The organism is Cupriavidus gilardii (genome assembly GCF_013314895.1).
GTDB classification, from domain to species: Bacteria; Pseudomonadota; Gammaproteobacteria; order Burkholderiales; family Burkholderiaceae; genus Cupriavidus; species Cupriavidus gilardii_C.
The window spans coordinates 1-57,671 of sequence record NZ_JABTYE010000026.1; the positions used below are offsets into that span (position 1 = coordinate 1).

Below are 57,671 nucleotides of genomic sequence, written 5' to 3' on the forward strand. Positions count from 1 at the left end.
CCACAAACCGATGCCCCGCCCCCTTGAACTCCACCTTCCCGGGCGCATGCAATTCGATCTTCCCGCCCAGCACGCGGATCTGCGCCCCGGCGGCATTCAGCAGCACGTGCTGCTTGCCCTCGACCGTGACGTTGGCCTGCGTCGAGGCGATCGTCACCGTGCGCTCGGCGGCGTAGCGGCTGGCGCCGGTCAGGCTGGCGACTTCGACCTTGCCGGCGGCGGCGTGCAAGGCCATGCCTTTCGCGTCGCCGCCCTTTTGCCCGGTCTGCGTACCTTGGCCGGTGGAACCAGAGCTTGAGCCGGAGCCCGAGCCCCCCTGCCCATCGGTAAACAGGCTAAGACCATCGGCCACCGCGACGGCCAGATTGCCGCCTGCCGCAAGATTGAAATGTTCCCCGGCCACCAGCGTGGCATTGGTGCCCGCGACGAGCACCGCATCGGCCGGCGTCGACAGCGCCACGCCCTTCGGGCCGGAGACCACCAGATGCGGCTCGCTGTAAGCAATCGCCGAGCCGCCGTCCTCGGCCTTTGCTTCGGTGCGTAGCACTTCGGCGCTTTGCTTGAGCGATTCGAGCGCCGGCAGCGCATCGGCAGCGGGCTCGCCTGGCAGCGCGGCCTTCTGCTTGGCGGCCTGCTGCGCCAGCGTGCGGGCGAGTTCCAGGCTGTCCTCGACCTGCGTCGCCGCCTGTTCGCTCTGCAGCAGCGGTTGCGTGACGCTGCCTTCTTCGGCGGCGATCAGCAGGCCGGAGCCGGCGCGGACGCTGCCGGAGGCGTCGGTGGCGAGCGCCGCGCCGTGGCCGAGGTCGGCCTCGCGGGCGTTGTCGCGCTGGAACAGGTGGTGGCCCAGCGTCAGCGACGTCGCGGCCTGCGTGGTCGACAGCAGCGTGCGGCTCTGGCCCTCGGTGTCGTCGAACACCAGCTGGTTGTAGCCGCCGTTGCCGGTCTGGCTGGCGGACAGCGCCTGCGTCTTGATGCCGGACATTACGGCGTTGTGTGCGTGCGCCTTGTCGTTCTTGCCGTCACCGGCGAACCAGGCGGGCGCATTGCCGGTCGCGTTGGCGGCGCCGGCCTGTTGCTTGTTGATCTGCGCGTCAGGCTCGCCGGCGCCGTTGTAGGCTGCACCGACGACCACCGGCCGGTCGATATCGCCGTTGACGAACTCGACCACCACTTCCTGGCCGACTCGCGGCAGCGCGACGCCGCCCCAGTTGTCGCCGGCCACCGGCGTGGCGACGCGCAGCCAGCAGCCCAGTGCGGACTCGGCGCGGGCGTTGTCGTCGCCGGCCGGGTGGGATTGCCGGCTGGCCGATCGGCCGCCGCGTTGCCAATGGAACTGGACCTTGATGCGGTGATCGCGGTCCGTGTGAACCGGTCCGCCGTCGCCGACGACCAATGCGGTCTGGCTGCCGCGCACGGTGGGACGCGGATGCAGCAGGCGGCCGTCGTCGCCGCGCAGCGCCGGCCGGTATGGCACGCTGGCGCGCACGGCGGTGAAGCGGTTGCGGTACAGCGGCAGCGTTTCGTTGTCGCCGGCCGGGGCCAGGCCCGTCATTGCCATCAAGGCTTGGCCGAAGCCCTCGTTGAAGTTGTTGCGAGCCTCGTGCGTGACCGACAGCACCACGAAGCGGCGGCCGTCGTCCTCGTCGCCATCGTGCTCGTAGTGATCGAGCAGCGAGAACGTGGTGGCCGGCGCCAACGTGCGGACCGTGCCGCCGCCATGGAAGGCCTTGTTGCGAACCTCGAGCGATTCCATCGCGATGCGCGCGATGCGCTGCGCCTGCTCGGCATCCTCGAACGCGTACTGGCCGACGTAGTCGGTGTCGGTCAGCGCGGTGGCCTGTTCGCCATTGTCGTGGTGCGTGCTCAGCGTGGCGCTGCGCAGGGAGGCGGTGCGATAGTCCCAGGTCGCCAGCTCGACCGCATTGGTCTGCCACTGGCGCTCGCCCTGCCATTCGGTGATCACGTCCTCCGAAGCGGTCGCATCGGCGCGGCCGAAGCGGATACGGGCCTGCGCGTTGTCCTTGAAGACATCGTTGCGATCGGCGATCACCATCCGATGCAGGCCGAGGGCGTCGCCATCGGCAGCCTCGTGCTCGAAGTAGTAGAACAGCCCTTCCTCGGCCAGCAGCCGCGTCACGAAATGGAAGTCGGACTCGTCGTACTGCGTCACCACGCTGCGCTTCGGATAGATCGCGGCGTCGGCCACCGCCCAGCGCCATTCCGGCACCAGCTTGCCCTGCCCGCGGTAGTCGCCGAGCACGCTGTCGACGACCTCGATCACCGACATGTCCTGGAACAGGAAGCTGTCGCGCCGATGCCGCAGGAAGGCCAGCCACGGCTCGATCACGAGCCGGTAGCGCGCCAGGCCGCCATTGGCGCCGACGCGCTCGAACACCGTCACATGGCCGTGCAACGCGCGCGGCTTGTCGCGGCTGAGCTGCGTCAGCAGATCGATGCGCACCGGCTGGCCGAGCAAGGCGGCCGGATCGAGCTTCGCGTCGTCCGACAGCGCCGACAGCTCGATACGAAAACCGCCGCCATCGAGCTGTTCGCGCGCGAGCAGACGCTCGGCAAGCAGCACGTCCTCGCCCAGCGGCGTCGCGAGCCGCAGCAGCCGGTCGTGCTGGCGGAAGGCCGCGCGCATTTGCGCCGCCAGTTCATGCGCCATATCGGTCAGTACGCCCATCGCTGCCTCGACTGTGAGTTACGGTGTCAATTGACCTTGTAGCGGAAGCCGCCGTTCTTGTTGACGCCGACCTTGATCTTCTGGATCGCCTCGCCCTGCGCCATCTTCGCCAGCACAGACTGCGCGATCTCGGGCAGCAGCGTGCCGTTCAGGATATGGTCGACGGCGCGCGCGCCGGTATCGACCTCGGTGCAGCGCTGCAGCACAGCCTCGGTCACGGCCGCATCCCACTCGAACGCCGCACGGTGGTTCTGCTGCACGCGATCGCCGATGCGGCGCAGCTTCAGCTCGATGATCTCGACCAGCGTGTCGTCGCTGATCGGGTAGTACGGCACCACCTTGGTCCGCCCGATAAAGGCGGGCTTGAACGTCTTGTACAACGTCGGGCGCAGCGCCTCGGTCAGCGCGTCGGCATCCGGCAGTTCCTCGGCGGACTTGTTCAGGCACGCCTGCATGATCGAGGCCGAGCCCGCGTTCGAGGTCAGGATGATGATGGTGTTGCGGAAGTCGATGGTCCGGCCCTCGGCGTCCTCCATCCAGCCCTTGTCGAAGACCTGGAAGAACATCTCCAGCACGTCAGGATGCGCCTTCTCGATTTCGTCGAGCAGCACCACGCTGTACGGGTTGCGGCGCACCGCCTCGGTCAGCACCCCGCCCTCGCCATAGCCGACATAGCCCGGCGGCGAGCCCTTGAGCCCGGACACGCTGTGGGCCTCCTGGTACTCGCTCATATTGATGGTGATCAGCTTGCGCTCGCCGCCGTACAGGATGTCGGCCAGCGCCAGCGCGGTCTCGGTCTTGCCGACGCCGGACGGGCCGACGAACAGGAACACCCCGCGCGGCTTGTGCGGGTCTTCCAGATTGGCCGCCGCGGTACGCACGCGCTGCGCCACCGCTTCGAGCGCGTGCGGCTGGCCCACCACACGCTCCTCGAGCAGGGGCTTCAGGTTCATCACCGTGTGCAGCTCGTCCTTGACCATGCGGCCCAGCGGAATGCCGGTCCAGGCCGAGACGATCTCGGAAACGACCTGGCCGTCGACCTGGATCGGCACCAGCGGCTTTTCGCCCTGCAGGTCGCGAAGTTCAGCCTTCAGGCGCGACAGTTCGTCGGCCGGTGCCGCCGGCGCGGCAGCCTTGCGGCGGCGTCCGGCGGCGGGAGCGATATCGCTGTTGGCAGCCACCGGCTCGGCTTCCTCGACGGCGGTGTCATGGCCGGTCGCAGCAGCATCAGCAGCATCAGCAGCGTCTGCCGTACCTGCATCCCTCGAGCGCAGCAGCGCGACGATCCGCTCGACCAGCTCGCGTTCGCGTGCGAGCCGCTCGTTACCGGCGGAAATGCGCTCGCGCAGCGCCTGCTCCTGCTTCTGCAGTTCGGCCAGCCGCGCCTGATGCTGTCCGCCGGTCGACAGCTCGCGTTGCAGCGCGCCGATCTCGACCGTCAGGCGCTCCAGCGCCTTCTGGTCCTGCTCGATTTCGGCGGGCGTGGCGCTCTGCGCCAGCGCGACCTTGGCGCAGGCGGTGTCGAGCACGCTGACGGCCTTGTCCGGCAATTGCCGGCCGCTGATATAGCGGTGCGACAGCCGCACCGCCTCGGTGATCGCCTCGTCGAGCACGCGCACGTCGAAGTGCCGCTCCATCAGGCCGACCATGCCGCGCAGCATCGCCGAGGCCAGCGCCTCGTCCGGTTCCTCGACCTTGACGACCTGGAAGCGCCGCGCCAGCGCGGCATCCTTCTCGAAGTACTTCTTGTATTCGGCCCAGGTGGTCGCCGCGATCGTGCGCAGCTCGCCGCGCGCCAGCGCCGGCTTCAGCAGATTGGCCGCGTCGTTCTGGCCCGCCTGCCCGCCCGCGCCGATGATGGTGTGCGCCTCGTCGATGAACAGGATGATCGGCTGCGGGCTGCGCTTGACCTCGTCGATCACGTTGCGCAGCCGGTTCTCGAACTCGCCCTTGACGCTGGCGCCGGCCTGCAGCAGGCCCATGTCCAGCGTGCGCAGCGCGACGCCGCGCAGCGGCGGCGGCACGTCGTCGGCGGCAATACGCAATGCCAGCCCTTCGACCACCGCGGTCTTGCCCACTCCCGCCTCGCCGGTCAGGATCGGGTTGTTCTGCCGGCGGCGCATCAGGATGTCGATCATCTGCCGGATCTCGGCGTCGCGGCCGATCACCGGATCGATGCGGCCATCGCGCGCGGCGGCGGTCAGGTCGACGGTGTACTGGTCGAGCGCCGGCGTCTTCGACAACGCTCCCTGGCCCGAGGGCTCGTCGGCCGGCGCGGCGCCTGCGTCCGCGAAGGCCACGGCCTGCTCGGCCTCTTCGGAGCCCTTGGTCAGTGCACCGAGCTCATGCTTGAGACGCTCGACCGGGAACTGGCCGAAACGTTTGGAGCCGCGCTCGGCCAGCGGCGCCAGGCTCGGCTCGGTCAGCAGCGCCAGCAGCAGATGACCGGAGCGGATGCGCGTGGTCTGCGAATCGAGCGAGGCGATCAGCCACGCATGCTCGAACAGTTTGGGCAGCCAAGGCGAGAACGCCGGCGTGCGCCCATTGCCGGTCTGGAAGCGGCCCAGCTCCCTGTCGAGGTCGCTTTGCAGCGCGGCAGGATCGATACCGCTCGCCTTGGCCGCGACCGACACATCGCTGCGGGGATTCTCCAGCAGCGCCAGGAACAAATGCTCCAGGTCGACCTCATAGTGGCCGCGCGCCATGCACAGCGAGGCGGCCCGTTCGGCGGCCTGTCGGCTGGTGGCATTGAGCTTGGCGATCAGCGTCTTCAAGGGGGTGGCCATGATGGCTCGGCTCCGGTCTATCAATGAATGGGCGACAGCGTGTAATGCGCGTCGCTGCGATCCTGCGTGGCGGGTCGCGAAACAAGGAAGGTGTCCCAGCCGACGTGGCCGCTGCCGGCCGCGCCGAGCTGGCAACCGGTCACGTCCTGCCGGCGCAGGATCGGTTTGACTTCATATTCGAGCGTGGCGCCGCCCAGCACGGTCAGCATCTTGCGCAGCGCCAATGCGCCCTCCGCGCCGGGCAGGAAGGCGCGGTACTGGTCGCGCGCCAGCGGCCCGATCCACACGCGCACGCGTAGATCACGCTGCCAGACGCGCTGGCCGGCCAGCGCGGTGGCGCCGAGCACGTTATTGACGCCGCCCAGGCGCGACCACTGCGATGGCGGCACCCGATACCAGCCGCCGACGAACTGCTCGACGCGGAAGGGCACGCAGAAATAATCGGACAGAACCTGTTGCAGATACGACGCCGACATCGGCCGATGGCGCACCGCCGTCGCATAGCCGGCGACCGCCTCATCGTGGATGGTCCCCGGCGTCTCGCGCAGGCCGCGGCGGACGCCCGCATCGGCGACGCCGGCCAGCGACAGCAGCAGCGGCAGGTAGTGGCGCGTGCGGTCGACCTCGTGCTGGAACGGCAGCCGGTACTTCTTCCACGCCAGATAGAACAGCGCGGCGGCGCGGTTGGAGAAGATATCGAAGAAGGCGCGCGCGGCGCCGTCGCGACGCATCGTCTCGCGCTCGGCCACGACTTCGGTGTAGTGCAGCGGCAGCGCGCCCTGGCCGCCCAGCATGCCGAAGAAGGCCGGCGTCACGGCCACATCGACGAGCGGGCGTTGTGCCAGCGCCTCGGCGAAGCCGGCATCGCTGTCGAGCGCCTCCTTGGCCAGGCCGCCCGCCTCGATCTGCACGATCTCGCTGGCGGGAAACGACAGCGACAGCGCGTTGGGAAAGCGCACGCGCGTGGCGAGCTGGTGCTCGGGGGTGTCGGCGCTACGGGCGATGGCGTTGATGTTTGCCGTATCGTTGACCGCACCGTTCCCTACGCCGTTGGTGCCTCGACTGTGGCCGCCCTGTGTCCTGCCCTGACGCGCGAACTGGATCTGCAGCAGCCGCACCGCCTGGAAGAACTGGAAGCGATACGGCTGCCGCAGCAGCCGCCGTATCACGCCAGGATCGATTCGCCGCTTCGGGGAGCGCATTGGATCAGTTCCTTGCCGGTGCGGCGCGAGACGGCGACGAGCTGCACGAAGCTGTTCAGATGGACGTACAGACCGAAGAAATGGTCCATCACGCGGATGAAGCGGTGCAGACCAGTGCCGACGAACGCTTCCTCGTCCAGCGTCAGGCGAATCTGCAGGCCGCGGACGAACGTCGCGAACGGCTTGCCCGCGAGCCATTGCGTGCTGGGCTGATAGTCCAGTCCGACGATGCCCTCGATCTGGCGCGCCGAGATGCCGCTGCGGGCGAGGTCATGCAGCCGCAGCATCTCCTTGAGCGCCGGCAGCCCGTCCTGCACCAGCGACAGGTGGTTCAGCGCCAGCAGCGAGATCAGGCGCCATTGCGCCGCTCGGCCGCCGGGCAGCCGCAGCGACGGCGTCGGCTTGCGCAGGAACGTGATCTGCCGCGCGATCGACGTGCCTTCCATCGTCAGATCGCCGTCGGCATGGCCGAACGACAGGCTGGCCGGCAGGTCGCGATTGGTGCAGGTGACGTCGATGCTCAGCGTATCGGTCTGCGGCTGCGCCGGATCGAAATCCAGATCGACGATCGAGATCTCGGTTTCGTAGCCGGGACTGCGGCGTGCCACCAGTTCGTCGCGCCGCGCCAGCCAGAAATGCCCCGCCCGGTTCGGGTCGTCGGCGTGATGCAGCGAATAGAACGGCCGGAATTCGATCACGTCATTGCCATTGGCCGTCTCGCGCACCAGATGGACACGGTCGATCGAATAGATGTCGTAGCCGTGCGCGCGGCGGCCGTCGGCCACCACCGGATAGGCGCTGGCCGTGTGTTCGATGCGGATCGGATCGGCCTTCTGCGCAAACAGGTTGACCACCGGCGTGCAATGCAGCCGCAGGTGTTCGGCCTGCAGGCCCTCCAGCAGGCGTGCGGTGTGCGAGTCGCTGCGGATGTCGGTCATCACCAGATGCAGCTGCAGGCGCCGGGTGTTGCCACCGGCCGGCCCCAGCGCGCGGCGCAGTGCCGCCAGATCGATGTCGACGAAATTGAATTTCTCGGCGAAGGCGAAGTGTTCGGAGAGCAGCCGGTAGGCGGGATGCGAGCGCGCCGGCGTGTCGATCAGCGCCTCGTCGGCGGCAAAACCCACCTCGCGCAGCGGCACGGCCGACAGCCGCTGCCAGACGCCGGGCCGCGGGCCCTCCAGATACGCCGCCGCGGTATGCAGGAACAGCGCGTCGCCGACCGCGGCGACGAAGGACGGCTCGCCGTCCAGATAGACGCGCAGCGTATCGAGCGCCAGCGTGTCGAAGCCGCCTCGCTCGCCCTGGTATTCAAGCGCGATCGTCAGTGCGCCCGTGGCGCCCTTGGGCAATACCGTGGCCGCCGGCGCAACGGCCGCGCCGCGATAGCTGGCCTCGGCGATGCGGACCGGGGCGAAGGTCACGTCGTAGGCCGTGCGGAAGCGGCATTCGACCCGGTTGACGGGCCGCGTGCTCAGCATCGTGCCGCGCGGCACCGTCATCGGCGAGGACAACTGCGCGGCCGCGCCACGGACATCAAAATGCGCGATCGAACAGGACGGAAACGGCCGCAGGTAATGCGGATACATGACCTCCAGCAGCGCTTCGGTCAGTTCCGGGTAGTCGTCGTCGAGCTTCTTGCTGATGCGCGCCGTCAGGAAGGCGAAGGACTCGACCATCCGCTCGACGTGCGGATCGTCGCAACCGTCGGCCGACATGGCGAGCCGCCCGGCGATCTTGGGATATCGCTCGGCGAAGTCGCGCGAATACCGGCGCAGATAGGCCAGTTCACGCTCGTAGTAAGGCAGTAGCTCTTCCATGGCTGCTCGGCGGTCGGTGCGTGGCGGGGGCGGATGGGATCGGCTCGGACATGGCCTGTGGCATGGACTCCGACCCTTCCATGGGTCGGAGTCCATGCGCGTGCCCGCCTGTCAGGTTCGTCCGCGCGTCACCGAGTACTGCAGCGTCGATGGCTGCAGCAACGCATCGAAGCTCACCGGCTCCCGCGCCGGCCCCACCAGCAGCATGGCGGTGATGCCGAAGCACAACGCATTGGTGTTGCGCTCGCTGACATCCAGCGACACGGTGACATTGCGCAGCCGCGGTTCGTGGCGCTCGATGGCCTTGGTCAGCGACTGGCAGATGTAATTGCGGTCGTAGTAGCTGGCCAGACTGAGCCCGGCGAAGTCGTTGAGCCCGTACGTCAGCAGCGAACGCTTGCACTCCGGCAGGCCGCTCAACTGCGCTTCGTCGATCACGATGCGCGTATTGAGCAGCGCCTCGATGTCGCGCGCCACCGTGGACTTCAGCTCCTCGAGCGTCAGCTGCCGCATCGCGGTCGGCAGCGGCGCGTGGGGCTCGTCGTCGAACAGCTTGTCGAGCAGACTCGGTTCGAAACCTTTCATGGCAAGCGCCGGCACCCCGGCGACGCGCGCGCTCTCGCGCCGAATCGGCAGGATGCCGGCATCCGCATCAACCGATCATCGGCCGACCAGGAACGGCATCAGACCGAATAGGTCTTGTCGTTCTTGGTCAGGCTCCAGGCGCCCTGCGAGTTGCCGCCCTGATTGCCGCCGATCTTCTGTTGCGTGTACTTCCACTGCACCGCGGCGTACTTCAGCGAGAACTTGTCGGTGGGCAGCCCTTCAGCCGCAACCTTGGCATCGACGGCGCCCAGGATCGCGTTCTTCAGCTTGATTTCCAGGTACTTGACGCGCTTGCCTTCGCCGTCGGCACGCATGAAATCGATGGTTACCTCATCGAAGGTCGTGCCACCAGACGCGTGCTGATACAGCAGCGGGCTCACCACGTCCATGTCCTTGGTAAAGATCATTTCGCCGTGCTCGCAGCGCTCGGCGGTGTGACCACCCGCGGTCGAAGCGGTCGCCGAACGCGGCTGCTTGATGTTGTGCTCCCAGCTGAGGACTTCGATCCAGTCCTTGTGGTCCTTGTCCTGGGATTCACCCTTGATGGCGGGATTACCGAACTTGACGTAGATATCCTTCATGAGACCCTCGATGAGATAGTGGCTTTGTTTCGCCTTAGAAAGTACTGCTGCCTCGGCCATCGGACGCCGGCACAATGCCGGCGCCGACGGCAACCGGTTACGAGTTGGCGGCCTGCGGCAGGTCGGCGACCAGACGCAGCGAAATCGACAGCTCGTCGAGTTGGAAATGCGGGCGCAGGAAGGCTACCGAACGGTAAGCGCCGGGCTTGCCCGGAATTTCGGAGACCTGGATCGACGCTTCGCGCAGCGGGAACTGTGCCTTCTGTTCCTGGCTGGCGTTGTCGTCCAGCAGAACGTATTGCGAGATCCAGCGGTTCAGGAAGCTTTCGACGTTCTGGGCCGAAGCGAAGCTGCCGATCTTGTCGCGCATCATCGCCTTCAGGTAATGCGCGACGCGCGAGACCGAGAAGATGTACTGCAGCTGGGCCGACAGCACCGCGTTCGCGTTCGCGCTGTCGGTGTTGTACTTCTTCGGCTTCTGCACCGATTGCGCAGCGAAAAAGGCCGCGTAGTCGGAATTCTTGCAATGGACCAGCGGGATGAAACCCAGATCGCTGAGCTCCTTCTCGCGGCGATCGGTAATCGCGATCTCGGTGGGACACTTGAGCGCGATCTCGCCATCGTCGGTCTTGAAGGTGTGTGTCGGCAGGTCTTCCACCAGGCCGCCCCCCTCGACGCCGCGGATCGCCGCGCACCAGCCGAAGTCCTCGAACGCCGCGGTCAGGCGAGCACCGAAGGCCCAGGCGGCGTTGCACCACAGGTACTTGCTGTGGTCGGTGCCGTCGACATCCTCGACGAAGTTGAAGCCCTCGACCGTGGTGCCGTCCTTCGGGTTGTACGGCAGGCGACCGAGGAAGCGCGGCATCGTCAGGCCGACATAGCGCGAATCCTCGGATTCGCGGAACGACTTCCACTTCGCGTACTCGACCGTGTCGAACACCTTGGCCAGGTCGCGCGGCTTGCCCAGGTCGGCGAACGACTCCAGACCGAACAGTTCCGGCGAGGCCGAGGCAATGAACGGCGCGTGTGCGGCCGAGGCGACGTGCGACATCTGTTCGATGAAGTAGATGTCTTCCGGCTGGCGCGTGATTTCATAGTCGCCGATCAGCGCGCCGAACGGGGCACCGCCGAAGGTACCGAATTCTTCTTCGTAGACCTTCTTGAACAGCGCGCTCTGGTCGAAATCGATCGCGGTCTTGAAGTCGCGCACCAGGTCGCGCTTGGTCGCGTTCAGCGCCTTGATCTTGATCATCGTGCCGGTCTGCGTTTCCTTGACCAGGTACGACAGGCCGCGCCAGGTGCTCTCCAGCTTCTGGAATTCCGGGGCGTGCATCACGGCGCTCAGCTGCGCCGAGATCAGACGGTCGAGCTCGGCCACACGGGCGTCGAGCGTCGCCGACAGGTTGTCCGACACCACCACGGTGCCGTCCAGCACTTCCTTGACCAGCTCGCCGATGATGTCCTTGGCGCGCGCGTGTTCGGCGTCGGACTTGGCGACGCGGCTCTGCTCGACGATCTCGTCGAGCAGGCTGGCATTGGCGGCGGGCGCCGCCTGCGCGGCAACTGCGGCTTGAGTCTCAGGCATCCTGACCACCCTTCGGTTCGTTGCCGCCATGGCCGAGCTGCTGCAGCTTCTCGGTATTGGTCAGCACTTCGCTAAGCAAGTCTTCGAGCTTGTCGTTGCCGGCGAGCTTGTTGCGCAGGTCGGCCAGCTTCGAGCGGGCCTCGAGCAGCTTGCGCAGCGGCTCGATCTGGTCGACCACCGCTTCCGGGCTGAAGTCGTCGAGCGAGCGGAACTTCAGGTCGACGCCAAACTTGCCGCCGTCCTCCGACAGCTTGTTGGGCACCTGGAACGCCGCGCGCGGCTCGACCGCCGACATCACGTCGTCGAAATTGTCCCGATCGATATTGACGAACTTGCGGTCGCGCAGCTTCGGCAACGCGACTTCCGACTGGCCGGACAGGTCCGCCACCACGCCGACGACAAAGGGCAATTCCTTCTGCTCGATGGCGTCGCCCTTCTCGACGTCATAGGTCAGCTGCACCCGGGGCGGACGCACCTTCTGCAGACGCTTCTGCACGCTTTCCTTCTTGGCCATGCGGATTCTCCGGTTGTTCCGGTCGTGTTTGTCGGGATATTCGAGACGTTGGCGCCTGGCGGTAGATCAGCGCAGCGCGCCGAACGGATCGGCGGAACCGGTACCGGCATTGGCGGCGGCCGGCGCGGCAGCCGGAGCCGCCGGAGCCGCCTGTTCGGCGGGCGCGGCCTTGGCACGCGGCGCCGGACGCGGGACCGGGCGCTTGCGCACCGGCGGCTTCTTCTCTTCGGGGAACAGCACCTGCTCGCCGAGCGTTTCGCGCAGCATCTTGGCCAGGACCTGCGCGTCGGTGCGCACGTCCCCGGCCAGCGCGCTGTCGTCGCGCAATTCCATCACCGAGCGGCGCGCCACGCGCAGGCCGCTGACGGCCAGGATGCTTTTCGCCTTGCGATCATTGGCGTCGCGCTGCAGCGCCTCTTCGGCGGCAAGAATCGCCTGCGGGTACTTTTCGTCGGCGTACTGGATCTGCGCGATCTGGGACCACGGCTCCTGACGCGCGGGATTCGCCTTCGCGATCTCTTCGTACAGGCTCACCGCCTGTTCACGCTGGCCGCCCTTCAATGCCGCGTCGGCTTGCGCCATGCTTTGCGTGAATGCTTCTTCCGATTGCGGACCCGAGGTGCTTCCGGTGGAGGCGCATCCGGAAAACAATGCGGCGGCACCAATGGCAATTGCAAAAGATCGTGAAAAGCGAAAAGGGATCATGGCTCTGACCGTCGCGTGGCTTTGTTGTTGACGTATTGTTCAATGCCGTCTCCGCAGCGGATAAAACTAAGCGGAGTAATAGATTGGTAAGCAATATTGGCCCAATCGGCGCGCAATAGTACACTCTGCGCGTCGCGGCTGACAACCATACCGAGGGGCGGTTCCAAACAGTGAATTAAATGAAACTGATATCTGGTTTTCACGCAGCAATGCAACGTTGTGCAAACCAATTCATAACGCCGCAGCCAGCCATCAGGGTCGCGCACCGCATAGCACAGGCCAATAAGAAGAATCCGATTTGTATGACTTTTTTACAATTCTTTATAAATCCACGGATAGCGCTGGCCGGGCTGGCCGTCGTCACGCTGGCGTCATGCTCCGTTGGTACGCAGGTGCTGGCAGGCGCGGCCGGTGGAGCGCTCGAAGCGTTGGGAATCAAGCCTACCAACGTACCGGATGCGCAAAAGCCGCCGCGACAGGTACCATTGCGGCTTTATGCCGGCAATAACCTGAATGCTGCCAATGACAATCGCGCTGCCGCATTGGTGGTAAGGGTTTACACCTTAAAGGAATCGACTGCCTTTATGCAGGCGCCCTTCGACGCCTTTGTCGATCCGGCACGGGAAAAACAGGTACTCGGCTCGGAATTGGTCAACGTTCGTGAAATCACGTTGATTCCGGGACAGCGTTATGACGTGATGGAGAAAGTCTCGCGCGAAGCGGGTGCGATCGGGGTGGTCGCCTTATTCCGCAGTCCGGCGCCGCAGCGCTGGAAGTTTGCCTTCGATGCAGCAAAGGGAGAGAAGTCCGGCATCACGATCGGCCTGCATGCCTGCGCGATGACGCTGACGGCCGGCGAGCCGTTGACGCCCGCCGACGGCGTGCCGCGCTCCTCGCTGAATCTGCTGTCGCCGACCAGCTGTCGGGCGTGAGTCCGCACCGATGATGGCGATTGATTGCCGGCCGTCGCGGCGATCGGAGAAAAAAGACAACAAGGCTAAACAAGGCTAATTGTGAGCGATTCCGCCAAGATCCTCTGGGGCGAAGGACTATTCCTTCGCCCGCAGCATTTCCAGCAGCAGGACGCCTATCACGAGGCGCGCCTGCATGCCACGGCCCAAGCGATTCAACCCTACGCCTGGGGGGTGCGCCATGCCCGCTTCGATACCGATGCGCTGGCCAGCGGCATTCTGCGCATCAGCGAACTGTCGCTGTTTTTTCCCGACGGCGAATGGTATTGCGCACCGCAATCGGACGAATTGCCCGCACCGATCGCGCTGGCCAATCTGCCGGCCGGCGTTTCCGAATCGACCTTCCATCTCGCGCTCTATCCCTTGCGCGATTTCGGCGGCAATTACCGCGAGGCCAGCGATGGCTCGCCCTCTTCCCGCTTCGTCGGCCAGCAGCGCGATACCGCCGACCTCTTTACCGAAGCGGAGCCGGCGTCCATTACCTATCTGAAGAAGGCGGTCAAGCTGATCGCCGATTCCGAGCCGCGCGACCAATATATTTCGCTGCCGATCGTCCGCGTGCGCCGCACCGCCACCGGCGGCTTCGAACTCGACGAGAATTTTGTCGCGCCGAGCCTGGCCATCAACGCGTCGGCCGTGCTGTACCAGCGACTGCGCCGCCTGCTCGATGCCCTGCAGGCCAAGGTCAATGCGTTGTACGGCTTTCATCGCGAGCCGACCAAGAACATCATCGAATTCCGCTCCGGCGATATCGCGTCGTTCTGGCTGCTGCATACGGCCAATGCCTCGTTCGCCGCGTTATCGCACCTGTATCACCATCCCGAGGTCCATCCCGAACGGCTGTTCCAGGAACTGCTGCGGCTCGCCGGCGCGCTGATGACCTTCTCCAAGTCGTACTCGCTGGCTGACCTGCCGGTCTACGACCATGGCAATCCGGGCAAGGTTTTCGCGCAACTCGACACGATGGTGCGCGAGCTGCTCGATACCGTCATTTCCACGCGTTATTTCGCTATCGCGCTGGACGAATCGCGCCCATCGTTCCATCTGGGCCGGCTCGACTCCGGCAAGATCGACGACAAGACCCGCTTCTATCTGTCGGTCTCCGCCGATATGCCGACCGTCGAACTGGTCGATGCGATTCCGGCGCGCTTCAAGGTCGGCGCGCCCGACGACGTCGACAAGCTGGTGCTGTCGTCGATGCCGGGCGTACCGCTGACCTATACGCCGCAGGTGCCGCCCGCCATTCCGGTACGGCCCGGCGCTTGCTACTTCGCCGTCGAGGCACGCGGGCCGCTGTACGAACGCATGCTGCAGGCGGGCACGATCACCATCTATACGCCGGCCGGTATCCGGGAACTTCAACTTGAACTGATCGCGGTGACCTCATGAGCTCCACTTCGATGCCCTCGCTGTTTGGCGATGCTCCGGCCGGCGCGGCCAGCACCTTCGCCGATTCGGGCGACGCCTCGCGCCACGCGCGTACGCTGCTCGATCTGCTGTACGACGGCTTCTTCATGCTGTTCCTGCTGCGCAATGGCCAGCCGCCTGACAGCGCGGAGAACTTTCTCGCCAAGGTGCGTGGCTTCCTCGACGAATTCGACCGCGGCGCCAAGCGCCTGCACGTGTCGGCCGACGATGTGTTCGACGCCAAGTACGCGTTCTGCGCGGCCATCGACGAGACCATCCTCGCATCGGACTTCGCGATCCGCTCCGATTGGGAACGTCGCCCACTGCAACTGGTGCTGTTCGGCGAGCAGCTTGCCGGCGAAACCTTCTTCACCAAGCTCGAGGCACTGCGCGCGCAAGGCGCGCCGCGCCTGCAGGCGCTGGAAGTCTTCCATATGTGTCTGCTGCTGGGATTCCGCGGCAAATACATCCTCGAAGGTCCGGAGAAGCTGTCCTACCTGACCGCGCGGCTCGGCGACGAAATCGCGGCGATCAAGGGCAAGCGTGCGCCGTTCGCCCCGCACTGGCCGCTGCCCGACAAGATCGCGCATACGCTCAAGCGCGAGACGCCGCTGTGGATCTTCGGCGCGGTGTTCGCGCTGATCGCGCTGCTCGGCTACCTCGGCCTGTCGTCGGTGCTGAACAAGCAGACCAACGATGCGATGCAGGAGTACTCGCAGGTGATCAAGCTCGGCCCGCGCTTTTCGCATCTGACGATTTCGCTGCCGTAAGGCGGATGTCAATCGAACATCCGCTCGCGCCGCACTGACAAGCCCCGACGCCAGACGCCAACCACCACCTCGCCAAGGTAGCCATGATGCCCACCACGTCGCTGCCGTCGGCCGTACTTGCCACGCTGCTCGGCCAGGGCACAAGGCAGATCGCGCTCGACACACCGCTTCGCGAAGCGAATCTGATCGTCGAGCGCTTTACCGCGATCGAAGCGGTTTCGCGGCCCTTCGCCATCGAGATCGACTGCCTGTCGCCGTCGGCGCATCTCGATACGGTCGAGCTGGCGCGGCAGGAGATCACGCTGCGGCTGATGCTGGCCGACGGCCGCTACCGCGCCTGGCATGGCTTCGTCGTCGATTGCGCGGCAATGGGCGGCGACGGCGGGCTGGCGCGTTACCGGCTCACCGTGGCGCCGTGGCTCGAGCGCCTGCGCGGCCGCGTCGACTGCTACGTCTACCAGGACAAGACCGCGCAGGAGATCGTCGAAGAGGTCTTCCGCGACTATCCGGCGGCCAACTTCCAGTTCACGGTCTCCCAACCGCTGCGCCGCCGTTCGATCTGCGCCCAGTATCGCGAGAGCGATTTCGACTTAGTGCAGCGGCTGCTGGCCGAGGAAGGCCTGTCGTATCGCTTCGAACACCTGCAGGGCGAGGACGACAAACCCGAGGGCAGCCAGGCCCGCCATCGTCTGGTGGTGTTCGACAACGATGCGGAACGCCCGCCCTGCCCCCAATCGAGCATCCGCTTCCATCGCGCCGACATGACCGAGGAGACGGACACGATGACGGTCTGGTCGACGCGGCACAGCATCGGCCCCAATGCGGTTACCGTTTCGTCGTGGGACTACAAGACGCTGACCGCTGCCTCGGCGCAGGCCAATGCCGCGGCGGTGCCCGGCGAATGGCCGACGCTCGAAGCGTTCGATGCGCTGGGGCCTTATCGCTATCCCGATGCGGCAACCGCCGACCGTGCGGCGCAACTGCGCATGCAGGCCGAGGAAAGCGGCTTTGTTCGCTTCGATGGCGCCGGTACCGTCCGTCAGCTGGGCGCCGGCCAGCGCTTTGCCCTAACGGAACATTTCGCAGCTGACGGCGACGAATTCGTCGCGCTGTCGGTGCGCCACGAAGCGGCCAACAACCTCGGCGCCGATGTCGCCAAGCTGCTCGGCACCACCGACATCGAGGCCGGCGGCTACCGCAATACGCTCGAAGCCGTGCGCGTGGACGCCCCGATCGTGCCGCGCTTCCGTGCCAAGCCGACCGCCCCGGAAGGCCAAACCGCGATCGTCATTGCCGAGGGTGAGACGCCCCTGCACACCGATCGCGATCATCGTGTGCGTGTTCGCTTTCCTTGGCTGCGGGCCCCTGCGCCGGCGGACCAGACGAGCCAGGCGGGTCAGGCCGGGGCCTTCACCGATCCGGGCTCCGACGATCTGACGCAGGTTACCGCCTGGGTGCGCGTCGCCGGCGCCATGGCCGGACCCAATTGGGGCACCCACTACCTGCCGCGCGTCGGCACCGAGCTGCTGCTGACCTTCCTCGACGGCGACATCGACCGGCCGCTGGCCGCGATGCAGCTGCACAACGAGCAGGACACCCCGCCCTGGGCCAATGACGGCAAGCCGCTCGCTTCGATGCTGTCCGGTTGGCATACGCGCGGCCTCGGCGGTGACGGCTATAACCAGTGGGTCATCGATGACTTCAAGGGCCGGCTGCGGATGCGGTTGGCCAGCTCCGCAGCGCAGACGCAGCTCAACCTGGGCTATCTGGTCGCCCAAGGCCCGCAGGACGCTCAGCGTGGCCCATGGCGCGGCACCGGCGCCGAACTGCGCAGCGACGCGTGGGCGACGGTGCGCGCCGGCCAGGGTCTGCTGCTGTCGACCACCGCGCGACCTCGCGCCACCGGCACGGTGATGAACATGGCCGAGGCGATCGCGCTGCTCAAGGGCGCGCAACGCACCGCCGACCGCTTGTCGACCGCCGCGCAGACGCAGACCGCCCTGCCGCTGGCCGCCAACGAGCTGTTCGAACCACTGCTGACGATGGTCGAGCCCGAGCAGGACGGGCACTACGCCGACACCGTCAACGGCCAGGACGCCAAGCAGCCTGACGGCAAGCCGGTCGAGCGCTTTGCCGAGCCGCTGCTGGTGGCGGAGGCACCCACTTCCATTGCGGTGTCGAGCCAAGAGACCACCGCCGTTTATTCGGGGCGGCATCTGCATGGCACCGTGCAATCGGACTGGCAGCTGACCGCCGGCAAGACCATTGCGATGGCGGCGGCACAAGGCGTGTCGCTGTTCGTGCAGCGTAATGGCCTGAAGGCCGTTGCCGCCAACGGACCCTTGTCGGTACAGGCGCATGGCGGCGCGATGTCGATTTTGGCGGACAAGGAAGTGGTGGTGACTTCGTCGAATGAGGCGGTCGAGATTCTGGCGAAGAGCACCGTCGTACTGCATGGAGCGGATTCGGCGATCCGGTTGGAGGGGAATGCGATTACCTTCGAGACGCCGGGGATGTTTGAGGTCAAGGGGGCTGGGCATCCGTTTAGTGGCGGGGCCGCCAATCCTGGAGCTCTTCCCGCCTTGCCTACCAGCTTGCTTGCCGCCGATAACTACGCTGGCCGGTACTTGATGACCAAAACCGACGAAAGGCCCTTCGTTGGCTATCGATATCGCATCATGGATGGGGACAAGGTGTTGCGAGAGGGCAAGACTGGCGAGCAAGGCGAAACCGCAGAGATCGAAACGATCCGGCCCAAGGTAGTGAAGGCGTACAAGACCATCATGCGAGACGACCAAAGGATCACGGAGAATTGGCAGGCCGGCGTCGAGGAGATCAGCGATCGCAATCCGGGATACTCGGGAGAGCATCCGTTCAGCGACGAGTACCTTGCGCAGTCGAGCGAATTTGAGGAGACGACCTGATGCCGGCGCCAGCTGTCGTAGGAGCCATCATTTGGGGCTATCGCGCTTGGCGTGCCTATCAGGCGTACGAAACAGCGATGACGGTCAAGGAGACTGCTGAAACCGTCGCCGAGATCGCGCGTCGTCGTAGGGAAGTACAGAACACGCTCCGGTCCACGATCCAGAGCCTTAGCAGTGAAATTGATGTAAAGAGCTCGACCTTTGCCAACGTGGACCCGGGCGGTAACAGCACCATCTCAAGGCGAGGCAGTGAGGGCAGAGACTACCGGGAGTATATCGAGCGGAAGATACCGTTTCGACCGGCTATCAGCGCGGTGTGCCGCCTGGCATTGGCGATGCCGATCAAGGTGCCACGCAGGGTACGATCAAAGATACCAGGTGAAGCGGTAGAAAATACGATCGAGGTCGCGCTCAAGCAAACGACGGCATCGCTAATGTTCGAGGGGATTGACGAACTTCTCGAGTGGAAGAGCCCGCTCAAAGCAGAGCCGGCATATACACGTGCTGGCGTACCGTATCTCGGAACACCCAACACACGACCAAAGCGTATCGGCAAAGTGTTCCCTTTTTGGCCGCGCCCCCGCGGGAGCCTCGCGCCCGATCTAGTGATCGTTGAGTACAGGCAACAGCCCTTTGACGTTTCGAACGTGCACGCAGCTGTGGAGGTCAAGTTTCCGGGAGACTGGGTAAAGTCCGACCAAATGAACGACTACAGCGAACTGATGCGGACAAAGTCGAAGGTCGCTCTACTGAGAGTTCCGGAAGACTGCACCGGGGTGAGAAACGACTCCACAGGCCAACGAACACAGACGAACAGACCGTCGGGAACGAAGCGGAGATAGTATGAGTACAACGCACCCACTGTTCACGCAGGATGAACTAACAGGTTTTACCAACGAACTGAAGGAGTGGCCAGCTACCGCCTTTGACAACGGTGAGTTCGAGATCGCGGTTTCTCCTTTTACAAGCTTCTACTTCCTTTATGAGCCTCACAGTTGGCGCGAAACTTCGTTGCTCATGGTGGACCTTCATGAGGAATTCGAGCGCCTTACTGGCAAGCCCTACAAGATTGCGACGCATCCTGAATCGGAGCGACCATACCGATACGGCTCGAAGCGCCTCCCGGATCTTCGATCGTTTATCGACAAGATGACGCCCGACCAATCGTTTTTGTTCAGCTTCACAGATGAGGAAAACACGAACTCGTCTCCGGCTGTTGCTGCCTATTTCTGCCGGAAGCGCGACTATTTGAACAAGCGGCCTCAAGGTGACGATCGGCCTCCAGCCTATTCTTATGTCCAGTTCTACTATCGATGGCAGTGGTGGCAAGATAACAAAGAGGCTTGGCGTCGTTTTTTGCTCAACACAATAGAAAGGCTCCGCCCTCAACAGGTTTACAGCGGATTTGCCATTGCAAATCCATTGGCGTTTGGTACGCGGTCTGAAGTTTCAGTGTGGGAGCGTAGCTTGACAGAGCGCTTCTATGGCTTGGACATTGACTACCCATTCGGCATGTCCATGGGAATGGATGAGTCCTTGCCTGCCGGGCTGAAAGCCCCGACTTGGGGATTTTTTTTGTCAGACGAGTGGCGAGAGAAGCTGGCCGTGGGCCGCCAGCACGTCGCTGCATTTGCCGAAGCGGCCGGAATACAGGTAACAGTCTGCCAGACAGGCCTGTGGCTTGAGCTTGGTGACGAGCCGGGATTGTACCCTGTGGAGGATGGCGTTCCTCCAATGCATGTCGCGCTGAACACGTTGCTGCGCCCCCTCCGCAATGATGCATTGGAATTGATCGGTACGGGAGAGTGGGATGGAGACCCAAATGTCCGGTTCAACCGAGAGGACGCAAGACGGTGGCTGGGCCGCTTTGATGAGGAAAGCGATTGGCCACGCGCGGATGCTCGCATAGGGGCAAGCTCCTCTTCCGAGCCGCGTCCTACATCGGTCGCAGCGGGCGAGCAATGCCCACAATCCGGCTGGTGGTTTACGCCAGCCCAAGCAAATTCCCGCAAATACTTCAACGAAGGAGAAGAGCTTCCGACGGTCGATACGTCCTATGGCGCCAGCTTCTGGCAGTGGGATGTCGATCAATCCGATCCCAAGCTATAGGACCAGCACGTAGCAAACCGGCTATCCGTAAAGGTTGCTCAGTGCCCGTAGCACCATGCCGCCACTCTTGCCGAGACACATTCGCCGTGAGGGCATTTGGCAGGCATGAGCCTACGGAACTTATGGACAAAAAGGCGTGTGGTTGTCCGGCAGTGCACGTCGACGCCGAGACATTACGTATGCACTTTAACGATAAGCGGCGACAGCAGTTCTTGAACGAGCAAAGCTACCAAACCGCTTGCAAGGACCTCTCCAACGTCATCGAACTGCTCGACTCTGCACCAGCTGGCTCGGGGCGAAATGAAGCGGAAGGTTGGTTGGTCTCCTACCGCATGGCCGCCCAGCACATCTTCGACAAGCTAACGCTGCGGTACACCGCTGGAGAGGCAATCGATCCGCTTCGCCAAGAGCTGGAGCATGTATTGGCCGGAAAGCATGAGCGGTACCGCTACGCTTCCGAGGATGGGGAGAGCCGCCCCGCGCTCCAAGCGAGCGACTCGCCCAAAAGATAAGATATACCGGTTACAGTCGTCATGTACTCTTCTTCTCCGTGCCACATGGGGTCGCACACTCCGAAGCTCTATTACGTCATATAGCTAATGGAGCTGTCCGACATCAGGAACACGCGGCGCATCCCGTTACGCAGGAATGGTTGGATCATGACTTGAATAGGTTGAGCGAAAGCCGACGTATGCGCTCAACCGGTGGACCGAAACGATAAGTATATTGCTATGGACTTTCACCTGAAGCGGCGACAGCCGTTTTTAACGGAAGAGAACTACGTGGCAAGTGGCGCCGCGATGCGTGACGGCATCCAGCTTTTTGAGAGCCACCCAGCCGGCGTTGGTGATACAGAAGAAGAGCGTTGGTTAATGGCTCGTAGCTTCGTCGCGGACGACCGATTCAACTTGCTTTGTCTTCGTTATACCGCCGGCGAGCCCATCATCGAATTGCGTGGCGAACTCGAGTCCGTCATATGTGCGATCGAACAATTCGCTGCCTTGGAGCGCGACTATTATCAGGAGCCTGATCGCTCACCCTTCGTCTTTACATCGATAGACGACTACTCACGGCTTCTTCAGCTTATCGGTCTGTGCTATTTGCTGCATCGTCGAGATTTGCTACCCCGCATTGCTGACCTGTCTGATTACTTTCGTGGCCAAGACGCTGTGTACGAAGACCTTCTCGGCTTCTCAATCACAGGTCGGCCTGATGTCGACGAGTGGTTCTGGGACAAGCCGTACGGCGACCTTATCAAGGCGTTCTACAAAGACAACGAAGCGCAGCGCCTTGACTTGTTGCATCGGTTTTTAAAACGTTGGTACAAGGACTTGGCGGGCACCGGTTGGCACGACGCTCATAAGCCCGATAGCCAAGGAAGAACCGGGGGGTACTACGGCTATTGGTCCTTCGAAGCGGGCGCAGCCGTACTGCTTCTCGGGATCGAGGATGACAGCAGTTTGCACTCGTTCTTGTACTACCCGAAAGACATGGTTGCCTGGGCCAAAGCAAACGTAAGGCTGCAAGAGAACACAAATACATCGACAGCCGCCGCGATGCGATGCGATGCGATGCGAGCCAAGTCAACCATGTCCACGCGCTGGCTATTGGCTAAGCCCGGCCAAAGCGAACTCGCGTCGCTACTTCAGTGCAGGAGAAATCATGCCCGACGTGTCATCGGACTATGGCACAGCCATCTGGCAGTGGGATGTTGATCAATCCGACCCGAGATTGTAGGTATCAGCACATCAGCGGAAGCGTATCACACCGTAAAGCTTGTTGTTGCGCGCCCGTAGCACCATGCCACAATTGTTGCTGCGACACATTCGCCGCACGGGCCTTCGGCAAGCATGGGACCATAGAACCTGTCGACAACGCTTGTACTTGTCGGACTGCGCTTGCACGCCAAGACGTTTCGTATGAATTTTAACGATAAGCGGCGTCAGCAGTTCTTGAACGAGAAGAGCTACCGAACCGCTTACAAGGACCTTTCCGACGTCATCGAACTGCTCGAGTCTGCACCAGCCGGCTCTGGACGAAACGAAGCGGAAGGTTGGTTGGTTTCCTACCGCATGGCCGCCCAGCACATCTTCGACAAGCTAACGCTGCGGTACACCGCTGGAGAGGCAATCGATCCGCTTCGCCAAGAGCTGGAGCATGTAGTGGCTCGATATGAGCGTGCCACGCAACGCCTGAGAAAATATGAGCGTGATCCCAATGCCAGCGGCTTTGATATTGGTTCGTTTGATGGATACTGCCCATGCCTTGCGCTGATCAGCCTCTGCTACCTACTCCATCGCCGTGACTTGCTTCCACGTATTGCCGAGATGCTCGACGGCCCGGACAAGACGAATGCCGGCATGGACTTTGTCATAGAAGAGTTTCTTGCCTACGCGCCATTAGACCGTTACGAGTGTGATGTGCTACTGGCCACGAAACCTTTCGGATCACTGGCCGACGCGATGTCGACGGACGACAATGTGGCGGCACTTAAGGAACTACAAAAGTTCCTTAAGCGATGGTACAAGGATCTGGCTGCCGCGCCATGGCACGACACGCACAAGTCTTCGAGCCAGGCCGGTTACTACGGCTACTGGTCGTTCGAAGCAGGCGCCGCAGTGCTATTACTAGGAATCGAAGACGACAGCAGCTTGCACTCCTTCCTTTACTACCCAAAAGATCTGGTTGCATGGGCCAAGGGCAACATAGGGCTACAAGACAGTGGTGGCACCATAGCCTTCGCGATGCGATGTGAACCAGGGTCGCAGTGCCCACGTGCCGGCTATTGGATGACCCCGGCCCAGATGCACTCGCGCCGCTACTTCGGAGCAGGGGAAATCATGCCGGACATTCAATCTGACTATGGCGCGGCCATCTGGCAGTGGGATGTCGATCAATCCGACCCAAAGCTGTAGGTATCAGCATGTTGGCGAACACCGTATCAAGCCGTAAAGTTTGTTGAAGTCTATCTGTAGCACACCATGCTGTCATTCTTGGCCGCGAGACAATCGCCGCGAGAGACTTTGGCAAGCATGGGACTACAGAACTTGTCGACGCCGCTCGTTTTGTCCCTGCAGTACGGTTCGACGCTAAGACACATTTCGTGCGAACTTTAACGTCAGCGCCTCCCCGCGGCGCTCGTTCGGAGCAACGGAAATGAAGGCGGACGTTCAATGAGGCTGATACATGGATGTCAATCAGCCTGACTGGAAGCGTTGGTTTCAATGGAAGGCGTCGGAAGACGACTTTGCGAGACGTCGCGAGCCCTGACCGACACACAACGATGGTTGAGCCGGTTCGATGACGCCGGTGCCTGGCCCTGCGCCGACGCTCGTCTGCGGTGCCAGTAGCCAATCGACAGTCGTCCGCCCCTCTCCCGGAGGATCACCATGTCCAGCGACCCGGCTGCGCGCCCTCCGCGACGGTAGTGACAATATGAACTTTATCGAACGACGCCGGCAACAGTTCTTGAGCGAAAGCAACTATCGCATGGGGCTTGAAGGCCTTCTTGAGTCCATAAGGGTCTTCTCGAAACAACCATCCGGAGTTGGTAGGAATCTTCAGGAAAGGTGGCTGGCGTCTGCTGAGATCGTTGCGTCCAACCACTTCGATCTATGCCTTCTGAAATATACAGCTGGGGATGACATTTCAGCGCTGCGCGCAGATCTTTGCCACGTCGTCTCGGCGTACGAGCAACTGACGCAACTGGATCGTGCCTTTCATCGGGAACCCGACCGCCCAGTGTTCTCTTTCTCGTCCATCGATGACTACTGTCGGCTCCTACAGCTCATTGGCCTCAGCTACCTACTGCATCGGCGCGATCTATTGCCTCGGATTGCCAAGCTTTGCGACGCATTAAAGGGCGAGGATGCCATCTACGAGGACCTGCTGGCCTTTTCCCTCAGTGATCGCGTCGACATTGATCAATGGTTCTGGGACAAGCCCTACGGTGACTTAATAAAAGCATTTTACAAGGACACCGAAGCGGAACGCATTGCATCCTTGCGAGCATTCTTGAAACGTTGGTACAAAGACCTCTCTGGCACGGGATGGCACGATGCTCACAAGCCCGATCGTGAAGGAAGAACTGGGGGCTACTTCGGCTACTGGTCCTTCGAAGCAGGCGCGGCCGTTTTGCTGCTTGGTATCGAGGACGACACAAGCCTGCACTCCTTTCTCTACTACCCGAAGGATCTGGTTGCGTGGGCAAAGGCGAATATGGAACTTGGAAATGGGCAAGATGCCCCGACAACGGGCATTCCATACCAACCGGATCGCCAATGACGGAGTCAATAGATACCTATTGTGACTTCTATTTGAACCCGATTCCCAAGGCTTATCAGCCCCGTGATGTGGCCTACGTTTGCGAATTCGTGACACCAAAGGCAGACAGCCCTGCATCGGACGACCAGAGACGGCGCAGATCATGAGCACGACACATGCAGTTTTTACTCCGGAACAACTTTCCGAGTTTGTCGCGAGCTTGCAAGAGTGGCCAGCGACCGCTTGGGGTAGTGCTGACTGCGAGCTTGGCGTTTCCCCTTTCACAACCTTTTACTTTTCGTACGATTCGACACGGGCAACCGAAACCGCGCAACTGCTCGTCGACATACATGAAGAGTTCGAGGCACTGACAGCGGTGAAATACGAAATGTGCACACACCCTGGCACGACACGCCCACACCCATACGGATCAAAGCGTCTACCCAACTTGCGTCAATTCGCCAAGGACGTCAAAGCCGACAAGCATTTTTCCTTTGACGTTTCAGACAGCGAGAACATCGCGTCCTCTCCTGTCGTCGGTGGCTACTTCTGGCGCAATCCGGCCTACATGAATGACTCCGACGACCCCGACCGCAGACGCTACTCGCACATTCAGCTGTACCACTCCTGGCAGTGGTGGCTGGACAACAGTGCAGCATGGCGCCGTTTCCTATTTTCGGCGATCGACCGGTTGAAGCCTCAGCAGGTCTACAGTGGGTTCGCGATGGCCAATCCGCCTGCGTTCGGAATGCGTTCCGAAGTTTCGGTGTGGGATAGAAGCTTGGCGATGCACTTCTATGGTCTAGACATCGACTACCCTTTCAGCATGGGTTTTGGGCTCACCAAGGGCGTACGTACACCAACGTGGGGCTTCTTTCTCTCGGATAGTTGGCGCGAGAAACTCCACTGTTCACGAGAGCAGGTGCGTTTGCAGCTACAGCATCCCAAAATCAACATCTCGGACTCTGAAAATGGGCAATGGATAGAACTCGGTGACACCCCACGTCTTTACCCGGTCAGTGCGGGCGCTCCGGAGCTGCCAGTGCGCCTGAACGAGCTGCTTCGCCCCATTCGGAATAGCGACCTCGATTTGGTCGGCAGCGGCGAGTGGGATGGAGATCCAAACGTTCGCTTCACCGCAAGTGATTCTCGCCGATGGCTGGGGCGCTTCGATGATGGAAGCGATTGGCCGAGCGCTGACGCTCGCATGCGGCCAGATGCATTACCTGAGGAGATTCAATGACTGCAGCAAAGCTGACGCCCTACGACATCCCACGCAACCTTGATCAGGACGCGTGGTATCTCTATCGGATTACGGCCATTGCGCACTACGAATTGTGTGCCAGGCTCTGCGATGAGTTTGCGGAGCTCTTCAATACCTACCTGACCGGCCATGGCCTTCATGGCGCAGCTCGCCTCAATTACTGGGTCTCGCGCTACCTAACGCATGCCGAAAACATTCGACGTGGCATAGGATATATCAACAACGGCGGTGACTACATGCCGATGGTGGACATCCTCAATGCCGCTGCAGCAGACTATCGCGGCCTCGTGGAGCAGCCACTTGGGTGGATGAGCGATGAACAGCGCAAGCAGTGGGACCATGTATTTGGACGACTTAGCTACGCATGTGGCATCGGTAGCACCGCCTTACGAAACAACCTTACTAAAGGGATCCATTGGTTAAATCGACGGCCCATTGGTAAAGATCAAGTCTACCTTGAGCGGGATGATAGCAATGCGGGAGACGCAGCCACTGCGATTCAGTCCGCTGAGAAATACGGAGTCATGTCGGCGCCCAGCCCCTTTCCAACGCATCCGGTCGACCTTGGTCAGAGCGTGTGCCCTGGTGCGCGCTGCCCCCGCACAGGCGTATGGGTACCTGAACAATGGTTGGACGGTGCCACAAATTTTAGTCTTGCATTCTGTGTTGAAGGCCGCCCCATGCAACCGGCATATCGAATAAAGGGCCTGGAGCTGAACAACCCGTTCATCGGCTACGATGAAGAGATGGCTGCGGAATATGAAGCCATAGCGACCGGTTTCCCAGTTACGGAGGCAGTGGATACTACGTGGTATTTTGTTTGGCAACCCCGTTCGCAAGACTGATCCGGTCGACGATCGGCGTCTGCGCCAGGAAGGTCAGCACTGCTGCTCACTGGCACGCTGCTGAATGAACGCGGGCGGTCAGCGACATTGGCGATGTTTCCCGCAAGCGCGGCGCATCTATTGCAGGCACCCATCAGCCGTAAACATGAAACCCCTTGCCGTTTCTGCCCTTGCTTTTGCCCTGACTCTTTGCTCGACCGGGACAGTGGCCGCTCCATCATCTGCAGGCTCCACAGTGTCACAAGCACCGACACGAACAAGCGCTGAGTCAAGCCTCACGCTCTTCTACAAGCCTGGGCGAACAAAAACTCCGATCGACGTCTCCGTGGACCAATCGGTCGTCACCCGGATCCAACCAGGCGAGACAATCAAACTCCTTCCCTCCTCCGGCCCATTGACGGTCCACCTGGCCGCGTCACCACGGCGCGGTAAGGGCTCCGCCCGCACGCTCGCGTGGCAAACCGAGATCGAAGAAGGCCAGAGCACGCACGTGGTCGTACAGATGAGCGACACAGGCATCAGTCTGCTTGAACAACGGCGTTATGTGCATGCACGTCCGTTCGATAAAGTCTTTTCTCTTGACGGGGAGGATGGCCACTGGGTCGACGTATCGCCGCCTCCGCCCAATGCGCTGCGTCGAAACGACAAGGCGCCCCGACACGGGATTCAGTGGCCATCGCCAAAAGCATGGCCTGTGCGAGCCCTCTTCATTTCCGGCCATGGACTCTACGAGTTTGACAAGAAGGGCAACGTCATTCGCATGGACGGGAAGCAACCGTCTACGCCCCTGTCGATAAAGCGAGAGCAGCATGGCAACAAACCTGCCTGGTCGAATGGCAATGTCTTCCATTTGGTCAGCGGCAACGCCGTCGTCGACGACAAGGTCGACAGCGCACGGACATTCGTCCTCACAAAACGGGGACGGATCTGTCCAGCCAAGCCTATCGCGGAAGCGTATAGGCTTCACCGCGAGCTTCCGTCTCCCATATTCAGCGGAGCTTGCGACCAGGCTGTCCAATGGCGGCAATCGGGCACGCCCCTGTGGGCTTATCCCTCAGACGCAAATAGCGGCGAGCCGCCGGAGTTGCTTTGGAGCGTTCAGTATTTTCGCGATCCCGTGCGACCGATCGCAGATTTTGCGGGCAAGTGCGTATATGGATGTTCCGGGAAAGATTAGCCGTCAGACCGCTCTGCGGGAAACCATGCGCGATGATTGGATAGCCCTGGAATTTCCAGGACGGCGACCCTGTGTGCCTGCCCGCGCTCGTCACTCGCGGACAAGACGCGTCGCACCGCTGAAGCTGGCAAGCCTTACGCCCATTCGATATGGACTTTCAAGCTAAACGACACCAACGTTTCTTGAATGAAGCGAGCTATCAAACTGCCTGCCATGAGTTGACCGAAGGCATCCAACTGCTGGAATCTGCCCCTGCCGGCTCAGGTCGTTCCAAGGCTGAGGGTTGGTTGATCTCATACCGGGTCGTCGCGGAAGATCTGCTCAATCTACTCACGCTTCGCTACACCGCCGGCGAGCGAATTGAAACGCTCCGTACGGACCTGGAGAACGTCGTTGCGGCCCACGAACGCGCCACACGGCAACTACGCGCATACGAAGGCGACCCCAACGCAGTAGGGTTCGATATCGGCTCATTCGACGGGTATTACCCTTGCGTCGGACTGATCAGCCTTTGCTATCTTCTTCATCGCCGCGATCTGCTTCCTCGCATCGCCGAAATGCTGGACGGGCCGGACAAGACCAATGGCGGCATGGATTTCATGATTGAGGAACTTCTAGCCTACGCGCCACTGGACCGTTATGAATGCGACGTACTTCTGGCGACCAAGCCCTTTGCGGCTCTAGCCGATGCAATGTCAACAGAAGATAATGCCGCAGCGCTAAGCGAGTTGCAGAAATTCCTGAAGCGCTGGTACAAGGATCTCGCCGCAGCGCCATGGCATGACGCCCATAAGTCGCCAACCCAAGCCGGTTACTATGGCTACTGGTCCTTCGAGGCAGGCGCGGCTGTTCTGCTGCTTGGCATCGAGGACGACACAAGCTTGCACTCCTTCCTCTACTACCCGAAGGATCTGGTCGCTTGGGCTAAGGCAAACATAGAACGATGAACAAACGAGAGATCAACTGGGAGAGATGGGCCAATTGGAAGGTCCCGGAGGAACGCTTTGAAAGGAAGCGCGAACCACTCCTCCGCTACCCCACTTACTCGAAGCGTTTTGACGACAAGCTCGGCGGAATTGCTTCGGTGACGATCGACTTGCCGAAGCGCGTGGCCAAGGCAAAGCCGGGTGGCCTGATGACGTCAACTCGTCGCCGCTTGTGGAATGCATTGGACTGGACAAGCCTGCAGTATTCCGCAGGAGGTCAACTCGAAGACATTTCGGAGGTATGGCCACACTCTATGGCTTGGGCTGAAGAGTATGCCGACTTCCATGAGGCGTACCACGCCACTCCGGAAGCTGACAACCAAATCACACCGCATGCCACGCTGCGCGACGAGGAATACTGGATAGTCGCCCTTCGCATGGTTTGCTTCGGCATTCTCAGCGGATGCGGTGGCGACATGCCGCGTGTCATGGCCTTCCTCGACTATGGCAATGAGGACATGGGCGTACGTGATGGGCTGATTGAAAGATTGGTCGCACCCTTCGTCGCCGACCGTGGCTCGACGCCAAGCCAAGCGACTCGCCACCTTCCATACCGTAATCTACTCAAGATTTTCGACGCTGCATCGGGCGAGCGGCCCGCTTTGATGGCGAAATATCTGGACGAGTGGTATCACGCCAGCCGCGCGGAACCTTATGTCGATCAGCATGGCGAGGCCGACGTATCGTTCTACGGATATTGGTCCTGGGAGGCCGCGGCAACCACAGTCGTGCTCGATATCGATGATGCACGCTATCGGGATATGCCGTTCTACCCGAAGGATTGGGCCGACTACGCGCGAAATCGAGCAGACTAGAAATCGGCACACACAATCATGGAATTTCAGCAAGCACGCCGGCAGAAGCTGCTCCGCGAGGCGACTTTTCAGCGGGAGATGGAGCACATTCCGATGTCGATTGCCCTGTATGCCGGCAAGCCCTCTGGCGCAGCACGGACGGAGGCCGAAGGATGGGCACTGTCCTATCACGCGATCGCCAATGCTGCATATGAGCGCCTGTCCCTACGATACACCGCGGGGGATCCGATTGAGCAGCTCCGTAGAGAGCTCGATGGTGTCCTTGGCGCTTACGAGCGATTCGCGGAAGCGGACCGGGCGTTTCATAAGGATCCGCAGCGCCCTGCCTTCATATTCACATCGGTGGACGACTATAGCCGCGTGATGCAGCTCATCGGTCTTTGCTACCTTCTCCGTCGGACAGACCAACTGAGCCGGCTGGCTGCACTGTGCGACGGCTTCCGAGGCGAAGACGCCGTCTATGAGGATCTCCTGGCTTTTGCCCTTCCTGCGCGGGAAGATGTCGACGAATGGTTTTGGGACGATCCCTACGGCGACCTGGTTCGAGCAATCCACCTCGAATCAGCCGATGAAAAGCTCTCGGCTCTCACCGCGTTTCTGAAACGCTGGTATCGCTCGCTTTCTGGAACATCATGGCACGATACACACAAGTCCCCAACTCAGGCGGGCTATCACGGCTACTGGTCGTTCGAGGCAGGCGCTGCGGTACTACTGCTCGGCATCGAGGATGACAGCAGCCTGCACTCGTTCCGCCACTACCCGAAGGATTTGGTGGCTTGGGCGAAGGGACATGCAGGCACGGTCGATAGAACGCGTCTAATGCAAGACCGCGAGAGTGGAACGAGCGAAGTCTGACCAATGAGCACAAAGAGCGCAAAGCCCTATGACCAACGACGCAACCTCGACCAGGATGCGTGGTTCCTATACCAAACCACCTCCCTTGCCTATTACGAGCTATGCGTCCGTCTGTGTGAAGGCTTCGCCCAGCTCTTCAATACTCTCATCACCGGCCAAGGATGCACGGCGCTGCGCGCCTCGACTACTGGGTCTCCCGCTACCTGGAGCACGCCGAAAACATTCGGCGCTGCATCCGATTCATCGAAACTGGGGGTGACTACATCCCGATGATCGATGCTCTGAGGGCCCCTGCAAGCGATTATCGCGGCCTCGTAGAGCACCCGCTCGGCTGGATGGACGATGAGCAGCGTCAGCGTTGGGACCGTGCGTTTGAACGGCTGAGCTTTGCGTGCGGAACCGGTAGCGTAACGCTGCTCAACAATGAAACGAAGGGCACAGATTGGCTGAACCGTGCCTCAATTGGCAGGGAACGGGTATATTTGGATCGCGCGTGGGCGATCGCGCTGACGCCGTCCGTTATGCGGAGGAATACGCAGTCTTGACTCGGCCCGCAGCATACCCAAAGTGTTCCGTTGATATGACCCGGCGCGCCAAGCCGGGCTCGCTCTGCCCTCGCACCGGCGTATGGGTACCGGAACAATGGTTGGACGGCAAACGACTTTAGCGTCGCGTTCTGCGTCCATGGACGTCCTCTGCAACCGGCATACCAGTTGTACTGGGGCGAGCCCTTTGACATATGGGCGGAGTTCCCCATGCCCGAAGACAGTGATGTGGAAGACCGTTCCCTTACGTTCTTCGAAACAAGAGCCGTCGATACGACCTGGTATTTCGTGTGGCAGTAGGTGCACCGAGCCCCCCGACGCTGCGGCCAACTTTCTACTACACGGATACCTGTCTGCCGGTCCCTCGCCGGCGTTCGTGACACAGAAGCGGAGGCAAAGGCCGACGGCTATAGAGTGGGAACAACATGAGCTTCTCCGAACGACGACGGCAGGAATTCCTCAGCGAGCAGCACTGGCTGCAGGAAGTGGTCGACATACCGAAAGTCCTCTCGATGCACGCGAGCGGGCCCTCGGGCGCAGCAGACTCCGAGGCAGAGGGATGGACCCTTTCCCTTCAGTCCATTGCGCGTATCCGCTATGAGTATCTGTCCCTGAAGTACACTGCCGGCGAACCCATCAATTCCCTACGTGCCGACTTGGAAGCCGTCGTCGCTGCGCATGAGACGGCCACTGAGCAGCTGCGCCAATACGAGCGAAATCCGAATGCCATGGGGCTGGATATCGGATCGTTCGACGGCTATTGTCCATGCCTTGGGCTGATTGGTCTGTGTTATCTGCTCCACCGGCGAGACCTGCTTCCACGAATCGCAGCTTTTCTTGACGGCCCAGACAAAGCAAACGCTGGCATGGATTTCCTCATTGAGGAGTTCCTGGCGTACGCACCCATGGAGCGCTACGTATGCAATACCCTTCTGGCGATGAAGCCGTTCGAGTCCTTGGCGGACGCGATGTCGACGGACGATAATGAAGCTGCGCTAAAGAACCTACATAGGTTTCTTGAACGGTGGTACAAGGATCTCGCCGGAGCCGCGTGGCACAACACCACAAGTCCAAAGGCCAAGCCGGTTACTTCGCTTACTGGTCATTTGAGGCAGGAGCAGCCGTCCTATTACTGGGCATCGAGGACGATAGCACCCTGCACTCTTTCCCCTACTACCCGACGGATCTGGTTGCCTGGGCCAAGGCAACCGCAAGGCTACAAGGGCATGGGGATACCTCGACAGCCATCGCCATGCGATGAGAGCCAAGACCGATGGAGCGGTCATCCGGCAGAGGGATGTCGAACAATCCGACCCACGACTGTAGGTATTAGCTCTTCAGCGGAACGTCGTATCACGCCGTAAAGTTTCCTGAGGGCCATCCGTAGCACCATGCCACCATTCTTGCCGCGACAAATTCGCCGCAAGGGACTTTGGTAAGCATGGGACTACGGATCATGACGCCCGCCCCTTTTGTTCCGCCTCATCTCATCGTTGCTCTGCTGCGCCAGAGAAGCCGATTGATCGCCCTCGAAACAGGGCTGGTCGACGTCAGCCTCGTAGTCGAACGCTTCACGGCGTTCGAAGCCCTATCCAAGTCCTTCGTCATCGAAATTGACTGCCTGTCGCCGTCGGCGCATCTCGATACGGTCGAGCTGGCGCGGCAGGAGATCACGCTGCGGCTGATGCTGGCCGATGGACGCTATCGCGCCTGGCATGGCTTCGTCGTCGATTGCGCGGCAATGGGCGGCGACGGCGGGCTGGCGCGTTACCGGCTCACCGTGGCGCCGTGGCTCGAGCGCCTGCGCGGCCGCGTCGACTGCTACGTCTACCAGGACAAGACCGCGCAGGAGATCGTCGAAGAGGTCTTCCGCGACTATCCGGCGGCCAACTTCCAGTTCACGGTCTCCCAACCGCTGCGCCGCCGCTCGATCTGCGCCCAGTACCGCGAGAGCGATTTCGACTTCGTGCAGCGGCTGCTGGCCGAGGAAGGCCTGTCCTACCGCTTTGAACACCTGCAGGGCGAAGACGACAAGCCCGAGGGCAGCCAGGCCCGCCATCGTCTGGTGGTGTTCGACAACGATGCGGAACGCCCGCCCTGCCCCCAATCGAGCATCCGCTTCCATCGCGCCGACATGACCGAGGAGACGGACACGATGACGGTCTGGTCGACGCGGCACAGCATCGGCCCCAACGCGGTCACCGTGTCGTCCTGGGACTACAAGACGCTGACCGCCGCGTCGGCGCAGGCCAATGCCGCTTCGGTGCCCGGCGAATGGCCGACCCTCGAAGCGTTCGATGCGCATGGGCCTTATCGCTATCCCGATGCGGCGACGGCCGATCGTGCGGCGCAATTGCGCATGCAGGGAGAGGAAAGCGGCTTTGTTCGCTTCGATGGCGCCGGTACCGTCCGCCAGCTGGGCGCCGGGCAGCGCTTTGCCCTGACCGAACATTTCGCAGCTGACGGCGACGAATTCGTCGCGCTGTCGGTGCGCCACGAAGCGGCGAACAACCTCGGCGCCGATGTCGCCAGGCTGCTCGGCACCACCGAGGTCGAGGCCGGCGGCTATCGCAATACGCTCGAAGCGGTGCGCGCCGATGCCCCGATCGTGCCGCATTTCCGCGCCAAGCCGACCGCGCCCGAAGGCCAGACCGCCATCGTGATCGCCGAGGGCGAGACGCCCCTGCACACCGATCGCGATCATCGCGTGCGCGTTCGCTTTCCGTGGCTGCGGGCCTTTGCGCCGGCGGACCAGACGGGCAACGCGGGCCAGGCTGCCGCCTTCACCGATCCCGGCTCTGATGACCTGACCCAGGTCACCGCCTGGGTGCGCGTCGCCGGCGCCATGGCCGGTCCCAACTGGGGCACCCACCACCTGCCGCGCGTCGGCACCGAACTGCTGCTGACCTTCCTCGACGGCGACATCGACCGGCCGCTGGCCGCGATGCAGCTGCACAACGAACAGGACACCCCGCCCTGGGCCAACGACGACAAGCCGCTCGCTTCCATGCTGTCCGGCTGGCATACGCGCGGCCTGGGCGGCGACGGCTACAACCAGTGGGTCGTCGACGACTTCAAGGGCCGGCTGCGCATGCGGCTGGCCAGCTCCGCGGCGCAGACGCAGCTGAACCTCGGCTATCTGGTCGCCCAGGGCCCGCAGGACGCTCAGCGTGGCCCATGGCGCGGCACCGGCGCCGAACTGCGCAGCGACGCGTGGGCGACGGTGCGCGCCGGCCAGGGTCTGCTGCTGTCGACCACCGCGCGACCTCGCGCCACCGGCACGGTGATGAACATGGCCGAGGCGATCGCGCTGCTCAAGGGCGCGCAACGGACCGCCGACCGCTTGTCGACCGCCGCGCAGACGCAGACCGCCCTGCCCCTGGCCGCCAACGAGCTGTTCGAACCACTGCTGACGATGGTCGAGCCCGAGCAGGACGGGCACTACGCCGACACCGTCAACGGCCAGGACGCCAAGCAGCCTGACGGCAAGCCGGTCGAGCGCTTTGCCGAGCCGCTGCTGGTGGCGGAGACGCCAACTTCCATCGCGGTCGCCAGTCAGGAAACCACTGCGGTCTATTCGGGCCGACACCTGCACGGCACCGTGCAATCGGACTGGCAGCTGACCGCCGGCAAGACCATCGCGATGGCGGCGGCGCAAGGCGTGTCGCTGTTCGTGCAGCGTAATGGCTTGAAAGCCGTTGCCGCCAATGGGCCACTGTCGGTACAGGCGCATGGCGGCGCGATGTCGATTCTAGCGGACAAGGAAGTGGTGGTGACTTCGTCGAATGAGGCGGTCGAGATTCTGGCGAAGAACACCGTCGTGCTGCATGCGGCGGATTCGGTGATTCGATTGGAAGGGAATGCGATTACTTTCGAGACGCCGGGGATGGTCGAAGTCAAAGCGATTCACCATACTTTCACCGCAGCGGAGGGCAATCCAACAATCCCGACTCATCATCCCTCGGCCACTGCGATCCCGCCCGGACACTTTGCCGTCCGCATCGCGCGTCCATTCGAGGCAGAGCCCATCATCGGCAAGCCCTATGTGCTGTGCCTGGGTACCCAGACCTTCGAAGGAAATGTCCCGGCCAGCGGAGTCATAGAGCATCCCATGGTGCCAGGCACGGAGACCGCCACGCTGACAATTCATCCGTTTGACCGTCAACACCAGCCATGGCAATGGACATTGGATCTACGCGTTCAGGCCAATACGAAGGATCACCGCGGCATCCAGTCCCGACTAAAGAATCTCGGCTTCTATGACGGCAAACTCGACGGAGTCTGCGGCCAAAGAACCCGGGCGGCACTGCGGGCGTTCCATGAGACGGTCAGGATGCCCTCTTCCTCCGGCCTACATGCGGATGCGCTGACATCGCTTAACGCCCAGCATGACATCTGACCGCCGGCCGCCCCATGCGATACGGCAACTTCGACCTTCAGCGCGACGATCACGATGGCGCGGTCCGGGACAACCGCCCGCCGCGTTGGGGCGGGCTCTTTGACCCCCCTTCCTATCCGGCAACCGGCGAGACACCTCAAGATCAGGGTGGAGCGACGCTCGTTGTACCCCAGTACGTGCAACAACTGCAGCGCGATCTTCGATCCCTCGGGTTCGGTGTCGTGGGCGTACCCAGCGGCTACTTCGACCGTTATACAGAGTGGGCAGTACGCGAATTCCAGATCTATGCGGGGATGTCGCATGTCGCGCAATTCAGTGCAGCACGACTTCGAAGTCTCCTTCCCGCGAGCCAACTCGGCACGCCGTTGGCCGAGCACGCGCATGATGTTGCATCGCTAGGAATGCGCGATGACTCGAGTCCGGCAGAGTCACTCTATGTTGCGACGCTGTCCCGCGTCCCCAACACCTGCAGATACACAGGTCCGATATCGGGAGTCGTTAACCAAACGACTCGGGATGCCCTGGACCACTGGGTGCACCACAACTACCGTTGCCCTGTGGTCATTGAGGTGTGGACGGTGGACGCCCGAACGCAGGCTCGTACCCGGCCGTTTGTGAACGGGATAAACATCTGGCGACACGATGAGATCACGCACGTAGGCGTAAAAAACGGACCCTGGTGGAAGACCCACACCCGAATGTTCTTTCGAGACTTCACGCGCTACTACTGCTATCCCAGCACGCAACGGGACGACCATTACCAACCACTTGGCAGCTACACCAACTACAAGGGCTACGGCGGTCCCGTCAGCACTGTGCCAGCGCACTGCTGGCCCGAAAGCGAAATGACTCCTGAACGCTTAATCGAGGGAAGAACGTTGGCGGCACTACAGGCGGACCCTCAGTGTGCCACGGCATCGACGTACAGGGTAGTCAGAGCCACGGCCGAGCAGGAATGCCTGGCAGCGTTCGACTCCGTCAACGCATACGACGACGCTCTTGTGTCAATCGGGCCGTGTCATTGGACATTGGGCGTCCTGCCCGCCAAGGGGTACCACAATGGTGAGCTGGCCGGGTTCCTCGCCTATGTCCTGCATCACCATCGGTCCGACTACCTTACGGCCTTCGGCAATTTCGGGCTCTATCCTTCCGCCGCGTGGGTACGGAGCAACCAGGGAGCGCTATGGAACGCTGGCCAGCGCAAGTATGCCGGCTGGATTCGCCAGCACGCGCCCGTTACAAGTCCCGCCGAGGCGCCGGACAATCTCGGCAGACTTCCGGAAGTCAGCCGCCAGCTACCAGAGGCGAATTACTACAAGACGTGGCATTGGTTCTACCGGTGGGTGATGGCAGGCCGATGTGTACCGGGCGTTCGTAGCTCGATGTGGGATATGGTACGGCTCCGATTAAGAGACATCCTTGCCATTCCTGTGCTGGCCAGAGCGGGAAACCAACGGATAGCAGGCTCCCTCGGCACGGTCTTCACCTCGGAGAAGGCCATCGCGATCCTCCTGCGTTGGCACATCTTTCGCCCCGCACACGTAGCCGGCAATGCAGTAGGTGATTCCATGCATAAGGCAATACTGGCGAACCCAAGTATCGATTGGGCTCTACCGCTGAATCGTTGGACTGACCTGCACGAGCAAGCCCTGAGCCGACAACTACTGACAGATGCGACGGCGATCACCAGTAGCCAGAAAGATCTTGCATCCTGGCCGGCATACGCCGGACGGGAGATCCGCAAGTATTCCCTGAACCACGAGTTGGGACCGCTTTCAGAAGCGCGACACTCCTTCGTGTTGGACACCACAGGACTGTGACATTGATGCTAAAGAAAATCATCGTGATGGCTGCTGCGGCGTCCGCGGTAGCGCTGGCGGAGGCCGGAAGTCTCCATTCAAGCGAAGGAATTCAGCGGTTCTGCAACAAGGCTGCTGACGACCGCATTTTCGACATCAAGTTTCGTGATGACGGAGCCGTCTCCGTGTGCTTCCCCGGTCAGGACGACGTGGATTGCTTTTATTCGTACACACAGGGGAAAACGTATTTGCACTCGCGCCCCGACCTGAACAACGATGGTCTTCCTGACGTCATCGTAAAGGACTTTCGATCGGCATACGGGCTACATGAGGTGGTTCATTTGATGGCATTCGTCCAGTGCAAGGACAAGACCTTTCTTCAGGTAGCCGATGAAATGCTCACGGATCTGAAGCCGATACGCCGTGCCAAGCCACAGCAGTTCAGTGATCTCAGGGCCAGCCGCGCGTGCTATGACGAGAAGCTGGAACGGGTGCGGACACGCTTTTTTCGGCTCAGGTTTGACAGGAAGACATTCTTTTACGGCCCGCCCGACGGGGACCCGGAATTGAGCCAGTACTGCACCGATAAGGAGCTCTCCCTTCCATCGTCGGCTCTCATCGGTCCGGCGCACTAAGGGCGTGGAACTGCAACTCTTTCGGAACCCCGTTCACCTCTGCCGAGGCCGGAACCTTCCGCTTCACCACTATCCCGAGCCTTAGCTGCGCGCATCGATCGTCGCTTGTCGCTCCCGTGGCTCCCAAGACTTCTTACCTTGGCTTCCGCGAGAACAGCAGGCGACACCAACCGGCGATACCTTCGGCGCCATGCTCCTGAACGTCCGCAGGCGCCACAACCTTGCGGTTTGCACTGATGTCCCATACCCCGGGGTAGCTATTAGGTCCGCAATCCATCTCACCGTTGGGAGACGCGAAGCGTCCATCTGCCGATAGCCTTCCTTTGGCACGGGAGTCATCATATGCAAAACCGTACTTCTGGAGCTGCTCCAACGGCATTGACTTTACATAGGCCCCCGGGATGCCAACGAGATTGCGCGAGGTTCCTATTCGCGCGATTGTCGCAAGAAAACTTGGCGGCGTTGTTGAGATGGGATCTATGGACAGATAGATATCCTTGTTGATATTTAGATCAATCAATGTTCCTGCCGCCGCTGGAATGCTCTTCTTCGATGGACGAGCTTGTTCGCACCGAGACAAGTCTTCCATCAAGACATACTCAGTGTCCGAGACAATGAGCGCAGCACCATCGGACGACGGTTCAGCACTGTCAGCCTTGAACCCAAGCTCGCAGACAAGCGTCTTGCCATTGCCGTCTTGTATCGCCACTTCTCGACCATCCGACCGGAGCGCAAAGCTCGGGTCAACAAAGGCCCCCGCTATGCCTAGGCCGGGCGATAAAAAGCCGAGGAAAGCAGAGAACAACACGGTTACTGTCAAAGGGGACATGCCCGCGGATGCGCAGGTACCACTGCAGGCGCCGGAGAGAGGAATGTCGGAGCCCGTCTTGCGCCGGCTTTTCCGCATTATCATCTCTCCTTTCCTCCGGGTCCACTGGGATCGATACCATGCCGAAGCTGCGCATCGGAGCCCTTCAAGGGATAGTGCGGCGACCAAAAGGCATACATCGTCACGAAGACCTTGATCTCGCCGTTCCGAAGAAAGTGAACGGCGAAGTGCCCGACCTCGTCGTATCTCGGCACAGGCACTACGCGTTCCCGGTAGTTCTTGTCATGCTCGTTGGTCCAACCGATCTTCACTGCGAGGTCTGGTCTCCATGATTCTGGCACCGCCACGCAGCATACGAAGCCGCCTCCGCCTTCGTGTGCACCGAGATAGGTGCCTCCTTTCCCATCGACTGTAAAGTGCCCGATATCCTTATCCGTATGGTTGTAGCCGACGATGTTGGTGCCGACCACTTCGCTCTCGCATGCGGACAACATCCACATTGATATCGCGAAGACAACTACCTTCGCAACGCGACGTACTGACCTATTTTTACTCGATCGCCGCGCGACATTGATAAACACAAGTGCGCTGTAAACGTCAACTTGTTCCATGTGGTTGATAACCTTCGCGCAAAATATATTTCCTCGCACACGCCTCATTTTTCGCACAGATTTCACCGGGCGACAACCTTAGTGGTTCCGGGGCTCGCGGTCCAGGCCTATACATTGAAGGGAAAATCCGTACTTTTCCATCCGGAAAGAAAGCGATCCAAAGAAAACTGGGATAATCTCCGGTATACGGTTCTACCTCTACCTCGGCCTTATGTAGAGCATTCTCGTCTTTCTGATAAAGCGCGTCATCCTGCCACTCAACGGTCATCGTCATGCCGGGTTTCCATTTGGCAGGAACGCCTACGCTTCCAGCGAAGCTAGTCCCCCCACCCCAACTTCCCATGCCACCCGCCCAGACTCCATTGACATAGACAACGCCCAACGGCATGTCCGTGTAGTTGAGAATGGATAGCTTCAGCCCCCAGCCTTCGTCTTCCTCCTTGGCATGTCTTTTACAGCCGGACAACACGAAGACGGCGATTAGAACAGCGGAAAGAATCCTAACCATGTTAGACCTAAGAGTGGGTAGATACCGACGGAGCGTATGGCTATCATAGCCTTTCTGATTAGCGACGGCGTGCTCGGGTCCCGCGAGGCCGTTTCCCGTTCAGCAAATCGCATCTTCAAGATAGAGGCGCATAGCCGGACAATACCGTATCAAGCCGACCAGGAATGGCGAGCACTTGGACAATACGAGAATGCCTACCCTGTCTCGCCGGCAGCGCCGGCTCCGCGCGCTCCGAATTACCATCTCGGCCTTGGCATTCGCACTGACAGCATGCTCGGAGCCGCAGCCGGGGCTCAACGCAGATTCGAGCGCCTTCGGGACGCATCTCCGCTTGCAACAGCCCGCCCGCGACGTTCGATTCGAGGTCGTAACGTTGCCCGAATCCAAGAAGGGCGATGGCGGAATCGGCCCAACCGACTATGTGTCGGTGATCGGCGTGGCGACGCTGTCCGATTCTGATGTGAAGCGCATTTCCGCGGAATCGTCGTATCGAGGCAACGCCACCATTCCTGGGGCCTTCGTTCGGCCATGGCTTGGTAAAGACGCCACCGTCGCGCTGGAAGAAGCCCTCCGCGGCGCGCGTCCCATCTACGACGCGCGGTGGATGGTGAGCAGACCATCCGGGCGCGCATTCGGCGTTCCGGTTGCCGGCAGCAGGTGGTTGTTCTACGTTGAATACGTCGGCCCCAGCTGAGTCTTGGGGCACTGAATTTGCAAGATGGCCATCGGCTCCCGGCGCTCTTCGCTACCTGTGCGCGCACCCTCGTTGCACGGCGCGCAGCAACTCAAGCTGGCTTCCAAGCAGAATCAGGCGCATATCGAGCTGCTGCCACGAGCCTGGTTCAAGGGCCCCTTCTATGTCGCCTCTCAGGGCATCGTATTTTTCCGAAACGGCTCTCAGATCGACCGGGCATGCGTTAGCCGATGCGGCCGCTATCGTGTCATGAATCCTCGATACATATCCATCCTCCACCTCGTCATAGCAACTCTTCGCTATCAGACCACACCCACTCTTGCACGAGGCCAGGGCCATACTCTTCCTCTTGATGCAAGCGGCGATATCGTCTTGCACGACGGATGTGGCAGCGTGGGAGGCCAACATGCAGAACAGGAACGGCAGGCACATCAAAGAACGAGAAAGTCGCTGTGTCATAGCGTTCGTCAATCTGGATAGCGCTTCAGGTGCACGTCGCCCTCTATCGGACCGTCGCGAGCATTCGCCTTGTCGCTCTCAACTGGCCGGCCCAGCAGCGCTCGTACTGCTTGCAGCCAGAGGCCTTTCCCAGCAGGAAAGTAAAGCTCACAACTTTGCTCTCCAACGGCAGAACCGCAACGTAACATTGCCCGCCATATGGCATCCAATCATTACCATCATGCCAGCCGCAAAGGGGAAATGCTTCCAGTATCAACCGCCCGCCGAGCGTTCTCCGTCGTACGGGTTCCGTAGGACCGAAGATTCTCAATTCGCTGCCTTCGTCAAGCCAATAGGGAAGCTCACCGCCGCCCCTGTTGGCGCACGTATTCAGAGGCAAAAGACAGACAGTGCCCGCATCAGCATCACTCTCCCCGATCGCATGACGCCGATGCAATGTCAGGTTGTAGGCCTGAGCAGGCGTGCTGCCATCACCTCGCTCAACACTCCCCGCCTCCGTTATCGACTGGTAGCGTGTGGCGTCGAACTCGAAGGAGACGGACTCGCCGGAAAAGCGGCGATGCTGGCCATCGGCAAAGAGCGTTGTGCTGGCAAGCGCCAGGGACAGGATCAATGCGATGTGAAACATCACTGCGATATGCCACCGGTTCCCATCACCGACTAAAGCACGCTTCACTTGCGCCACCGTCATTCGGAAATCCTTACTGATTTCCATAGGTCGACGATGTCATGCATGCGGGCCTTTCCCTGCCCCGATACATGGTTCTGCAGCACGAAGGAACTGTACAGAAAGCGCCGGTTCGGCAGAAACGAGACGGCCACGTGACAGCTCGACGTGGCGCGGTACACGGCCGCGCCCGCCTCATCGCAGTCGATGACGGCACCGAATACCGTATGTGCCAGCTTGAGATCTTCCATCACTTCCATTGAATACAGCGACATCCCGGTAGCGACACTGACGCCTCGCGTGCCGCGGCCGCCGTCAGCAAATAGCCGTCCGTCCTGGTCCGTCATAACGCCGAAGTCCGACAGGAATTCCTGGCTCGAAGAAACACACATCAGACCGACAGCCTGGGCTGCTTCAGGAAGACCGAACGAGACACACGTCGTACCGGCATGTCGGGAAGACAGCGCGGTGTTGGGCTTCGCCTTCAGCGCCTTTGGAACACATATGCCTGGTCCGCCGGCCAACAGATCCATCCGGATGCAGTCGGCCGCAGCGATGGCAGGCACACATCCAAAGACGAGAAGGGACATCAAGACGTACTGTCGGATGGTCATCTGGACTTGTTGGCGACTGACGACGACAAGCGGCCGTGGCTCCGGGGGATTCACTGAAACAGGCTACTTTCGATCAGGCCCTTGACGGCATTGAACCCCATGCGCCCCGCACTGGCCGGAATGCACCCCGTCATCAGCAGGGTTGTCGATCCATTGCTTCTTATCGCACTGGTACATCGTTCTCTTTCCTCCGTTTCAACCGCCTCGGACGGAGAGATGGTTTTGATCGTGCTTACCCATCGGTCGTACTCGACCACCATATATCCAACCCCCTCTTTGATCGTCGCGATGCTGTGCAAGACCGATATGGGATAACTGGAATAGCCAGTGGCCGCATGCTCCGCTGGTTCTGGCATTCGGAATTCGACTCCTCCGCCTGGCTTCGACATAAAGTTGGACGGCACTTTTCTTATGGTTGATACGATATCCCCGCGAAGCACCGAGATCGAGAAAACCCACGGCCGCCGGTGCGCATGATGCGGAGAGCCACTGTAGTGATAGAAGCGCGCGCACCGACCAAGGTCTTCGGCGCGCACCGGTTGCGCCTCAAAACCATACCGCTTCGACGGAATGGAGACGCCACAGCCGGCCAAGTCGTCCGCAATCGCGGCGGAGCACAGGACCAACATGGCGGCAGGCATATAGGAAACGAAGCGCACTATGTCGTCTCACTGGTTTTCGAGCCGGCACAACGATTGGGAACAGCCCCACGCAGCCATCCCTGAAACACGTTCATTCACCTTCTATCTCGCACTTCAGCGGGCTCGGGCTCACCCGCATGTGCCGAGCATGGTGTCATTGACCACGTTGCCAGACGCCTTGCGCTTGGTGTAGTCGAAGCGATCGATCAGTACGTGAGGCACGGAAGGGTAGTCGGACAGGGCCACCTTGATCTTCCCGTCCTGGTGGAAATGCACTTCGAAGTACCGCGCGTCCGGCGGCACCGGTCCCTCGAGCAACACCGTCTGCCGACAGCGGGGCACATCGCCGTCGCGCTTCCATTCGATCCGAACGGACAGAGGTAATGGGGTATCGGCCGGAATTGCCGCACAGCAAGTACCGCCGCCATAGCTGTGTTCCTTGGACGAAACTTCGATATTGCCGCCGCCTGCACCATTGACCCAGAAGTCGCTGATATAGGTGTCGGTGTAGTTGTATCCGACGATTGTCAGGCCATCCATCTTCGCCGGCGTACGGTACGTTCCAGTGGGGACCCTGGCGCCGCCAAGCGCCGGTCCGTCGCTCTTCTCCATCCGTCGGATGCGCTCCCCCTGCTCGCCATCGAGCTTGGCAACGGTGTCGACCCTACCATCGCACGCCGTCATCGTACAAAGAAGGAGAGCGGCGGCAGCCCTGGCGCGCCATGGCTCAAATTCTTGTACCAGCACATGCGTCCCCAATATCAATTTACTCCATGGGGATGATATCCCTCACGCCGAATATACTTCTTTGCACACGCCTCGCTTTTTGCGCAGACGTCACCAGGTGACTGCCTTAACAGTTCCGGCGCTTCTGGATGACCTGGCCCATACATTGAAGGAAAGAGCCTTACCTTACCGTCCGGGAAAAACGCAACCCAAAGAAAACTCAGGTAGTCGCCGGTATACGGCTCGACTTCTACCTCAGCCCTATGGAGAGCGTTCTTGTCTTTCTGATAGAGCGCATCATCCCGCCACTCAACGGTCATCGTCATGCCGGGCCTCCATTTGGTAGGAACGCCTGCACTTCCAGCGAAGCTCGTCCCTCCTCCCCAACTTCCCATGCCACCCGCCCAGACTCCATTGACATAGACAACGCCCAGCGGCATGTCCGTGTAGTTGAGAATGGACAGCTTCAGGCCCCAGCCTTCGTCTTTCTCAGCGGCATGTCTTTTACAGCCGAACAACGAGAAGACGGCAATTAGTGTGGACAAAATGATCCTAGCCATGATCGTTTGACGACATCGAATGCTGCTGCCGCGCATCACGTGCAACTCTGGGGGCAGCGATACCCCTCGCCAGGGCAAGGAACGATGCTTCATCGAGCGGCGTAATCCCTGCCTTACGGGCAAAATCGGAACGTTGAATGACGTGAAGCATCACACTGGAACTGCCCTGTGCGCGGGCACTGCCTAGAGCTACAACCAAGTAGCCATGATCAACGGTTCCATCCTCGCGACGGAGGCTGACGAACGACTCAACGGCCTTCACCCCAGCGATCGTGGTGCTGCGGTAGCGGTCCTTCCAGATGCTCGTTACCTCGCGACGATCCTGGTACAGGTGGGTCCAGAAGAAGTCCGACACACCCTCGGGATCCTGCATCCTCGCGTTCAGCTTCGCATTCGGCGGAGCGGCTGACTTGTCCTCCAGACCGATGATCACGTCGGGCTGCCCTTTCAGGCGATAGCTGGCCGCTACATATCGAGGCGCAACACCGTCATCGGGCAAGAACACATAGGGCATGCACAGGCCGCGCTTTGGAGGCACAGAGTTTGGAACCCTCGGCATCGCCCCCGCCACCAGGGAGGCGAACTCCTCCTCGTCGGCGTTGGCGTCGCTGTCGTGGGTACTTAGCTTCCACCACAAGCCGGAATCGCTGACCGTGGTAAACGCGGAGAGTTGACTGCCTACACGCCAAGCCTTGCCGCCAGGTCCTGCCCAGTCCAAGTTGTCGAAAGTCGCGCGCATGCCATACACGTCGTTGCCATCGCGCGCTTTGAACATGGCGCCATCCTTCGTCATCCGACTATCGACAGCGGCTCGTATCACCCCGCGTTGGCTATCGCTCATGGGGTGCGTAATCAGCAGTGGCCCGCGATCACCAAGATTCACGTGAAAGGCACGCTCGCCGTCGGGATAGCGTGCCGGCGGATCGCGGCGCAGATCGCCACGAATGCGCTTGGCGACTTCCACAGGATCCCAGGCCGCCTGATCGGCCGGCCCAGGCAATTGCAGTTCCAGCCGCCCTACGCATTCGGGGAGCCATTGCCTACTCGCCACGTCGGCCTGGCCATATGCCAGCGGCGAGCATGCCAGGGCCGCAGCAGGAATCAAGCTACGGACAATACCTTGCCTCATGCTGCGCTCCGTTCCACGGGATGGAAGACGACTCTCCAATGTCAGTCCACCGGTATCGTTCTCGTTGTACTTTGGAACTAGCTGGCACCTCGTCTTCGGTTGCGGAACATCCGACCGCGACCAGCAATACCGCGATACCCATCGCGCCGATACCGATTGAACGCACCCCATATCTTTCTTTCCCTTGAACACGTCAGTGATGCAGATTCCTGATCTTGACGCTTGCGGCAATTTCGCGTGCCAGCGCAAGGAACGAAGACTGGTCCAACGGTGCAACGCCAGCCTTCTTGGCGAAATCGGCGCGCTGTATGAGGTAAAGCATCACACTCGAACTGCCCCCGGTGCCCGGGCTGCCCAATGCCACGATCAAGTAGCCATGGTCGATGGTTCCATCCTCCCGACGAAGACGCACAAATGACTCCACGCCCTTCACCCCGGCTATCGTGATGCTGCGGTAGCGGTCTTTCCAGACGCTTCGGACTTCTTCGCGATCCTGGTACCGGGCGGTCCAGAAGAAGTCCGAGACACCCTCTGGGTCGCGCATCCTGGCATTCATCCTCAGATCCAGCGGGGTGGCGGACTTGTCTTCCAAACCGACAATGACATCGGGCTGCCCCTTCAGGCGATAGTTGGCCTCGACAAAGCGTGGCGCGACCCCATCGTCAGGAATGAAGATATATGGCATGCACAAACCTGGCATCGTTGGGACCACGTTAGGGTCACGGGGTCTCGCCTTGGCCACTGCTGACGCAAAATACGCTTGTTCGGCAGCGACATCGCCATCACGGTTGCTGAGTCTCCACCACAACCCGACCTTCCCAACCTCAGTAAATGCCGACAACTGGCTGCCAATACGCCAGGCCTTGCCTGTCTGCCCCGTCCAGTCCAATGGTTCGAACTTCACGCGGTCCCCGTAGACATCCTTGCCATCGCGAGCCTTCAACATGGCGACATCCTTCTTCATCCGCACGTTCACGGCGTCGCGCATCGTCGTGCGCGCTGCGTCGCTAAGCGGATGCGTAATCAGCGACGGCCCGCGACTGAGGTTCACACGAAAGGTACGCTCCCCATCGGGATAGCGCGTGGCGGGTTCAATGCCTAGGTCTCCACGGATGTCCTTGGCAACCTCGTCCGCATCCCAGGCCGCCTGTTCGGCCGGCCCAGGCAATTGCAATTCCAGTCGCCCTACGCACTCGGGGAGCCATTGCTGACTTGCTATGACCTCCTGGCCATATAGCAACGCGCAGCATGCCAATGCGGCGGCAGGAATCAAGCCGCGGGCAATTACTTCCCTCATACCACGCTCCGTTCAGGCGACTGCCGGGATCTCGCCCATCCGCGACCGCAACCGCGAGGGTTTGCCATCCTTGCGGCGTCGTTCTCCATGGGGAACTTGCTGAGCCACTACGCTTCATAGCGTTGACCATGACGATGGACATTGGCCCCAAGACGGAGAGCTCCAGTTATGCGCTCACGCCCGGGTGGGCCGACTGCGCCGCCAAAGCGCCTGTCTAATGTCGCCTTACGCTGCACCGGGTCGCAGCCGAATGGAGTTAATAATGGCGTCCCACAATTGGATCGCTTGCTCGTCGGACTGGAATGCAGGTTGGTACGGCGTCCGCAGGGTTACTACAGATTGCTCCAACGCCTGCAAATTCACTGCGATATTTTGTTCAGAAAGCGAACGATCTCTACCTTGGAAGACTGGCCGCAGCGCCGAAAGGCTCAATCGACCGGCATGCTCTCGCGAGCAGTGGGAGCAGGCACGCAAGCCGCAGCGGCCTTCGTGCCTTCGACCTGATATGCGGTACGGTAGCGTAGATACGTGCCCTTTCGCGACACGGGAATCATCTGAGGGGGCTCCATACTGTAAGGATTGACGGCCACAGCTACTTCAATAAGGGGCAGCGACAACTCCGTATGGGTACCGATATAAAATCCCGCAAGCGAATCATGAACGTAGTCGTCAAACATCCGCACGACGGCGTCCGGCAGCGATGATTCATCATTGACCTGCGTCAACAACGTGGATACGTCTTTGGCCGACTGGGCCGTCGCTTCTGCATGCCGGGATATCGCCGCGGCTCCTCCTCGCCGCAATTCGGCAACGGTCTTGCCGAGCAAGGCCTGCGCATTTGCTAGATCGACTCGGTCCTCGGCATCCGATTCGAGGAAGAAGCGTTGCCGCAACAGGTTCGAAGTCCCTGTACGCAGACGCAAGCCACGCCACCGCATGTACTGACGAGTGTGAGCTCGAATTTGTTCGGTAGGGGCACCGCCTGGGATGCCATGGTTGGCAAGCCAGCCGTTATACGTTTCAACCAGCCGCTTATCGCACGAGAATGCCTGTGCCAAGGCTGGTCGGGACGCGATCTCCTCGATCGTACGTAGCGGAACACCCGCCTGGATCGCCTCGTAGTGCATGTCGATCAAAGGAACTTGAGACAGGCACGCAGATGAGCCCCACGCCTTCATGCCTTTGCCCTGACTGGACGGCGAATATCCTCCCCCCACATCGGAGTGCATGCCAGGGTAGAAAACTTGCTTTACATTCGCGCCAACAGCCAGATCCACCGGAAAATTGACACGTTGCTCGTGGAGCGCGACAAAGTGAACGCACTTCCGAACTGCCGGATGAACCGACATCATGTGACCGTCTGCCCAGCCCATCTTGCCTTCCGCCCCGCGTACAGCTGCAGAAATACCGACGGAGGCGACGGTGTCGAAGATACCAAGGAAGTTGAATTTCAGCGGCACACCTGCCAGAACGTGGTCGCAACCGTCGTTGTTGGCCTTTGCGATCTCATACAACCAGTGTACGAAGGCGCGAGCTTCTGCCGCTCCGCGTGAGAAACCGAATACTGAGACTGTGACTTCGCGCAACTTCCGCTGATGGTTGCGAACAACGTCTGCCAGCTTCTCTTCCCAGGTCCGTAGGATCGTCCGGCGGGCAAAATCGACAAATCCGAGCTGCGCAATGAGGCTGCTCATATTGTTTACGACGGTTCTGGCCATTTCGGGCTCAATCAAATTGGAGCCCACCAGATAGCGGTGCATTGCGTTGTAGACCTGAATGATCCCCCAATTGATCCGGTCGGCGCCTTTACGCGCTGTTCCCGCTCCCAAGGTCCCATCCCAGAAGCCATCGCCAGTGTCACCGATGTCTTTGAACGGTGTTCCAACGCCGGGAATATAGAAGCTGAACTGACCATTATCTGGCTCGTCAAGGCTGCAGTCCCACAGACGCGTTACGTTGCTGTGGCTATTTCGCGCGCGTTGTGATTGAGAACTCCTGCGCTTTCCCTCTACAAAGGGACCGTTCCACCTCCAGTTGTTTCCGGTGCCGTCGAAGAAGATGGTGACGTGAACTCTGCCCTGACAGACGGTGGACCGCTTGTCTCGAACGCAAGCCATGGCTCGCGCGCGTTGCGCGGCCTGCTGCGGCGAAAGGCGACGCGCCCCATCCGCTGGCAAGGGTTGTGCTCCAGTGCTTCCCATATCCGCCCCTTCAAGCAAGTCGGTGATCGTGATCCCAGCCAACTATTGTTTTCGTTTGCCAAGAGGACCTACTGGGTCCACACCTGGCTTCAGTTGCGCGTCTTTTCCCTTGAGTGGGTATTGCGGGTGCCATATGGCGTAATTCGTTACGAATACCCTTATTTGGCCGCTACTGAGAAAGTGGACCGCGACATCGCCTACCTTGTCGTACTTTGGAACCTCCACGACCCGCTCTTGGTAGTTCCTGTCGTATTCATCAGTCCAACCGACTGTGATGGTCAATCCAGGCCGCCATGACTTGGGCACGCTTGCGCAACACGCGAATTTTCCGCCCCCCTCGTGGGCGCCTATGTATGCGCCACCGTCTCCATTCACCGTGAAGTGACCGATGTCCTTATCCGTGTGGTTGTAGCCAACAATGTTGGTACCAATCAACTCTGCGGCGCACGCACCCAGTGTCCAAACCGTGAACGCGGCGCCAATCCATTTCACCATACGACCTGCGGCGCCCTTGGGACTGACCGCCCGCGCGATGCCGCTGATTACGCCCGTCAAGAAACAACTTGCTCGAAAGTTCAATTCCTTCCTCGTTCATGTGGCGGTCGACACGCATTCCCAAAGCGGACGCCCGGACTCCCAAACCGCATCGGGCACGCCTGCCGTCCAATCTGCGAAGGACTGGGCATGTTCGGAAGCCGGCTTTTTCAGACGCTGTTGTGCAATCGGATGTTGAGCGAATCTTCCCGAGGTATACAGGGCCAGCAGCAGGAACTGAACCTGCTCGTCGAGATCGTCAAGGCCATGCGCCCGTGCGGCGGCAAGCTGCATGTCGACAAACGGATACAGCGTATGCATCGGAACGCGGCGCAACTCATCCGGAATCACGTTACGCACGTTCGCTATGGCAACGTCGGCTTCGGCCGCCGCCAGGAGATCGTCGTACTGGGACTGCGTGAGCCGTAGTGGTGCGAATTCCAGACCGACGCTATCCGTCGGCGAAGTGATCGAGGGAAGCCGGCATTCCGCGCCGTAGCGATCGAAGTACCGCCACTCATCTATGCCGTACCCGAACGCACGGCATTGAGCAAGCGTCATGACGTTCCACCAAGTTGGCAGTATGCGCGTATCGTACCAACGCAAAATCATTCGTTCCTGGCCAGGCAGATCGACGACATGGTATGCACTGAAGTGCGCAGCAAGGTCGTCCAGGGACCGCGCAGACTTGAGCAAGCTGATGCACGGCCGCGTTGATCCAAGACGGCGAATATCGGCACGAATGCGATCGCATTGACCATCGGGCAACGTCTCAACATCGAGCAGCAGCGGTGCGATATCCTTCATGCCCGCTTCCGCATGCCCGTCAAAGAGGGATCGATACGTGACACCATAGCGGTCCAGGCGCCTGTAGTAATCAGGCTGTTGAGCGCTGTCAATAATGGCGTAGTGCGGCATATCAGACCAGAACGCCAGGTGCGCCTTGTCTCATCGCATCCAGCAAACAGCTCTTGCACGACGAGCGGGGAAACTGAGGAAGCGCATAGGAACCGCTCACCGGCCCCTCAAACTTCCTCTGCGCACTCTTGTAAGTAATCGCCCCCGGGCACTCAACCGTAATATTCCCACCCTCGATCGTGATCGACGCCCCGCCCGCCGTCGCCACCCGAATCCGCTTGGCGGCAGCAAAGTCCACCTGCATATTCGCCGACACGACCTTCAGCTCATCCTTGGCCTGCAGCTTCATCGCATCGTGCTGGGCCTGCACGTCGATGTCCTCACTGCCGGCGACCAGCTTCAGGCCGGTGTCCCCCTCGCCCGCTTTCTCCAGCGCCGCGGCAAGGCCAATCGCCTGACCGCTGTGCAGCCGTGCCTGCTTGCCGATCGCCAGGTTGGTGTCCTGCCCCGACACCATGCCGAGCGATTTGCCGTTGACCATCTGTAGTTCTTGGCCCGCGACCATGGCGAGACCAGCACGGCCGGCCAGTTGCACGATGGCTTCGCTCGGATGCGGCACCTTTCCTTGCGTCTGGTTGTTGCCGCTGGCGGCGTCCTGCATCGCGGCGTCGTAGTCCTTGCCGTCGACCATGCCGGAGGCCGCGGTTTCCAGCTTGGCCAGCGGGGCCTCGTCGTCCTTCGCGGTCAGCAGCGCAACGGTCTGGTGTTTGACCGCACCCTCGCCCAGCGTCTGCGTCAGCGACTTCGCCTGTCGGATCAGCGCGATGCCGGCGGCGTTATCGCCGGTCGGTACTGGCCGCTGGCTCTGCGCATCGCGATAGGTGCTGATCAGCACACCGGCCTTGCCGCGGATGGCGCCGTGGCCGTCGGTGCGCAGCTCGAACCCTTCGCCGCGGAAGCTGCCGCGGTAGTTGTCCTGCTGATGGATCAGGTGGCCGAGATTGAGTTGGCTGTGCTCGACTGTCGTGGCCAGCTGCGTGCGCAGCTGGTTGTCGCTGTCGTCGAACACCAGCTGGTTGGCGCCCTCGCCGCCATGCTCGCGGCTCTTGAAGCCGCTCAGTGCGGCGGCATTGCGGTGTCCGTCCTTATCGGCGCTCATGCCATGCCACGCGGGTGCATGGCCGCCGGCCACATTGGCCTGCGCACTGGGCGCGGTGTCGCTGCCTTGCTGATAGACGGAGCCATCGGTAGCAGCGGCCTGCTTGCCGCCCGGCGTCGGCGCAATGCCGCCCTCGCCCTGCCCGTTGTACAGCGCCCCAATTACGATCGGCTGGTCGATATCGTCGTCGGCGAACTTGACCAGCACCTCCTGGCCGATGCGCGGCAGCCATTGCCAGCCCATGCCGGCGCCAGCCTGGCGCTGCGCCACGCGGACCCAGCGTGTGCTGCGGTCGTCCTCGCGTTCGCCCTTCTGCCACGGGAAGCGAACGCGAATCTCGCCGCGCGGGCTGACGTGGTGTTCGGCATCGCCGCTCGGCTGCGTCTCGCCTTGCGGTCCAACCACGGTGGCGGTCTGCACGCCGATCGCGGTCGGCGCGGCGAACAGCCTTGCACCGTTGCCGTCAACCACGCGCGGGCGCCATGGGCGGCGCGCATCGCAGGCGCGGAACAGATTGGCGTAGCCGTACTGCTCGGCCGCCTGGCGCAGCGACGCGGTTGGCGTATCACGCTCCACCGTATGACCCGGCGCGAGAAAGCCCATCGTCATCGGCCCGTTCTCCGGCGCGCTAGGCGGCGTATCGAAGCACAGCGCGGCGTCGAGTGGGCCCAGCCGCTGACCCAGCGCGGCGCGCGTTTCGGCCGCAAGGTTGTTCAGGCCGCAGTGCTCCACAATTTCGAGCAGCAACGGATAGGCGGCCTCGGCGTCTTCCTGCCTGGGCAGATGCGGGCAATCGGAAACCGCCACACGCGTGCCGCTGACGAAGCTGCGCACGGTCCCTTGGCCGGCGAACAGCTGCGCGCGGACCTCGATGCTCTCCATCAATTGTTCGGCCAGCCGCTGCGCGCCGGCGGCATCGCCGACCGCGGACTGGCTGACCGACAGATAGGGTTCGGGGCACTGTGCGCCGCCGCCGAACTTGGCCGGAGCATGGCCGCGCAGCGTGCGCTTGCCGTTGCCATCCCAGGCCACCACCGCGACGCCAGGCACCGTCACGCGGCTGTGGCAAGCGAGCTGCTGCACGGCGTCGGCTTCTTCCTGGCTGTGGGCGCGATGATAGCGAACGCTTGAAAGCTGCCCCTCCGGCAATTGCGGGCTGTCCGCGAAGATCGTCAGCGCATGCCCCGATGGTGCCTGCTCGTCGTCGACGAAGGCGAAGCCCAACCCCGCCTCGGCCAGCAGCCGCGACAGGAAGGCGTAATCGGTCTCGCGATATTGGCTGACGTGTTCGCGCGGACCGAGCGCATCGATGCGCTGCTGCGCGCCCGCGGTGTAGCGCCACACCGCATGCGGCGCGTACGGCGACAGGATCTGTTCGGCGATATCGGCCAGCGTGCGGTTCTGGAATACCTGGCTATGCCGCTGCTGCGTGGCCAGCCACAGCCACGGCACCACGGTCAGCCGATAGCGCGCGAGGCTGCCATCGGCGCCCAGCTTCTCGGCCTTGCGCACCAGGCCGCTGCGGCGAATGCGACCGCCATCGGCCAGCGTGGTCCACAGCGTGACCTTCGCGCCGAGCAGCGACTTCAGCGCCAGCCGCGCGTTGGCGCTGACCGCGACGATGCGCGTTTCGCCGAGCTCCGACAGTGCCTCGCGGCCGAGCCACGCCTCGACGGCCAGCTCGCCGATGGCCCCCTCGCCTTCGAGCTGGAACAGCCGCCGCGCCGGGGAAAACAGAGTCTGAATCAGGGTGGTGTGGTCCATGGCGGTTCGGTGTCGCAGCGTGTGTCGCAGGGGATATCACAGCGGATGTCGCAGCGATCGGCAAGCACGCCGATCAGTTGCCCGACAACGGCGATGGCCGCGTCGAAGTCGCGGCCATCGCCTCTGTCAGCACCCTTGCCCCCTCGGCCGGCATTACTGCGAACGCTGGGCGGTGCCGCTCTTGCGCGTCCGCGACGCGGTCGTGGTTTTCTCTTCGGGCGTGGGTGCCAGTAATGCCGCGAGCAATTCGGCGTCGCGATCATTGCCCATATTCGCGCCCGCCTTTTTCGAAACCCGGCGCGTATTGTTGGAGGCAATACGCGAGCGCTCGTTTTTCGTCTTCCCTACAGTCGTAGGGTTCGAATTGGAACGCGAAGCAACCTTGGTCGCCGTATTCGAATGTTGCTGTTTTGTAGTGGCTTGATTCGACGCAGTGATCTTCGCTTTATTTACTTCTTGGTTTAGCGTTTTTTTATTCAGATCTTTGGTGGCTACCGTCGTCGATTTGGCGCGGCGGTCCGCAGCGGTCTTTTCATGATCCTGCGTCGCGTTTGCTGCCAACGCGGTACCGCCGGCCAGTGCCGCGGCGCCCAGGCCCGCAGCGGCCAGATCGCCAGATGGCATCTTGCCGAGATTGTCGAGCGCATCGTCATCGGCATCGCGCTCGGGGCTGACATCGACAATGGTGGCCGAACTTGCCGGCGCATCGACGGGGCCGGCTGCTCCGGCCGCAGCGGCCTGCATGTCGGGCGCCTGGGCCGCGCTGGCGGCCGAATTCGGGCTTTCAGCCGGCACAACCGCAGCCACCGTCGGCGCCTCGGCATCGCTGCCCTTGCCCAGCCAGAAGGCCACGGCGCCCGCGCCGACCAGCAGCAACGCCAGCGTGGCGAACACGCCGTGGCGTTTGATGTCGGGTGTCTTCTTCTTGACGGGAGCGTGACTGGCGACCCGCCCTTCGAGGCTGGCCAGAATGCGCGTATCGGGTCCCTGGCTGTCGGCATTGCCCGAGCCGAACAGCGACGGCGGTTCATTTCCTTTCAAGTCGTCGCTGTGGCTCATCTTTTGGCTCTCGAATTGCAATAAAATGCGCGTCGGGCAGCGCAGGGATGGAATTGAGTTAAGCGATCGGCAACATAACTCGAAGACAGGGCCCGAGCAGAAATTCGACGAGATGGCGCCAGCTGCCGATGCGGACGAAGCGCGCAGATTTTATAGCTGGCTGCAACAAAAATGCAAATATGTGAACGCCGCCGTGACAACTCGCAGACGGCGATTTTTTTGCAGGGAATGTGAACCGGGAATCGAGCCAAATAAATGTCACAAAATGTAACCATTGAAGCCGCTGTCATACGCGGTTTGGGCGTCGCGTGGTACGCGGACTGAGCGGATGATCTTTGTTTCGCTGTTCTTCTATTTCGCGCTGATGGTCGCCATTGCGGCCATTCTGTTGCTGCCCGACGTGCGTGAGCGCGTGCTGCTGGCCGCTCGTGCGCAATGGCAGCGGCTCAGTATCAATGCGAGCGCGGCGAGCCAGCGCTCGGCCGGAACCCTACGAACGTCGGCTTCCCAGGCGGCCGATTCGATGGAAGCATTGCGCGCCTTCGTTGCGCGCCGAAAGGTCTTTCTGCTGTGCGCGGCCGGCGTCGTCGCGACCCCGCCGATCGTGGCCCTCGCCTTGCGACCGAAACTGCTGTTCGAGTACGATGACGCGCTGCGCGAACCGGACCAGAAGATTTCCGCCTTGTTGAATGGCGAACGCCTGGTTCCTCCGGCGCCATTGCCGCCGGAAGTATTCACCACGCAGGAAGTTGAACGGATTCGCCCGACCATTCGCGAAGCCAGCCGCAATTGGGATCTGCTCGACGCCGATTTTCGTCAGCGCCTGCTGCTGGTCTACAAGATCATGCGCGACGAGCATGGTTATGAAATGGCGCTGCTGGAGGGCTATCGCAGCCCCGAGCGCCAGGCCAGGCTCGCCGCGATGGGCACGCATGTCACAAAGGCGGGTGCCTATCACAGTTACCATCAGTTCGGCCTCGCCGCCGACAGCGCCTTCTATCGCGACGGCAAGCTGGTGATCAGCGAGAAGGATCCGTGGGCGATGCGCGGATACGAGTTGTATGGGCAGATCGCCGAGTCCGCGGGGCTGACCTGGGGCGGGCGCTGGAAGATGATGGATCTTGGGCACGTCGAGTTGCGCCGACCCGGCGTACTTGGCAAGAAGCCCGGCTAGCGTGCGATGTGCGGGGGCACGGCGCACGCAACGGCAGCCGGCGAAAGCAGGCCGCGAATCGATAGCTGGTGGCGGGATCGCCCTTCTCAGTCGAGAGAACAACAATGACACGGCCATTTATCGTATTGGGTGACAAGACCGACCACGGCGGCGTCGTGATCAGCGCGTCGGGCACCACGTCGACCAACGGCAAGGGCATTGCCTGCGTCGGCGATCGCGTGACCTGCCCGAAGTCCGGCCATGGCGAAACCACCATCGTCACCGGCGATCCGACCGTGATCATCGACGGCCGCGCCGCGGCCCGCCACGGCGACAAGACGGCATGCGGCGCGACGCTGCTGTCCAGCCAGGGAGTCACCGGCAGCGCGTAAGGCGAGCACCGTTCCGCTGTTGCGCTCCCCTGTGCCGACCCTCCCCGACACCATGCTTGCACGCCTGTTCCGTTCCGGCCTGATCCTGTTCGCCGTCTTCGCGCTGGTCTGGACCGCGACGATCCTGTGGTGGCAATCGATTCATCGGATGCCGACCACGACCGATATCGTCACGCATCTGTTCCTGCTGCCGGCCGGCATGATCGCGGGCTATCTGGTCATTCGGCGCGCGCTGGACGGTATCCGCCGCAATGTCGCGGCCGCGGTCAGCACGCCGGCCGCCGCGCAGGACGGCGTGGCCCCGTCGGACGGCGCCGTATCCGACGACGACCCCAGCCGCCGCTGGCGCGCGCTGGTGTTGGGCGCCGCCCTGCATACCGCCAAGGGCGGCGACACGGCCACCACCGCCGCGGCCACCGCCGAGCAGCAGCGGCCGGACGTCGTCGACGTGCTGCGCGATGGCATGCCGATCTTCGCCGCGCCTGCCGAGGACATCGATGTCGACGGCACGCGCGAAGCACTGGAGCACGCCTTCACCGAACTGCCGTGGAATGACGAGGCCGTGCGGACCGTCGCGCTGGCCAGCGATGTGGCCGAACGGCTGGTGGCGCAGGTCGTGGAGGAATATCCCAGCCTGTATTTCCCTGCCGCAGACGAGACTGCGGCGGCGCCGCAGGCCGAGGAGCCGCCGCGGCTGGTGCTGACGCTGCTGCTGCCGGAGCGATGGCAGGCGCCGATGGCGGCGGCTGCCGGCCAATACGTGCGCGGCCGCCTGACCGGGCTGTGGCCGATCGAACGGATCTCGATGGAGACGTTGACCGCCAAGGGCGACGGCGATGCGATGGTGCAGGTCGATCGCGCGATCCTCGCGCTGCATCGCGAACCGACGCACGAATTGCGCGGCGTGATAGCCGCCGATTCGCATATCGGCGCCGAAGCGATCGACCGGCTGCGCGCGACCAACCGGCTGTTCAGCGCCCAATGCGAGCACGGCGTCGCGCCCTCGGAGGCGGCAGCCGGGGTCCTGCTGTATCCGCCGCAGGGACCGCTGGCCGCGATGCTCGCGCAGGACGCGCCGCCGGCATCGATCGTCCGCGCCACGCTGACGCGGCTCGACGCGCCGACTCCCGACAAGGGCCAGCCGCGTACCGCGGCGCTGGATCAGGCCATCGCGCAGACGCTGGGCCTGCTGACCCAACCTGCCGAAGGCTCCAATGCGAAGGCCAGGAGCGAAGAGCCCGAAGCGTCCGCCGCCGAACCGGCTCCCGCGCCCCAACCGGTCGTGGTCACCGCCGACATCAGCCCGCATCCGGTCCGCACCGTCGAACTGGCACGGGTGTTCTCCGAACGCTTTGGCGAACTCGACGTCAGCGCGGACCTGCTGCCGGTCGGCACCGCTTGCGGATACACCGGCAATGCCGGCGCGCTGCTGGCCATCGTGCTCGCCCATCAGCAGTGCGCCGAGCGCGGCGGCCCGGCACTGGCGGTGACCGCGGCCGATCCGCAGCAGCGCGGCGCGATCGCGGTGGTGCCGCCGGCCACCGCCTAGCGGACATCCTCGCCAAGCACG

At 61.8% G+C, this 57,671-nt stretch carries 49 protein-coding genes; 24 read left to right on the forward strand and 25 right to left on the reverse strand.

Going from position 1 to position 57,671, the window contains the following annotated elements; genetic code table 11:
* The 9 genes from HTY53_RS20910 to HTY53_RS20950 all read right to left on the reverse strand — a co-directional run.
* The coding region (locus tag HTY53_RS20910; protein ID WP_174108483.1) for a type VI secretion system Vgr family protein at positions 1 to 2,686 on the reverse strand (2,686 nt) is incomplete at its 3' end.
* A gap of 26 nt (positions 2,687 to 2,712) precedes the next feature.
* Positions 2,713 to 5,472 carry a type VI secretion system ATPase TssH gene (gene tssH, locus HTY53_RS20915; protein WP_174108484.1) on the reverse strand — a complete coding sequence of 920 codons (2,760 nt, stop codon included), beginning with the start codon at positions 5,470 to 5,472 and terminating at the stop codon, positions 2,713 to 2,715.
* 20 nt (positions 5,473 to 5,492) lie between these two features.
* Complete coding sequence (gene tssG / locus HTY53_RS20920; RefSeq protein ID WP_174108485.1) at positions 5,493 to 6,674, reverse strand: type VI secretion system baseplate subunit TssG; 1,182 nt, start codon at positions 6,672 to 6,674, stop codon at positions 5,493 to 5,495.
* Positions 6,638 to 8,491, reverse strand: a complete 1,854-nt coding sequence (gene tssF / locus HTY53_RS20925; RefSeq protein WP_174108486.1) for a type VI secretion system baseplate subunit TssF — start codon at positions 8,489 to 8,491, stop codon at positions 6,638 to 6,640. Before tssF ends, tssG begins: the two co-directional genes overlap by 37 nt.
* Positions 8,492 to 8,602: 111 nt before the next feature.
* The gene (gene tssE, locus HTY53_RS20930) at positions 8,603 to 9,076 is read right to left on the reverse strand and encodes a type VI secretion system baseplate subunit TssE (RefSeq protein ID WP_023263644.1); all 474 of its coding nucleotides are present in this window, start codon (positions 9,074 to 9,076) and stop codon (positions 8,603 to 8,605) included.
* Between the two features lie 98 nt (positions 9,077 to 9,174).
* A complete protein-coding gene (locus tag HTY53_RS20935) occupies positions 9,175 to 9,678 on the reverse strand; it encodes an Hcp family type VI secretion system effector (RefSeq protein ID WP_006577978.1) in 504 nt (167 codons plus the stop codon).
* Positions 9,679 to 9,775: 97 nt separating this feature from the next.
* Positions 9,776 to 11,263, reverse strand: a complete 1,488-nt coding sequence (gene tssC / locus HTY53_RS20940) for a type VI secretion system contractile sheath large subunit (protein WP_174108487.1) — start codon at positions 11,261 to 11,263, stop codon at positions 9,776 to 9,778.
* Positions 11,256 to 11,777, reverse strand: a complete 522-nt coding sequence (tssB, locus tag HTY53_RS20945) for a type VI secretion system contractile sheath small subunit (RefSeq protein WP_149318826.1) — start codon at positions 11,775 to 11,777, stop codon at positions 11,256 to 11,258. The genes tssC and tssB overlap by 8 nt, the downstream gene beginning before the upstream one ends.
* Positions 11,778 to 11,843: 66 nt before the next feature.
* Positions 11,844 to 12,482: a hypothetical protein gene (locus tag HTY53_RS20950; protein WP_174108488.1), complete on the reverse strand. Its 639-nt coding sequence runs from the start codon at positions 12,480 to 12,482 to the stop codon at positions 11,844 to 11,846.
* Between the two features lie 302 nt (positions 12,483 to 12,784).
* Between HTY53_RS20950 and tssJ the strand changes: the two genes are divergently transcribed.
* The 20 genes from tssJ (at position 12,785) to HTY53_RS21050 (ending at position 38,246) form a co-directional block, all read left to right on the forward strand.
* The gene (tssJ, locus tag HTY53_RS20955) at positions 12,785 to 13,414 is read left to right on the forward strand and encodes a type VI secretion system lipoprotein TssJ (protein ID WP_174108526.1); all 630 of its coding nucleotides are present in this window, start codon (positions 12,785 to 12,787) and stop codon (positions 13,412 to 13,414) included.
* A gap of 81 nt (positions 13,415 to 13,495) precedes the next feature.
* The gene (tssK, locus tag HTY53_RS20960; RefSeq protein ID WP_174108489.1) at positions 13,496 to 14,842 is read left to right on the forward strand and encodes a type VI secretion system baseplate subunit TssK; all 1,347 of its coding nucleotides are present in this window, start codon (positions 13,496 to 13,498) and stop codon (positions 14,840 to 14,842) included.
* On the forward strand, positions 14,839 to 15,630 hold the full coding sequence (gene icmH, locus HTY53_RS20965; RefSeq protein WP_174108490.1) for a type IVB secretion system protein IcmH/DotU: 792 nt from the start codon (positions 14,839 to 14,841) through the stop codon (positions 15,628 to 15,630). The genes tssK and icmH overlap by 4 nt, the downstream gene beginning before the upstream one ends.
* Positions 15,631 to 15,713: 83 nt before the next feature.
* Positions 15,714 to 18,554 carry a type VI secretion system Vgr family protein gene (locus tag HTY53_RS20970; protein ID WP_254600050.1) on the forward strand — a complete coding sequence of 947 codons (2,841 nt, stop codon included), beginning with the start codon at positions 15,714 to 15,716 and terminating at the stop codon, positions 18,552 to 18,554.
* Between the two features lie 77 nt (positions 18,555 to 18,631).
* Positions 18,632 to 19,396, forward strand: a complete 765-nt coding sequence (locus HTY53_RS20975) for a VRR-NUC domain-containing protein (protein ID WP_254600051.1) — start codon at positions 18,632 to 18,634, stop codon at positions 19,394 to 19,396.
* Position 19,397: 1 nt separating this feature from the next.
* Positions 19,398 to 20,663 (forward strand): type VI immunity family protein, encoded by a 1,266-nt coding sequence (locus HTY53_RS20980; protein ID WP_174108492.1) that lies wholly within the window; start codon positions 19,398 to 19,400, stop codon positions 20,661 to 20,663.
* Between the two features lie 122 nt (positions 20,664 to 20,785).
* Positions 20,786 to 21,175 carry a hypothetical protein gene (locus HTY53_RS20985; RefSeq protein WP_174108493.1) on the forward strand — a complete coding sequence of 130 codons (390 nt, stop codon included), beginning with the start codon at positions 20,786 to 20,788 and terminating at the stop codon, positions 21,173 to 21,175.
* Positions 21,176 to 21,394: 219 nt separating this feature from the next.
* Entirely contained in the window at positions 21,395 to 22,378 is a 984-nt protein-coding gene (locus HTY53_RS20990) for a PoNe immunity protein domain-containing protein (RefSeq protein WP_174108494.1), read from the forward strand.
* Positions 22,379 to 22,561: 183 nt separating this feature from the next.
* Positions 22,562 to 23,578, forward strand: coding sequence for a PoNe immunity protein domain-containing protein (locus HTY53_RS20995; protein ID WP_254600052.1), 1,017 nt, complete (start codon positions 22,562 to 22,564; stop codon positions 23,576 to 23,578).
* A 520-nt stretch (positions 23,579 to 24,098) separates the two neighbouring features.
* Complete coding sequence (locus HTY53_RS21000) at positions 24,099 to 24,947, forward strand: PoNe immunity protein domain-containing protein (RefSeq protein ID WP_174108495.1); 849 nt, start codon at positions 24,099 to 24,101, stop codon at positions 24,945 to 24,947.
* A 142-nt stretch (positions 24,948 to 25,089) separates the two neighbouring features.
* Complete coding sequence (locus HTY53_RS21005; RefSeq protein WP_174108496.1) at positions 25,090 to 26,169, forward strand: type VI immunity family protein; 1,080 nt, start codon at positions 25,090 to 25,092, stop codon at positions 26,167 to 26,169.
* Complete coding sequence (locus HTY53_RS21010) at positions 26,166 to 27,035, forward strand: hypothetical protein (protein WP_174108497.1); 870 nt, start codon at positions 26,166 to 26,168, stop codon at positions 27,033 to 27,035. Before HTY53_RS21005 ends, HTY53_RS21010 begins: the two co-directional genes overlap by 4 nt.
* Positions 27,036 to 27,180: 145 nt before the next feature.
* A complete protein-coding gene (locus tag HTY53_RS21015; RefSeq protein ID WP_174108498.1) occupies positions 27,181 to 28,212 on the forward strand; it encodes a hypothetical protein in 1,032 nt (343 codons plus the stop codon).
* Between the two features lie 149 nt (positions 28,213 to 28,361).
* Positions 28,362 to 29,159, forward strand: a complete 798-nt coding sequence (locus tag HTY53_RS21020) for a PoNe immunity protein domain-containing protein (RefSeq protein WP_174108499.1) — start codon at positions 28,362 to 28,364, stop codon at positions 29,157 to 29,159.
* Complete coding sequence (locus HTY53_RS21025; RefSeq protein WP_174108500.1) at positions 29,156 to 30,013, forward strand: PoNe immunity protein domain-containing protein; 858 nt, start codon at positions 29,156 to 29,158, stop codon at positions 30,011 to 30,013. The genes HTY53_RS21020 and HTY53_RS21025 overlap by 4 nt, the downstream gene beginning before the upstream one ends.
* Positions 30,014 to 30,031: 18 nt before the next feature.
* Positions 30,032 to 30,868: a PoNe immunity protein domain-containing protein gene (locus HTY53_RS21030; RefSeq protein WP_174108501.1), complete on the forward strand. Its 837-nt coding sequence runs from the start codon at positions 30,032 to 30,034 to the stop codon at positions 30,866 to 30,868.
* A gap of 970 nt (positions 30,869 to 31,838) precedes the next feature.
* Positions 31,839 to 32,777, forward strand: coding sequence for a PoNe immunity protein domain-containing protein (locus tag HTY53_RS25155; protein WP_254600053.1), 939 nt, complete (start codon positions 31,839 to 31,841; stop codon positions 32,775 to 32,777).
* Positions 32,778 to 32,869: 92 nt separating this feature from the next.
* Positions 32,870 to 35,812, forward strand: coding sequence for a type VI secretion system tip protein TssI/VgrG (gene tssI, locus HTY53_RS21040; RefSeq protein WP_174108502.1), 2,943 nt, complete (start codon positions 32,870 to 32,872; stop codon positions 35,810 to 35,812).
* A gap of 14 nt (positions 35,813 to 35,826) precedes the next feature.
* The gene (locus HTY53_RS21045) at positions 35,827 to 37,632 is read left to right on the forward strand and encodes a peptidoglycan-binding domain-containing protein (protein ID WP_174108503.1); all 1,806 of its coding nucleotides are present in this window, start codon (positions 35,827 to 35,829) and stop codon (positions 37,630 to 37,632) included.
* A 5-nt stretch (positions 37,633 to 37,637) separates the two neighbouring features.
* Positions 37,638 to 38,246: a hypothetical protein gene (locus HTY53_RS21050; RefSeq protein WP_174108504.1), complete on the forward strand. Its 609-nt coding sequence runs from the start codon at positions 37,638 to 37,640 to the stop codon at positions 38,244 to 38,246.
* A 133-nt stretch (positions 38,247 to 38,379) separates the two neighbouring features.
* Here the strand turns inward: HTY53_RS21050 and HTY53_RS21055 are convergent, their stop codons facing one another.
* The 3 genes from HTY53_RS21055 to HTY53_RS21065 all read right to left on the reverse strand — a co-directional run bounded on the left by HTY53_RS21055 (position 38,380) and on the right by HTY53_RS21065 (position 40,194).
* Positions 38,380 to 39,075: a hypothetical protein gene (locus tag HTY53_RS21055; protein ID WP_174108505.1), complete on the reverse strand. Its 696-nt coding sequence runs from the start codon at positions 39,073 to 39,075 to the stop codon at positions 38,380 to 38,382.
* A gap of 80 nt (positions 39,076 to 39,155) precedes the next feature.
* A complete protein-coding gene (locus HTY53_RS21060) occupies positions 39,156 to 39,686 on the reverse strand; it encodes a DUF3304 domain-containing protein (RefSeq protein WP_254600054.1) in 531 nt (176 codons plus the stop codon).
* Entirely contained in the window at positions 39,673 to 40,194 is a 522-nt protein-coding gene (locus HTY53_RS21065) for a DUF3304 domain-containing protein (RefSeq protein WP_174108506.1), read from the reverse strand. Before HTY53_RS21065 ends, HTY53_RS21060 begins: the two co-directional genes overlap by 14 nt.
* 190 nt (positions 40,195 to 40,384) lie before the next feature.
* On the opposite strand from HTY53_RS21065, the gene HTY53_RS21070 reads away from it, so the two are divergent.
* Complete coding sequence (locus HTY53_RS21070; protein WP_174108507.1) at positions 40,385 to 40,888, forward strand: hypothetical protein; 504 nt, start codon at positions 40,385 to 40,387, stop codon at positions 40,886 to 40,888.
* 502 nt (positions 40,889 to 41,390) lie between these two features.
* Here HTY53_RS21070 and HTY53_RS21075 read toward each other — a convergent pair.
* The 13 genes from HTY53_RS21075 to HTY53_RS21135 form a co-directional block, all read right to left on the reverse strand.
* Positions 41,391 to 42,038 carry a hypothetical protein gene (locus HTY53_RS21075; protein ID WP_174108508.1) on the reverse strand — a complete coding sequence of 216 codons (648 nt, stop codon included), beginning with the start codon at positions 42,036 to 42,038 and terminating at the stop codon, positions 41,391 to 41,393.
* Complete coding sequence (locus HTY53_RS21080; protein WP_174108509.1) at positions 42,035 to 42,628, reverse strand: hypothetical protein; 594 nt, start codon at positions 42,626 to 42,628, stop codon at positions 42,035 to 42,037. Before HTY53_RS21080 ends, HTY53_RS21075 begins: the two co-directional genes overlap by 4 nt.
* A 50-nt stretch (positions 42,629 to 42,678) precedes the next feature.
* A complete protein-coding gene (locus HTY53_RS21085) occupies positions 42,679 to 43,287 on the reverse strand; it encodes a hypothetical protein (RefSeq protein WP_174108510.1) in 609 nt (202 codons plus the stop codon).
* Positions 43,288 to 43,398: 111 nt separating this feature from the next.
* A complete protein-coding gene (locus HTY53_RS21090; RefSeq protein ID WP_174108511.1) occupies positions 43,399 to 44,016 on the reverse strand; it encodes a DUF3304 domain-containing protein in 618 nt (205 codons plus the stop codon).
* A gap of 14 nt (positions 44,017 to 44,030) precedes the next feature.
* Complete coding sequence (locus HTY53_RS21095; protein WP_254600055.1) at positions 44,031 to 44,555, reverse strand: DUF3304 domain-containing protein; 525 nt, start codon at positions 44,553 to 44,555, stop codon at positions 44,031 to 44,033.
* Positions 44,548 to 45,684, reverse strand: a complete 1,137-nt coding sequence (locus HTY53_RS21100; protein ID WP_174108512.1) for a hypothetical protein — start codon at positions 45,682 to 45,684, stop codon at positions 44,548 to 44,550. The genes HTY53_RS21095 and HTY53_RS21100 overlap by 8 nt, the downstream gene beginning before the upstream one ends.
* Positions 45,685 to 45,877: 193 nt before the next feature.
* A complete protein-coding gene (locus HTY53_RS21105; RefSeq protein ID WP_174108513.1) occupies positions 45,878 to 46,981 on the reverse strand; it encodes a T6SS immunity protein Tli4 family protein in 1,104 nt (367 codons plus the stop codon).
* 225 nt (positions 46,982 to 47,206) lie between these two features.
* A complete protein-coding gene (locus tag HTY53_RS25160; protein WP_438820981.1) occupies positions 47,207 to 47,344 on the reverse strand; it encodes a T6SS immunity protein Tli4 family protein in 138 nt (45 codons plus the stop codon).
* Positions 47,345 to 47,409: 65 nt separating this feature from the next.
* Positions 47,410 to 49,224: a T6SS phospholipase effector Tle1-like catalytic domain-containing protein gene (locus tag HTY53_RS21115; protein ID WP_174108514.1), complete on the reverse strand. Its 1,815-nt coding sequence runs from the start codon at positions 49,222 to 49,224 to the stop codon at positions 47,410 to 47,412.
* On the reverse strand, positions 49,225 to 49,737 hold the full coding sequence (locus tag HTY53_RS21120; RefSeq protein ID WP_254600056.1) for a DUF3304 domain-containing protein: 513 nt from the start codon (positions 49,735 to 49,737) through the stop codon (positions 49,225 to 49,227).
* A gap of 36 nt (positions 49,738 to 49,773) precedes the next feature.
* A complete protein-coding gene (locus HTY53_RS21125; protein WP_174108515.1) occupies positions 49,774 to 50,634 on the reverse strand; it encodes a DUF4123 domain-containing protein in 861 nt (286 codons plus the stop codon).
* Position 50,635: 1 nt separating this feature from the next.
* Complete coding sequence (locus HTY53_RS21130; RefSeq protein WP_174108516.1) at positions 50,636 to 53,497, reverse strand: type VI secretion system Vgr family protein; 2,862 nt, start codon at positions 53,495 to 53,497, stop codon at positions 50,636 to 50,638.
* 153 nt (positions 53,498 to 53,650) lie between these two features.
* Positions 53,651 to 54,556, reverse strand: coding sequence for a hypothetical protein (locus tag HTY53_RS21135; protein WP_174108517.1), 906 nt, complete (start codon positions 54,554 to 54,556; stop codon positions 53,651 to 53,653).
* Between the two features lie 328 nt (positions 54,557 to 54,884).
* Here HTY53_RS21135 and HTY53_RS21140 point away from each other — a divergent pair, with 328 nt between their 5' ends.
* The 3 genes from HTY53_RS21140 to HTY53_RS21150 all read left to right on the forward strand — a co-directional run bounded on the left by HTY53_RS21140 (position 54,885) and on the right by HTY53_RS21150 (position 57,650).
* Positions 54,885 to 55,730, forward strand: coding sequence for a M15 family metallopeptidase (locus tag HTY53_RS21140; RefSeq protein WP_174108518.1), 846 nt, complete (start codon positions 54,885 to 54,887; stop codon positions 55,728 to 55,730).
* A gap of 104 nt (positions 55,731 to 55,834) precedes the next feature.
* The gene (locus tag HTY53_RS21145) at positions 55,835 to 56,101 is read left to right on the forward strand and encodes a PAAR domain-containing protein (RefSeq protein ID WP_149318842.1); all 267 of its coding nucleotides are present in this window, start codon (positions 55,835 to 55,837) and stop codon (positions 56,099 to 56,101) included.
* 52 nt (positions 56,102 to 56,153) lie between these two features.
* Positions 56,154 to 57,650 (forward strand): hypothetical protein, encoded by a 1,497-nt coding sequence (locus HTY53_RS21150; protein ID WP_174108519.1) that lies wholly within the window; start codon positions 56,154 to 56,156, stop codon positions 57,648 to 57,650.
* Positions 57,651 to 57,671 lie beyond the last annotated feature (21 nt).

What these genes read in the sequence shown, in the direction of transcription:
- tssH (WP_174108484.1), bottom strand. Translation starts at nt 5,472, where the DNA reads ATGGCCACCCCCTTGAAGACGCTGATCGCCAAGCTCAATGCCACCAGC.
- tssG (WP_174108485.1), bottom strand. Translation starts at nt 6,674, where the DNA reads ATGCGCTCCCCGAAGCGGCGAATCGATCCTGGCGTGATACGGCGGCTG.
- tssF (WP_174108486.1), bottom strand. Translation starts at nt 8,491, where the DNA reads ATGGAAGAGCTACTGCCTTACTACGAGCGTGAACTGGCCTATCTGCGC.
- tssE (WP_023263644.1), bottom strand. Translation starts at nt 9,076, where the DNA reads ATGAAAGGTTTCGAACCGAGTCTGCTCGACAAGCTGTTCGACGACGAG.
- HTY53_RS20935 (WP_006577978.1), bottom strand. Translation starts at nt 9,678, where the DNA reads ATGAAGGATATCTACGTCAAGTTCGGTAATCCCGCCATCAAGGGTGAA.
- tssC (WP_174108487.1), bottom strand. Translation starts at nt 11,263, where the DNA reads ATGCCTGAGACTCAAGCCGCAGTTGCCGCGCAGGCGGCGCCCGCCGCC.
- tssB (WP_149318826.1), bottom strand. Translation starts at nt 11,777, where the DNA reads ATGGCCAAGAAGGAAAGCGTGCAGAAGCGTCTGCAGAAGGTGCGTCCG.
- HTY53_RS20950 (WP_174108488.1), bottom strand. Translation starts at nt 12,482, where the DNA reads ATGATCCCTTTTCGCTTTTCACGATCTTTTGCAATTGCCATTGGTGCC.
- tssJ (WP_174108526.1), top strand. Translation starts at nt 12,785, where the DNA reads ATGACTTTTTTACAATTCTTTATAAATCCACGGATAGCGCTGGCCGGG.
- icmH (WP_174108490.1), top strand. Translation starts at nt 14,839, where the DNA reads ATGAGCTCCACTTCGATGCCCTCGCTGTTTGGCGATGCTCCGGCCGGC.
- HTY53_RS20970 (WP_254600050.1), top strand. Translation starts at nt 15,714, where the DNA reads ATGATGCCCACCACGTCGCTGCCGTCGGCCGTACTTGCCACGCTGCTC.
- HTY53_RS20975 (WP_254600051.1), top strand. Translation starts at nt 18,632, where the DNA reads ATGACGGTCAAGGAGACTGCTGAAACCGTCGCCGAGATCGCGCGTCGT.
- HTY53_RS20980 (WP_174108492.1), top strand. Translation starts at nt 19,398, where the DNA reads ATGAGTACAACGCACCCACTGTTCACGCAGGATGAACTAACAGGTTTT.
- HTY53_RS20985 (WP_174108493.1), top strand. Translation starts at nt 20,786, where the DNA reads ATGGACAAAAAGGCGTGTGGTTGTCCGGCAGTGCACGTCGACGCCGAG.
- HTY53_RS20990 (WP_174108494.1), top strand. Translation starts at nt 21,395, where the DNA reads ATGGACTTTCACCTGAAGCGGCGACAGCCGTTTTTAACGGAAGAGAAC.
- HTY53_RS21000 (WP_174108495.1), top strand. Translation starts at nt 24,099, where the DNA reads ATGAACTTTATCGAACGACGCCGGCAACAGTTCTTGAGCGAAAGCAAC.
- HTY53_RS21005 (WP_174108496.1), top strand. Translation starts at nt 25,090, where the DNA reads ATGAGCACGACACATGCAGTTTTTACTCCGGAACAACTTTCCGAGTTT.
- HTY53_RS21010 (WP_174108497.1), top strand. Translation starts at nt 26,166, where the DNA reads ATGACTGCAGCAAAGCTGACGCCCTACGACATCCCACGCAACCTTGAT.
- HTY53_RS21015 (WP_174108498.1), top strand. Translation starts at nt 27,181, where the DNA reads ATGAAACCCCTTGCCGTTTCTGCCCTTGCTTTTGCCCTGACTCTTTGC.
- HTY53_RS21020 (WP_174108499.1), top strand. Translation starts at nt 28,362, where the DNA reads ATGGACTTTCAAGCTAAACGACACCAACGTTTCTTGAATGAAGCGAGC.
- HTY53_RS21025 (WP_174108500.1), top strand. Translation starts at nt 29,156, where the DNA reads ATGAACAAACGAGAGATCAACTGGGAGAGATGGGCCAATTGGAAGGTC.
- HTY53_RS21030 (WP_174108501.1), top strand. Translation starts at nt 30,032, where the DNA reads ATGGAATTTCAGCAAGCACGCCGGCAGAAGCTGCTCCGCGAGGCGACT.
- HTY53_RS25155 (WP_254600053.1), top strand. Translation starts at nt 31,839, where the DNA reads ATGAGCTTCTCCGAACGACGACGGCAGGAATTCCTCAGCGAGCAGCAC.
- tssI (WP_174108502.1), top strand. Translation starts at nt 32,870, where the DNA reads ATGACGCCCGCCCCTTTTGTTCCGCCTCATCTCATCGTTGCTCTGCTG.
- HTY53_RS21045 (WP_174108503.1), top strand. Translation starts at nt 35,827, where the DNA reads ATGCGATACGGCAACTTCGACCTTCAGCGCGACGATCACGATGGCGCG.
- HTY53_RS21050 (WP_174108504.1), top strand. Translation starts at nt 37,638, where the DNA reads ATGCTAAAGAAAATCATCGTGATGGCTGCTGCGGCGTCCGCGGTAGCG.
- HTY53_RS21055 (WP_174108505.1), bottom strand. Translation starts at nt 39,075, where the DNA reads ATGTCCCCTTTGACAGTAACCGTGTTGTTCTCTGCTTTCCTCGGCTTT.
- HTY53_RS21060 (WP_254600054.1), bottom strand. Translation starts at nt 39,686, where the DNA reads ATGGAACAAGTTGACGTTTACAGCGCACTTGTGTTTATCAATGTCGCG.
- HTY53_RS21065 (WP_174108506.1), bottom strand. Translation starts at nt 40,194, where the DNA reads ATGGTTAGGATTCTTTCCGCTGTTCTAATCGCCGTCTTCGTGTTGTCC.
- HTY53_RS21070 (WP_174108507.1), top strand. Translation starts at nt 40,385, where the DNA reads ATGCCTACCCTGTCTCGCCGGCAGCGCCGGCTCCGCGCGCTCCGAATT.
- HTY53_RS21075 (WP_174108508.1), bottom strand. Translation starts at nt 42,038, where the DNA reads ATGACGGTGGCGCAAGTGAAGCGTGCTTTAGTCGGTGATGGGAACCGG.
- HTY53_RS21080 (WP_174108509.1), bottom strand. Translation starts at nt 42,628, where the DNA reads ATGACCATCCGACAGTACGTCTTGATGTCCCTTCTCGTCTTTGGATGT.
- HTY53_RS21095 (WP_254600055.1), bottom strand. Translation starts at nt 44,555, where the DNA reads ATGGCTAGGATCATTTTGTCCACACTAATTGCCGTCTTCTCGTTGTTC.
- HTY53_RS21100 (WP_174108512.1), bottom strand. Translation starts at nt 45,684, where the DNA reads ATGAGGCAAGGTATTGTCCGTAGCTTGATTCCTGCTGCGGCCCTGGCA.
- HTY53_RS21105 (WP_174108513.1), bottom strand. Translation starts at nt 46,981, where the DNA reads ATGAGGGAAGTAATTGCCCGCGGCTTGATTCCTGCCGCCGCATTGGCA.
- HTY53_RS21125 (WP_174108515.1), bottom strand. Translation starts at nt 50,634, where the DNA reads ATGCCGCACTACGCCATTATTGACAGCGCTCAACAGCCTGATTACTAC.
- HTY53_RS21130 (WP_174108516.1), bottom strand. Translation starts at nt 53,497, where the DNA reads ATGGACCACACCACCCTGATTCAGACTCTGTTTTCCCCGGCGCGGCGG.
- HTY53_RS21135 (WP_174108517.1), bottom strand. Translation starts at nt 54,556, where the DNA reads ATGAGCCACAGCGACGACTTGAAAGGAAATGAACCGCCGTCGCTGTTC.
- HTY53_RS21140 (WP_174108518.1), top strand. Translation starts at nt 54,885, where the DNA reads ATGATCTTTGTTTCGCTGTTCTTCTATTTCGCGCTGATGGTCGCCATT.
- HTY53_RS21145 (WP_149318842.1), top strand. Translation starts at nt 55,835, where the DNA reads ATGACACGGCCATTTATCGTATTGGGTGACAAGACCGACCACGGCGGC.
- HTY53_RS21150 (WP_174108519.1), top strand. Translation starts at nt 56,154, where the DNA reads ATGCTTGCACGCCTGTTCCGTTCCGGCCTGATCCTGTTCGCCGTCTTC.